The organism is Proteus sp. MB838 (assembly GCF_054767435.1).
On sequence record NZ_BAABMO010000005.1, the window covers coordinates 57672 to 115342 of the forward strand.

The 57671-nt window shown below is 38.7% G+C and carries 57 protein-coding genes (2 of these 57 cut by a window edge); 21 read left to right on the forward strand and 36 right to left on the reverse strand.

Annotation, left to right across the window (positions count from 1 at the left end):
* Positions 1-306, forward strand: the final stretch of a protein-coding gene (locus ACYUCW_RS03525) for a glycosyltransferase family 9 protein (RefSeq protein ID WP_460408213.1). The gene continues 771 nt to the left of window position 1, outside the view; the window shows 306 of its 1077 coding nt (coding positions 772-1077); its start codon lies beyond the left edge, outside the window; it ends in the stop codon at positions 304-306.
* A 16-nt stretch (positions 307-322) separates the two neighbouring features.
* Here the strand turns inward: ACYUCW_RS03525 and rfaC are convergent, their stop codons facing one another.
* The 3 genes from rfaC to rfaD are packed head-to-tail and all read right to left on the reverse strand — an operon-like array spanning position 323 to position 3279.
* Positions 323-1282, reverse strand: coding sequence for a lipopolysaccharide heptosyltransferase RfaC (gene rfaC, locus ACYUCW_RS03530; RefSeq protein ID WP_163748172.1), 960 nt, complete (start codon positions 1280-1282; stop codon positions 323-325).
* The gene (gene rfaF, locus ACYUCW_RS03535) at positions 1279-2331 is read right to left on the reverse strand and encodes an ADP-heptose--LPS heptosyltransferase RfaF (protein WP_163748175.1); all 1053 of its coding nucleotides are present in this window, start codon (positions 2329-2331) and stop codon (positions 1279-1281) included. The genes rfaC and rfaF overlap by 4 nt, the downstream gene beginning before the upstream one ends.
* A gap of 9 nt (positions 2332-2340) precedes the next feature.
* The gene (gene rfaD, locus ACYUCW_RS03540; RefSeq protein WP_012368661.1) at positions 2341-3279 is read right to left on the reverse strand and encodes an ADP-glyceromanno-heptose 6-epimerase; all 939 of its coding nucleotides are present in this window, start codon (positions 3277-3279) and stop codon (positions 2341-2343) included.
* 267 nt (positions 3280-3546) lie between these two features.
* On the opposite strand from rfaD, the gene ACYUCW_RS03545 reads away from it, so the two are divergent.
* Both ACYUCW_RS03545 and tdh read left to right on the forward strand, forming a co-directional pair.
* Complete coding sequence (locus tag ACYUCW_RS03545) at positions 3547-4746, forward strand: glycine C-acetyltransferase (RefSeq protein WP_004249740.1); 1200 nt, start codon at positions 3547-3549, stop codon at positions 4744-4746.
* 9 nt (positions 4747-4755) lie between these two features.
* The gene (tdh, locus tag ACYUCW_RS03550; RefSeq protein WP_004246460.1) at positions 4756-5781 is read left to right on the forward strand and encodes an L-threonine 3-dehydrogenase; all 1026 of its coding nucleotides are present in this window, start codon (positions 4756-4758) and stop codon (positions 5779-5781) included.
* A gap of 87 nt (positions 5782-5868) precedes the next feature.
* Here tdh and ACYUCW_RS03555 read toward each other — a convergent pair whose 3' ends face one another.
* The 4 genes from ACYUCW_RS03555 to ACYUCW_RS03570 all read right to left on the reverse strand — a co-directional run bounded on the left by ACYUCW_RS03555 (position 5869) and on the right by ACYUCW_RS03570 (position 10036).
* A complete protein-coding gene (locus ACYUCW_RS03555; RefSeq protein ID WP_163748182.1) occupies positions 5869-6837 on the reverse strand; it encodes a divergent polysaccharide deacetylase family protein in 969 nt (322 codons plus the stop codon).
* A gap of 2 nt (positions 6838-6839) precedes the next feature.
* Positions 6840-8132 (reverse strand): murein hydrolase activator EnvC, encoded by a 1293-nt coding sequence (gene envC / locus ACYUCW_RS03560; protein WP_049203087.1) that lies wholly within the window; start codon positions 8130-8132, stop codon positions 6840-6842.
* A gap of 219 nt (positions 8133-8351) precedes the next feature.
* Positions 8352-9683, reverse strand: a complete 1332-nt coding sequence (gene rimO / locus ACYUCW_RS03565) for a 30S ribosomal protein S12 methylthiotransferase RimO (RefSeq protein ID WP_004246457.1) — start codon at positions 9681-9683, stop codon at positions 8352-8354.
* A 65-nt stretch (positions 9684-9748) separates the two neighbouring features.
* On the reverse strand, positions 9749-10036 hold the full coding sequence (locus ACYUCW_RS03570; protein ID WP_071531011.1) for a hypothetical protein: 288 nt from the start codon (positions 10034-10036) through the stop codon (positions 9749-9751).
* A gap of 3 nt (positions 10037-10039) precedes the next feature.
* Between ACYUCW_RS03570 and ACYUCW_RS03575 the strand changes: the two genes are divergently transcribed.
* From ACYUCW_RS03575 to ACYUCW_RS03600, 6 genes are all read left to right on the forward strand, one after another.
* Positions 10040-10477, forward strand: coding sequence for a rhodanese-like domain-containing protein (locus tag ACYUCW_RS03575; RefSeq protein WP_004246455.1), 438 nt, complete (start codon positions 10040-10042; stop codon positions 10475-10477).
* A 70-nt stretch (positions 10478-10547) separates the two neighbouring features.
* On the forward strand, positions 10548-11021 hold the full coding sequence (gene secB / locus ACYUCW_RS03580) for a protein-export chaperone SecB (RefSeq protein ID WP_004246454.1): 474 nt from the start codon (positions 10548-10550) through the stop codon (positions 11019-11021).
* The gene (gene gpsA / locus ACYUCW_RS03585; protein WP_004246453.1) at positions 11021-12034 is read left to right on the forward strand and encodes an NAD(P)H-dependent glycerol-3-phosphate dehydrogenase; all 1014 of its coding nucleotides are present in this window, start codon (positions 11021-11023) and stop codon (positions 12032-12034) included. Before secB ends, gpsA begins: the two co-directional genes overlap by 1 nt.
* A gap of 111 nt (positions 12035-12145) precedes the next feature.
* Positions 12146-12967, forward strand: coding sequence for a serine O-acetyltransferase (gene cysE / locus ACYUCW_RS03590; RefSeq protein WP_004249733.1), 822 nt, complete (start codon positions 12146-12148; stop codon positions 12965-12967).
* A gap of 2 nt (positions 12968-12969) precedes the next feature.
* On the forward strand, positions 12970-13527 hold the full coding sequence (locus ACYUCW_RS03595; RefSeq protein ID WP_049212097.1) for a serine acetyltransferase: 558 nt from the start codon (positions 12970-12972) through the stop codon (positions 13525-13527).
* A gap of 21 nt (positions 13528-13548) precedes the next feature.
* Entirely contained in the window at positions 13549-14514 is a 966-nt protein-coding gene (locus tag ACYUCW_RS03600; protein ID WP_049213611.1) for a glycosyltransferase, read from the forward strand.
* A gap of 128 nt (positions 14515-14642) precedes the next feature.
* Here the strand turns inward: ACYUCW_RS03600 and trmL are convergent, their stop codons facing one another.
* The 14 genes from trmL to cpxR all read right to left on the reverse strand — a co-directional run bounded on the left by trmL (position 14643) and on the right by cpxR (position 28748).
* Positions 14643-15146, reverse strand: coding sequence for a tRNA (uridine(34)/cytosine(34)/5-carboxymethylaminomethyluridine(34)-2'-O)-methyltransferase TrmL (gene trmL, locus ACYUCW_RS03605; RefSeq protein ID WP_004246449.1), 504 nt, complete (start codon positions 15144-15146; stop codon positions 14643-14645).
* 3 nt (positions 15147-15149) lie between these two features.
* Complete coding sequence (locus tag ACYUCW_RS03610; protein ID WP_004246448.1) at positions 15150-16100, reverse strand: NAD-dependent epimerase/dehydratase family protein; 951 nt, start codon at positions 16098-16100, stop codon at positions 15150-15152.
* A 22-nt stretch (positions 16101-16122) separates the two neighbouring features.
* A complete protein-coding gene (locus ACYUCW_RS03615) occupies positions 16123-17127 on the reverse strand; it encodes an NAD-dependent epimerase (protein ID WP_004246447.1) in 1005 nt (334 codons plus the stop codon).
* A 25-nt stretch (positions 17128-17152) separates the two neighbouring features.
* A complete protein-coding gene (locus ACYUCW_RS03620; RefSeq protein ID WP_004246446.1) occupies positions 17153-18319 on the reverse strand; it encodes a nucleotide sugar dehydrogenase in 1167 nt (388 codons plus the stop codon).
* Between the two features lie 21 nt (positions 18320-18340).
* The gene (locus ACYUCW_RS03625; protein ID WP_036932484.1) at positions 18341-19375 is read right to left on the reverse strand and encodes an EpsG family protein; all 1035 of its coding nucleotides are present in this window, start codon (positions 19373-19375) and stop codon (positions 18341-18343) included.
* Positions 19376-19401: 26 nt separating this feature from the next.
* Complete coding sequence (locus ACYUCW_RS03630; RefSeq protein WP_004246444.1) at positions 19402-20148, reverse strand: glycosyltransferase family 2 protein; 747 nt, start codon at positions 20146-20148, stop codon at positions 19402-19404.
* A 3-nt stretch (positions 20149-20151) separates the two neighbouring features.
* A complete protein-coding gene (locus tag ACYUCW_RS03635; RefSeq protein ID WP_004246443.1) occupies positions 20152-20970 on the reverse strand; it encodes a hypothetical protein in 819 nt (272 codons plus the stop codon).
* Positions 20936-22039, reverse strand: coding sequence for a glycosyltransferase (locus ACYUCW_RS03640; protein WP_004246442.1), 1104 nt, complete (start codon positions 22037-22039; stop codon positions 20936-20938). The genes ACYUCW_RS03635 and ACYUCW_RS03640 overlap by 35 nt, the downstream gene beginning before the upstream one ends.
* A 1-nt stretch (position 22040) precedes the next feature.
* Positions 22041-23261 carry an oligosaccharide flippase family protein gene (locus ACYUCW_RS03645; RefSeq protein WP_004246441.1) on the reverse strand — a complete coding sequence of 407 codons (1221 nt, stop codon included), beginning with the start codon at positions 23259-23261 and terminating at the stop codon, positions 22041-22043.
* A 2-nt stretch (positions 23262-23263) separates the two neighbouring features.
* Positions 23264-24163 carry an ATP-grasp fold amidoligase family protein gene (locus tag ACYUCW_RS03650; RefSeq protein ID WP_036932483.1) on the reverse strand — a complete coding sequence of 300 codons (900 nt, stop codon included), beginning with the start codon at positions 24161-24163 and terminating at the stop codon, positions 23264-23266.
* A 484-nt stretch (positions 24164-24647) separates the two neighbouring features.
* Positions 24648-25406: a DUF707 domain-containing protein gene (locus ACYUCW_RS03655; protein WP_163748302.1), complete on the reverse strand. Its 759-nt coding sequence runs from the start codon at positions 25404-25406 to the stop codon at positions 24648-24650.
* A 14-nt stretch (positions 25407-25420) separates the two neighbouring features.
* Positions 25421-26566, reverse strand: a complete 1146-nt coding sequence (gene glf, locus ACYUCW_RS03660) for a UDP-galactopyranose mutase (RefSeq protein WP_460408214.1) — start codon at positions 26564-26566, stop codon at positions 25421-25423.
* 82 nt (positions 26567-26648) lie between these two features.
* Positions 26649-28037: an envelope stress sensor histidine kinase CpxA gene (gene cpxA, locus ACYUCW_RS03665; RefSeq protein ID WP_460408215.1), complete on the reverse strand. Its 1389-nt coding sequence runs from the start codon at positions 28035-28037 to the stop codon at positions 26649-26651.
* A gap of 12 nt (positions 28038-28049) precedes the next feature.
* Entirely contained in the window at positions 28050-28748 is a 699-nt protein-coding gene (cpxR, locus tag ACYUCW_RS03670; RefSeq protein ID WP_004246432.1) for an envelope stress response regulator transcription factor CpxR, read from the reverse strand.
* 183 nt (positions 28749-28931) lie between these two features.
* Between cpxR and cpxP the strand changes: the two genes are divergently transcribed.
* The gene (gene cpxP, locus ACYUCW_RS03675; RefSeq protein ID WP_004249721.1) at positions 28932-29498 is read left to right on the forward strand and encodes a cell-envelope stress modulator CpxP; all 567 of its coding nucleotides are present in this window, start codon (positions 28932-28934) and stop codon (positions 29496-29498) included.
* 160 nt (positions 29499-29658) lie between these two features.
* Here cpxP and ACYUCW_RS03680 read toward each other — a convergent pair whose 3' ends face one another.
* Together ACYUCW_RS03680 and fabG are read right to left on the reverse strand one after the other, a co-directional pair.
* On the reverse strand, positions 29659-31026 hold the full coding sequence (locus tag ACYUCW_RS03680) for a phosphoethanolamine transferase (protein ID WP_163748299.1): 1368 nt from the start codon (positions 31024-31026) through the stop codon (positions 29659-29661).
* A gap of 313 nt (positions 31027-31339) precedes the next feature.
* The gene (fabG, locus tag ACYUCW_RS03685) at positions 31340-32095 is read right to left on the reverse strand and encodes a 3-oxoacyl-ACP reductase FabG (protein ID WP_036895948.1); all 756 of its coding nucleotides are present in this window, start codon (positions 32093-32095) and stop codon (positions 31340-31342) included.
* 533 nt (positions 32096-32628) lie between these two features.
* Here fabG and pfkA point away from each other — a divergent pair.
* Both pfkA and ACYUCW_RS03695 read left to right on the forward strand, forming a co-directional pair.
* Positions 32629-33606, forward strand: coding sequence for a 6-phosphofructokinase (gene pfkA / locus ACYUCW_RS03690; RefSeq protein WP_004246429.1), 978 nt, complete (start codon positions 32629-32631; stop codon positions 33604-33606).
* A gap of 293 nt (positions 33607-33899) precedes the next feature.
* Positions 33900-34904 carry a sulfate ABC transporter substrate-binding protein gene (locus tag ACYUCW_RS03695; protein ID WP_012368675.1) on the forward strand — a complete coding sequence of 335 codons (1005 nt, stop codon included), beginning with the start codon at positions 33900-33902 and terminating at the stop codon, positions 34902-34904.
* 95 nt (positions 34905-34999) lie between these two features.
* Here the strand turns inward: ACYUCW_RS03695 and tpiA are convergent, their stop codons facing one another.
* Together tpiA and ACYUCW_RS03705 are read right to left on the reverse strand one after the other, a co-directional pair.
* Positions 35000-35770: a triose-phosphate isomerase gene (tpiA, locus tag ACYUCW_RS03700; RefSeq protein WP_049201552.1), complete on the reverse strand. Its 771-nt coding sequence runs from the start codon at positions 35768-35770 to the stop codon at positions 35000-35002.
* Positions 35771-35876: 106 nt separating this feature from the next.
* Positions 35877-36512 (reverse strand): DUF1454 family protein, encoded by a 636-nt coding sequence (locus ACYUCW_RS03705; protein ID WP_049217755.1) that lies wholly within the window; start codon positions 36510-36512, stop codon positions 35877-35879.
* A 111-nt stretch (positions 36513-36623) separates the two neighbouring features.
* Here ACYUCW_RS03705 and ACYUCW_RS03710 point away from each other — a divergent pair, with 111 nt between their 5' ends.
* Complete coding sequence (locus tag ACYUCW_RS03710) at positions 36624-37052, forward strand: DUF805 domain-containing protein (RefSeq protein ID WP_004249714.1); 429 nt, start codon at positions 36624-36626, stop codon at positions 37050-37052.
* A 60-nt stretch (positions 37053-37112) separates the two neighbouring features.
* On the opposite strand, the gene fpr is transcribed toward ACYUCW_RS03710, so the two are convergent.
* Positions 37113-37859, reverse strand: coding sequence for a ferredoxin--NADP(+) reductase (gene fpr, locus ACYUCW_RS03715; protein ID WP_004246424.1), 747 nt, complete (start codon positions 37857-37859; stop codon positions 37113-37115).
* Positions 37860-38197: 338 nt separating this feature from the next.
* Between fpr and emrD the strand changes: the two genes are divergently transcribed.
* Positions 38198-39382 carry a multidrug efflux MFS transporter EmrD gene (gene emrD / locus ACYUCW_RS03720; protein ID WP_460408216.1) on the forward strand — a complete coding sequence of 395 codons (1185 nt, stop codon included), beginning with the start codon at positions 38198-38200 and terminating at the stop codon, positions 39380-39382.
* A 110-nt stretch (positions 39383-39492) separates the two neighbouring features.
* On the opposite strand, the gene glpK is transcribed toward emrD, so the two are convergent.
* The gene (gene glpK, locus ACYUCW_RS03725; RefSeq protein WP_460408217.1) at positions 39493-41025 is read right to left on the reverse strand and encodes a glycerol kinase GlpK; all 1533 of its coding nucleotides are present in this window, start codon (positions 41023-41025) and stop codon (positions 39493-39495) included.
* Between the two features lie 42 nt (positions 41026-41067).
* A complete protein-coding gene (locus ACYUCW_RS03730) occupies positions 41068-41883 on the reverse strand; it encodes an MIP/aquaporin family protein (protein WP_004246421.1) in 816 nt (271 codons plus the stop codon).
* Positions 41884-42179: 296 nt separating this feature from the next.
* On the opposite strand from ACYUCW_RS03730, the gene zapB reads away from it, so the two are divergent.
* On the forward strand, positions 42180-42422 hold the full coding sequence (zapB, locus tag ACYUCW_RS03735; RefSeq protein ID WP_012368679.1) for a cell division protein ZapB: 243 nt from the start codon (positions 42180-42182) through the stop codon (positions 42420-42422).
* A gap of 93 nt (positions 42423-42515) precedes the next feature.
* Here the strand turns inward: zapB and rraA are convergent, their stop codons facing one another.
* The 7 genes from rraA to priA all read right to left on the reverse strand — a co-directional run bounded on the left by rraA (position 42516) and on the right by priA (position 50503).
* Positions 42516-43034 (reverse strand): ribonuclease E activity regulator RraA, encoded by a 519-nt coding sequence (rraA, locus tag ACYUCW_RS03740; protein WP_049210416.1) that lies wholly within the window; start codon positions 43032-43034, stop codon positions 42516-42518.
* A gap of 108 nt (positions 43035-43142) precedes the next feature.
* Positions 43143-44060, reverse strand: coding sequence for a 1,4-dihydroxy-2-naphthoate polyprenyltransferase (locus ACYUCW_RS03745; RefSeq protein WP_017827017.1), 918 nt, complete (start codon positions 44058-44060; stop codon positions 43143-43145).
* A gap of 98 nt (positions 44061-44158) precedes the next feature.
* Positions 44159-45499 carry an HslU--HslV peptidase ATPase subunit gene (gene hslU, locus ACYUCW_RS03750; RefSeq protein ID WP_460408218.1) on the reverse strand — a complete coding sequence of 447 codons (1341 nt, stop codon included), beginning with the start codon at positions 45497-45499 and terminating at the stop codon, positions 44159-44161.
* A gap of 12 nt (positions 45500-45511) precedes the next feature.
* Positions 45512-46042 (reverse strand): ATP-dependent protease subunit HslV, encoded by a 531-nt coding sequence (gene hslV / locus ACYUCW_RS03755; protein ID WP_004246416.1) that lies wholly within the window; start codon positions 46040-46042, stop codon positions 45512-45514.
* Between the two features lie 110 nt (positions 46043-46152).
* Positions 46153-46947, reverse strand: coding sequence for a cell division protein FtsN (gene ftsN, locus ACYUCW_RS03760; RefSeq protein ID WP_004246415.1), 795 nt, complete (start codon positions 46945-46947; stop codon positions 46153-46155).
* A gap of 70 nt (positions 46948-47017) precedes the next feature.
* Positions 47018-48049 carry a DNA-binding transcriptional regulator CytR gene (gene cytR / locus ACYUCW_RS03765; RefSeq protein ID WP_004249710.1) on the reverse strand — a complete coding sequence of 344 codons (1032 nt, stop codon included), beginning with the start codon at positions 48047-48049 and terminating at the stop codon, positions 47018-47020.
* A 252-nt stretch (positions 48050-48301) separates the two neighbouring features.
* Positions 48302-50503: a primosomal protein N' gene (gene priA / locus ACYUCW_RS03770; RefSeq protein WP_004249709.1), complete on the reverse strand. Its 2202-nt coding sequence runs from the start codon at positions 50501-50503 to the stop codon at positions 48302-48304.
* A 203-nt stretch (positions 50504-50706) separates the two neighbouring features.
* Here priA and rpmE point away from each other — a divergent pair, with 203 nt between their 5' ends.
* Entirely contained in the window at positions 50707-50919 is a 213-nt protein-coding gene (gene rpmE, locus ACYUCW_RS03775) for a 50S ribosomal protein L31 (protein WP_004246411.1), read from the forward strand.
* A 392-nt stretch (positions 50920-51311) separates the two neighbouring features.
* Positions 51312-52616, forward strand: a complete 1305-nt coding sequence (gene yjjJ / locus ACYUCW_RS03780; protein WP_163748296.1) for a type II toxin-antitoxin system HipA family toxin YjjJ — start codon at positions 51312-51314, stop codon at positions 52614-52616.
* A 72-nt stretch (positions 52617-52688) separates the two neighbouring features.
* On the opposite strand, the gene metJ is transcribed toward yjjJ, so the two are convergent.
* Positions 52689-53006 carry a met regulon transcriptional regulator MetJ gene (gene metJ / locus ACYUCW_RS03785; RefSeq protein ID WP_004246409.1) on the reverse strand — a complete coding sequence of 106 codons (318 nt, stop codon included), beginning with the start codon at positions 53004-53006 and terminating at the stop codon, positions 52689-52691.
* A 285-nt stretch (positions 53007-53291) separates the two neighbouring features.
* Here metJ and metB point away from each other — a divergent pair, with 285 nt between their 5' ends.
* The 4 genes from metB to ACYUCW_RS03805 form a co-directional block, all read left to right on the forward strand.
* Complete coding sequence (metB, locus tag ACYUCW_RS03790) at positions 53292-54452, forward strand: cystathionine gamma-synthase (protein WP_004249706.1); 1161 nt, start codon at positions 53292-53294, stop codon at positions 54450-54452.
* Between the two features lie 9 nt (positions 54453-54461).
* Positions 54462-56900 (forward strand): bifunctional aspartate kinase/homoserine dehydrogenase II, encoded by a 2439-nt coding sequence (locus tag ACYUCW_RS03795; protein WP_460408219.1) that lies wholly within the window; start codon positions 54462-54464, stop codon positions 56898-56900.
* Positions 56901-57022: 122 nt separating this feature from the next.
* Entirely contained in the window at positions 57023-57541 is a 519-nt protein-coding gene (locus ACYUCW_RS03800; RefSeq protein ID WP_004246405.1) for a TIGR00645 family protein, read from the forward strand.
* A 78-nt stretch (positions 57542-57619) separates the two neighbouring features.
* Positions 57620-57671 carry the beginning of a hypothetical protein gene (locus tag ACYUCW_RS03805; RefSeq protein ID WP_004246404.1) on the forward strand. The gene runs 110 nt beyond the window's last position, so the window shows 52 of its 162 coding nt (coding positions 1-52); the start codon lies at positions 57620-57622; the stop codon falls past the right edge of the window.

Sequence of the window (57671 nt, forward strand, 5' to 3'; positions counted from 1 at the left end):
CATCAAAATATAGAAAATCTGGTAGGAAAAACCTCACTACCTGATCTGTTAAGTCAAATAAAAACCATGGCGGTATTAGTTACGGGAGACACCGGCCCGCTACATTTGGCAATAGCATTACAAGTACCTACGGTAAGTTTATTTGTAACCGCAAATCCAAATTGGACAGGACCTTATCAAGATCTTGATATTCATACTATTATCCATAAGATCCCGCAACAAGATGAAAATAGAGCACTTTCGATGGACTTGATTACTGTTGATGAGGTTCTAACTGCAGTAAATAACACCCTAAAAGATAAATAACTTTTAGGGTATTGGGTTAAATATTAAGTATATTAAAAACCTTTTGAGGCGTGATCTCCCCAATATCCCCACCTGCTGCTTTTAACGACCTTTGTGCCTTACCATAACCGCCGATTAATCCCGGATCGGTAGGGCCAAAGAGGGTAATATTCGGCTTATCTAAGGCTGCGGTTAAATGGCTTAATCCGGTATCGACAGAAACGACACTTTGCGCTCCAGCAATCACTTGAGCTACTTCTGCGAGTGACATTTTGGGTAATACATCAACATAGTCAAAACCTTGAGCAAGGCGTATTGCACGCTGATGTTCATGCTCTGCGCCCCAAGGTAGTTTGATACGTAAACCTGAATTCGCCAGTAATGCAATTAACTCTCGCCAATGGGTCTCGGGCCAATGTTTCTCATCACGGGTAGTGGCGTGTAAGAAGACTAAATAAGGGCGTTTATCAATAGCGGGTAATGAGAGAAAATGCTGTGCTATACCATAGTCCCCTTGAGTAGTGGGGAGTGGGTAATTAAGGCTGAGGGCAAATAGCTGGCGGATACGCTCTACCGCATGCATTTTTTTACTGACATTGTGGCGAATATTATAGAAAAAACTCGCTAAAGGCTCTCTAGCACTTTGACGAGAATAGCCGTGTTTAGTGCCTTTCGCATAGCGTGTAACTAAAAAAGCGCTTTTTAGTAAACCTTGGGCATCAATCACCGCATCATAATGATGTGCTTGTATCGCGTGACGAAATTGTGCACGTTCAGCGCGAATAGGCGCACTAAACCAGTTTTTACGCCAACGGCGTATTGCGACAGGAATAACGGTATCAACAGCTGGGTGCCAGCTTGGAATTTGCGCAAAACCCTCTTCAACGGCCCAATCAAAACAGATCTCAGGATATGCTGCTCTTGCATCAGTTAATGCCGGTAGGGTATGCAGTACATCCCCCATGGAAGAGGTTTTAACAATCAGTACCCGCTTCATAGCGATGGCTCCGTAGCGAGTAATTGCTCGAGTTCGCTAAAGACTTGTTCCGGTTGAATGTCGATTAAGCTTTGGTGATAACCTTGTTCAGCATCGCCTTTACGCACTTTGTGATAGCCAGTAATTAAACGAATAACACGGGCTTTATCGGATAACGGGGGGGTAAAATCGGGACTACTTGGGCCATAAAGGGCAACTAATGGACGCTCTAATGCTGCGGCGACATGCATTAAGCCAGAATCGTTACTCACCACGGCTTTACAAGCGGCAATGAGGTTAACGGCTTGCTCAAGAGAAGTCTCACCGGCCAGATTAATACAAGCTGCTTGGGCATCGGGGGTTAAGGCGTGTTTGATCTCTTCCCCTGCAGGCTTATCTTTTTGTGAACCGAATAAGAAAATCTGATAGCCATATTCGCTAATAAGTTTCTGGGCCAATGTCGCGTAGTGGTAATGAGGCCAGCGTTTAGCAGGACCAAATTCCGCCCCCGGACAAAAACCGATAGCAGGACGCTGTGTAGATAATGAAAAGTGCTTAAGTGTGGTAGTGATATCTTTGTCAGAGACAGCCAGTTTTGGCCATAATAACGGCTTTGGTAAATCAGCGGCTAAATGTACCTGCTGTTTATCGTAAGCTAGCGCGACATAACGCTCTACCATTAATGGAAATGCAGCTTTATCCAACGGGCGTAAATCATTTAATAATCCATAACGCATTTCTCCTCGCCAGCCAGTACGTTTAGGAATAGCGGCAAAGAAAGGCACTAAAGCGGATTTAAATGAGTTAGGTAAAACATAAGCATGAGTATAACCTTTGGCTTTTAGTTGTTTACCTAAGCGGCGACGCTCACCAATGGCTAAGGCACCGTGACCTAAAGGCATAGCAATGGCATTATCGACCTCGGGCATTTTCTCTAATAATGGACGACACCAAGCGGGTGCCATCACATCAATAGTTGCCGCAGGATGTAACGCTTTTAATGTACGATATAGGCTTTGGGACATCATCATATCCCCAACCCAAGAAGGCCCTACCACAAAAATTTTCATAAACCGCGATTACTTATCCTGATTTAACCATTGCATATAAAGAGCAACACCTTCTGCGACCGTTTTAAAAGGGGCGCTGTAGCCTGCTTTGCGTAAATTTGTCAGATCAGCTTGTGTAAAGGCTTGATAACGACCTTTGAGTTTCTCAGGGAATTCAATATGCTCAACAGAGAGATCTTTATCGTTATGATAAGCGATAACTGCATCAGCCACGGCTTGGAACGATTCTGCGCGGCCGGTACCACAATTATAAATACCGGAGACATTGTTGCGCCAGAACCATAAATTAACCGCAGCCACATCACCCACATAAATAAAGTCACGTTGGAAGGTTTCACTACCTTCAAATAATTTTGGATTTTGCCCGTCATTGACTTGTGTATTTAAATGGAAGGCGACACTGGCCATACTGCCTTTATGCCCTTCACGGGGGCCATACACATTGAAATAACGGAAACCACACACCATAGATTGTGCTTCAGGTAAAATTTGGCGCACATATTCATCAAATAAGAATTTAGAGTAGCCATAGACATTAAGTGGGGCTTCATATTTTCTTTCTTCAATAAAATGATCAGTACGGCCACCATAAGTGGCAGCAGAAGAGGCATATAAGAAAGGAATTTGGCGATCGAGGCAATAATGCAATAACTCTTTAGAATATTGATAGTTATTATCCATCATATATTTGCCATCCCATTCGGTAGTAGAAGAGCATGCTCCTTCATGGAATACGGCATCAATATCACCAAAATCATCACCGGCTACAATACTGGCAATAAAGTCTTCTTTATCCATATAGTCAGCGATATTAAGATCGACAAGATTCACAAATTTTGTGCCATCTTTTAGGTTATCAACCACTAAAATATCGGTATAACCTTCATCATTTAATGCTTTAACAATATTGCTGCCGATAAAACCTGCACCGCCAGTGACGATAATCATATGGCTACCCCTTTATATAAAATCTAAAAATTAGCTCTGCAACTATAATAACACTGAACAGCGTGAACGGTAGCATTCATCATAGAAGAGTAGAGTGAAATTCTTGAAAATCGCAGTGATGATTAGTGATCTTAATTACATAAATAACATTATTTATTTACATTTGTCGTTTTTAATCGAACAAAAGCATAAAATAAGAAACAATAATGATTATATTATAGTCAACTCTAGCTCTTATCTCTTTTCGTCTCTGCCTTAGGAGAAAGCATGTCTACTCACTCTTTCTATCAACAAATTAATCAACAACTCGAACAAACACGTCAAGATGGCTTATTTAAAAATGAGCGGATCATCACTTCTTCGCAAAGTGCCGATATTGCGGTTGCTGATGGTAGTCATGTTATTAACTTTTGTGCCAATAACTACTTAGGTTTAGCTAACCACCCACAACTTATTGCAGCGGCGAAAGCGGGAATGGATAGCCACGGTTTTGGTATGGCGTCGGTGCGTTTTATCTGCGGAACGCAAGATCTACATAAAACATTAGAAAAGAACATTGCTGAATTTTTGGGTATGGAAGATGCCATTTTGTACTCCTCTTGTTTCGATGCCAATGGTGGGTTATTTGAAACACTGATGGGATCTGAAGATGCGATTATTTCTGATGCGTTAAATCACGCATCGATTATTGATGGCGTTCGTTTATGCAAAGCCAAGCGTTATCGCTATGCCAATAACGATATGGCGGCGTTACGTGCTCAACTTGAACAGGCCAAAGCAGATAATGCCCGCCATATCATGATTGCCACCGATGGGGTGTTCTCTATGGATGGGGTGATTGCTGATCTAAAAAGTATCTGTGATTTGGCTGACGAATATGGCGCATTAGTGATGGTGGATGACTCGCATGCGGTGGGTTTTGTCGGCGCACAAGGGCGCGGTACTCATGAGTATTGTGATGTATTAGATCGCGTCGATATCATCACAGGAACATTAGGTAAAGCTTTAGGTGGCGCATCGGGTGGTTATACCGCAGCTCGTAAAGAAGTGGTGGAGTGGTTACGTCAACGCTCTCGTCCTTATCTATTCTCAAATTCTTTAGCCCCTGCAATTGTGAGCGCCTCTATTGCAGTTTTAGATATGCTGAAATCAGGGGATGAACTGCGCGCTCGTTTATGGCGTAACGCAGCACTTTTTCGTGAAAAAATGACGGCAGCAGGTTTTACTTTGGCGGGGGCTGATCACGCGATTATTCCTGTGATGTTAGGAGATGCCAAATTAGCGCAACAATTTGCAGCACGTTTACTTGATGAAGGTATTTATGTCACCGGCTTTTTCTACCCAGTAGTACCACAAGGGCAAGCACGTATTCGTACACAAATGTCAGCGGCACACACCCCAGAACAAATTGAACGTGCTGTTGCTGCATTTATTAAAATCGGTAAGCAACTTAATGTGATTGCATAAGGTTCTAATATGAAAGCATTGTCAAAATTAAAAGCACAACCCGGTATCTGGATGACCGATGTACCCGTACCTGAGCTTGGTCATAACGATGTGATGATCAAGATCCGTAAAACTGCCATTTGTGGTACAGATGTTCATATTTATAACTGGGATGAATGGTCACAAAAAACCATACCGGTTCCCATGGTGGTTGGCCATGAATATATTGGTGAGATTGTTGCTATTGGCCAAGAGGTTAAAGGTTTTAATATTGGTGATCGCGTCTCGGGGGAAGGGCATATTACTTGCGGTCATTGTCGTAATTGCCGTGGTGGGCGTACACACTTATGCCGTAATACCATTGGTGTTGGCGTAAATCGTCCCGGTTGTTTTGCTGAATATCTGGTTATTCCCGCCTTTAATGCATTTAAAATTCCTGACAATATTCCGGATGAACTGGCGGCTATTTTTGATCCCTTTGGTAACGCAGTACACACGGCGTTATCTTTTGATTTAGTGGGGGAAGATGTACTGGTTTCTGGTGCGGGACCCATTGGTATTATGGCGGCAGCAATCTGTAAACATGTGGGGGCACGCCATGTGGTGATCACCGATGTTAATGAATATCGCCTTGATCTAGCTAAAAAAATGGGAGTCACCCGTGCAGTCAATGTTAGCAAAGAAAATCTAACAGATGTGATGAAAGAATTAGGTATGACCGAAGGCTTTGATGTTGGATTAGAAATGTCCGGTGCGCCACCGGCTTTTCGTACCATGCTTAGTACGATGAATCATGGTGGTCGTATTGCTTTACTGGGTATTCCTCCCTCAGATATGGCTATTGATTGGGGGCAAGTCATTTTTAAAGGATTATTTATTAAAGGTATTTATGGTCGTGAGATGTTTGAAACATGGTATAAGATGGCGGCGCTGATCCAGTCGGGTCTTGATCTCTCACCGATTATTACTCATCAATTTCCTATCGATGAATTCCAAAAAGGCTTTGATATTATGCGTTCAGGTCAATCGGGCAAAGTAATTTTAGATTGGCAGTAATAGTATATGGTTGTGATAATAAACGATTAATAAAAGTATTACAGCGCCTTACCTTATATAGGATATAGGCGCTTTTTTATTGCGCTATTACTCTATTTTATCTTTATCTATTTCTCTAGGATCAGACTGGTCGGGTATTTTCTTTTTTTCTGATGAATCAAATCCTTTTGATAATGTATTAATCAAGGTACTTTTTTTTATCGAAATAATGGCTTGTTGTGCTGGTTTTAACCATGTTGCAGGTTTTGGCTCTTTAGATTGTTCTGTTGGCGGTATAACAGCGGGTGGCTCTTGCACCATTGGGCTGTTTGGTAAAGGGGTTAACAAACCACTGGGTGCGACTAGCTGAATATCGGCAGGTAGTAGTGGCAACTGCTGTTGTAATGCCCTTACGGTTGAAGGGTGGGGGTGACCAATAGCAATGGCAAAACCATTTTTACGCGCTAAATTAATAGCACGATTAAGCTGTTGTCGGGTTTCTGCTTCTGTTTGCACATTATCTAAAAATACATGCCGGCGTAAAGAAGGAACGCCAGCCGCTTTGGCTGCCGTGGCCGCTTGCGTATTGCCTATAGTGACACTATCAAGAAAATAGAGATCAGAATGATTAAGGGCTTTGATCACTCTATCCATCGCTTGCCTATCCGATGTCATCGCACTCCCCATATGATTATTCATACCCACAGCATAAGGCACACGATTAATTGCATTTTGAATAATGCGATTAATTTCAGCCTGATCCATGGAAGGCTTTAAGGTATCTTTTTCTAATGGTTGTTTGCTAATGGGTGCCATTGGCATATGAATAAGAATCTCTCGTCCTTGGGCATGGGCTTTTGTTGCCATCTCTTTACCATGGGGCGAGTTGGGTAAGATGGCAATAGAAACGGCTGTTGGCAGTTGTAAGATTTGGTTATCTTCTTTTTTTCGATAACCAAAATCATCAATAACAATGGCCAACTTTGCCGAAAAAGCAGGTGCACTGAATAGAAAACTTAGCAACATTAAACTAAGTGTTAGCGCGATATTTCGTTGTAATGTGCCAAGTAAATGCAAAACTACCTCCCAAGCCAAGGAACTGGGTTGACTGCTTTTCCTTGGCGTCTAATTTCAAAATAGAGCGCTGAGCGCTCTTGTCCACCACTGTTTCCTACCAAGGCGATAGGTTGTCCAGCTTTGACTTGTTGACCAACATTGACTAACGCACTTTGGTTATAGCCATAAAGGCTCATATCCCCTTTACCGTGCTCAACGACGACCACTAAACCATACCCTTGTAGCCAGTCGGCTAACAGCACCCGACCATCCGCAATCGCTTTTACTTCAGTGCCTTGTGCCGCGGGGATCACAATTCCTTTCCAACGTAATTCACCCGAGCCGGAAATAGACTCACCAAAGCGGTGTAATAAACTGCCTCTAATAGGCCAAATAGCCTGACCTGCAGGTTTACCCAATCCGCCAGTACGGGACATTAAAGAGCGTTCTTCGGCGGTGGGTTTATAGGTCGAACCACGCTGTTGCGCTTCACGTTGCTTGGCGGCAATACGAGCAGCTTCCCGTGCTTCACGCTCAGCTCGCGCTTTGGCTTCACGCTCTGCTTGAGCAATTTTATTTCTTAAGCGTGTTTCATTAGCACGCATGGTGGCTAAATTGCGTTGATCTTCTTTTAAGGTTGATTCTAGTTGCGTTAATGTTTTTTGACGTGCAGCTAGCGCATTATCCAGTTTTTGTTTCTCTTGTTGCTGTTTGGTGAGTACCTGCTTTTGCTCGTTCTGTTTCGCTTGTTGGGCGTCTTTTTCTGCCTGTAGCTCTTTAGAAGTTTGAACCAATTGCTCCATTGACTGTTTACGCGCTTCATTTATATAACTGTAATAGGCTAAGATCCGCTCTTCTCGCTGACCTTCTTCACCGCGAAACAGTAACTCAATACCTTGATGTTTTCCTTGTCGGTAAGCCGCATCGAGTTGGCGTGCTAACAGTGCTTGTTGCTCGTTATATTGCTTTTGCAATCGGGCAATATTTGCGGTGATGGTTTTGATCTCTTTAGCTAAGGTTTGTAAGCGGTTTTGCGTCTCATGCACAGAGCGGCTGGCATTAGCGATTTGTGTCTCTTGTGATTTGAGTTGTCCAAGTAAAGCCGTGCGCTGTTTTTGTTGCTCTTGAACGCGCTTTTCTTTTTCAGCAATGGTGGTTTGTAGATCTTTTAACTGACTACGATTATCCGTTAATGTATTGGCAAAAGCGCTGGTTGCAGAAAACAGAGATGTGCTAATCAGTAGCGTGATTAACGGTAAAGAAAATACACGGTAAGTACGGTGCGTTGTGTTCTGAAGATCCTTTTTCTCTGCCATCTGACCAAAGTACCTTTAATAACAGTTTATAAGATTATTTCATGTCGCTAATCAACTGACCAGTTAACAGGAAATAAAGTCGTAATTTCAGATAATACTTAACAGTTAATCTAATGAACTCAGAGATGATAATAAAGCAATAATAGTCGGAAAGAGGAAAAAAGCAGCACAATGTGTAACAGCGCAATAGAATAGTTATCACGCTGTACACAGGATAAATTATTGTTCGACGATGGTACCCCACAGATCATATTCATCGGCATGCTCAATTAGCACACGTACAATCTGTCCTGGCTCGACATCAAACTGCTCATTAAGGTAAACAGCACCATCAATTTCCGGTGCATCCGCCATACTACGGCCAATAGCACCTTCTTCATCCACTTCATCAATGATAACCGGTAAAACTTTACCTATTTTCTCTTGCAGACGCTCGGTGGAAATTTGTTGCTGTAGTTGCATAAAACGATGGTAACGTTCTTCTTTTACCTCTTCAGGAACTTGATCAGGTAATTCATTCGCTTTCGCACCTTCAACGGGGCTATATTTAAAACAACCCACGCGATCTAAACGAGCTTCGGTTAAGAAATCCAATAGCATTTGGAAATCTTCTTCTGTTTCCCCCGGGAAACCGACAATAAAGGTTGAACGTAACGTTAATTCAGGACAAATTTCTCGCCAACGTTTTACACGCTCTAAAGTACGCTCAACAGAGCCTGGGCGCTTCATTAATTTCAGCACTTTCGGGCTAGCGTGTTGTAGCGGAATATCTAAATAAGGCAAAATTTTGCCTTCTGCCATTAATGGAATAACCTCATCCACATGTGGATAAGGGTAAACATAATGTAAACGTACCCAAATCCCTAATTTTGCCAGTTGTTCACATAAACTGACCATACTGGTTTTAACGGGCATACCATCCCAAAAACCGGTTTGATGTTTGGTATCAACCCCATAAGCGGAAGTATCTTGTGAGATAACCAGTAACTCTTTCACCCCAGCATTGACTAATCTTTTCGCTTCATTTAACACTTCACCAATTGGGCGACTGTCTAAATCGCCTCGCATTGAAGGAATAATGCAAAAAGTACAACGGTGATTACAACCTTCAGAAATTTTTAGATAAGCGTAATGACGAGGGGTTAATTTAACGCCCTGCTCGGGAACCAAGCTGGTAAATGGGTTATGGGAAGGTTTGGGAACATAGTGATGAATATGTGATAACACTTGTTCATAACTATGAGGGCCGGTGATTTCCAGCACTTTTGGGTGAACTTCACGGATTTGATTTTCTTTGGCACCTAAACAACCGGTGACGATAACTTTACCGTTTTCATCGAGTGCTTCGCCAATGGCTTCAAGAGATTCTTGTACTGCGCTATCAATAAAGCCACAGGTATTGACGATGACTAAATCAGCATCATCATAGGTAGGAACAACTTGATAACCTTCTGTACGCAGTTCGGTGAGGATACGTTCAGAGTCCACTAAATTTTTAGGACAACCTAAAGAAACGAATCCAATTTTAGGCACTTGATTTGTTTGCGACATGCTCGTGTTCTCAATACTTTTAATAAATAACAAATAGTGGTTGTATCTCAGACAGGTGTGAAATTCTACGTACGAGTGACTATTTTTGTCACAGGCTTTGATGATGAATGCTGATTTCTTAATAGCTTACCTGAAGAGAGATCCGGTAAAGTGAAAAGAGAGACTCTTTTAAACGCTGTTTTACAGGATTTTTCGGCGCTAATGGTACATAAATCCGTCAATAAAAAAAATGATTGTTGAGAAACTTTCCGCAAAAACTGAAAGAGAAACGAAGGAATAGGCTGTAATTGCGCCATGACAAAGGTATACTTTGGCTCTTTAATACTATTTTTAACTAACGAGAGTGATTGCATCCTATGCTGCAAGAAGTAATGCAATTTTTTAGCCGGCACACCCTGTTAAGTTTTATCTGGATTGCGCTGCTGGTGGCGGTCATTGTATTGACCTTTAAAGGCCTTTTTTCTAAAACGAAAAATATTTCCCGTACAGAAGCGATTTCTTTGATAAACAAAGAGAATGCGGTTTGTGTTGATATCCGTAGCCGTGATGAGTTCCGTAAAGGACACATCATCGATTCTATCAATTTAACGCCTTCTGAGATCAAAAGTAACAATATTGCTGAGCTGGAGAAATATAAATCACAGCCGGTGATTGTGGTATCACCATCAGGTATTGAGGGTGCAAAACCTGCTGAAAGCCTTATCAAATTAGGTTTTGAAAAAGTCTTTATTTTAAAAGATGGTCTTTCAGGTTGGAGTGGTGAGAATTTACCACTGGCAAAAGGTAAAAAGTAACGAGCGGGCAGATTGAGTTCTATACTTACTGCTATTCAATTTAATAAGGATATAAAAAGGTAAGATTATTATGTCAGAACAGCAAAACCAAGAGATGACTTTTCAAATTCAACGTATCTACACAAAAGATATCTCTTTCGAAGCGCCAAATGCCCCACAAGTTTTTCAAAAAGAGTGGCAACCAGAAGTTAAATTAGATTTAGATACTTCTTCTAATACGCTAGCTGAAAATGTATATGAAGTTATCTTACGTGTCACTGTTACGGCAACAATGGAAGAAGAAACCGCTTTCCTGTGTGAAGTACAACAAGCAGGTATCTTTACTGTTGAAGGTATCGAAGGTACACAATTAGCACATTGCTTAGGTGCATACTGCCCGAACGTACTATTCCCTTATGCACGTGAATGTATCACCAACTTAGTAGGTCGTGGTACTTTCCCACAATTAAACTTAGCACCTGTTAACTTTGATGCGTTGTTTATGAACTATTTACAGCAACAACAGCAACAGGATGCAGCAAACTCAGGAGTTGAAGAAGCTTAATGAACGCTTCTATGACAGTTATCGGTGCCGGTTCATACGGCACCGCTTTAGCGATTACCTTAGCGCGTAATGGGCACGATGTTGTGCTGTGGGGGCATGATCCCAAGCACGTTGCGGCATTAGAACAAGCGCGCTGTAATCAAGCCTTTCTGCCCGATGTTTCCTTTCCTGATAGTTTATATATGGAAGCTTCTTTGCAAAAAGCGATTGAAGCGAGCCGTAATATTCTTGTGGTGATCCCAAGCCATGTGTTTGGTGAAGTACTGCAACAAATCAAACCCTTTTTACGTCAGGATGCACGTGTTGTTTGGGCGACAAAAGGTCTTGAAGCACATACTGGTCGCTTATTACAAGATGTTGCCCGTGAAGTATTAGGTAATGAAATCCCGCTCGCAGTATTATCTGGCCCTACTTTTGCTAAAGAGCTTGCCGCGGGTTTGCCCACCGCGATTGCAGTGGCCTCGACGGATAATCTCTTTTTAGAGCAGTTACAACAGCTATTTCATTGTGGTAAAAGTTTCCGAGTCTATAAAAACCCTGATTTTATCGGTGTGCAACTGGGTGGCGCTGTTAAAAACGTGATTGCTATTGGTGCGGGTATGTCTGATGGTATGGGATTTGGCGCTAATGCGCGTACCGCACTGATTACCCGAGGTCTAGCCGAAATGAGCCGCTTAGGTAAAGCCTTAGGTGCAGATGCGGCAACTTTTATGGGCATGGCTGGTTTGGGTGATTTGGTTTTAACCTGTACAGACAATCAATCACGTAATCGTCGCTTTGGTATGATGCTAGGTCAAGGTTTAGATGTTGATACAGCCCAAGAGAAAATTGGCCAGGTAGTCGAAGGTTATCGTAACACCAAAGAAGTTCGCGCATTAGCCGAACAAGTGGGTGTAGAAATGCCAATCACCGAACAGATTTACCAAATTTTATATCAACATAAAGATGTAAAAGAGGCTGCATTGGCTTTATTAGGGCGAGCAACCAAAGATGAGATAGACAGTAGCCTGTAGTCAGTTTATTTTAAATAATATTCTTAGGGTATCTGTTTTAACTATCCATTTGTTTGAAAATTCAAAGCCTAAGTATTTACTTAGGCTTTGGTGTAAAAAATGAGAGTGAGTATGTCGCTAGAAGAACTAACAAGAGTCTGGGATCATATTAAAAGCGAAGCGCGTGCATTGGCAGATTGTGAGCCAATGTTAGCCAGTTTCTTTCATGCGACACTTCTCAAACACGAAAATTTAGGTAGTGCATTAAGCTATATGCTGGCCAATAAGCTGGCAACTCAGACTATGCCAGCCATTGCAGTTCGCGAAATTGTTGAAGAGGCTTATAGTCACGATAGCTCAATGATTGAGTCGGCCGCTTGTGATCTCTCCGCGGTACGCCTACGTGATCCCGCGGTGGATAAATATTCTACCCCACTGCTCTATTTAAAAGGGTTTCATGCACTACAAGCCTACCGTATTGCCCATTGGCTATGGCAACAAAATCGCCAAGCGCTAGCTATTTATCTACAAAACCAAATATCAGTCACCTTTGGGGTGGATATCCACCCAGCGGCACGTATTGGACACGGTATTATGCTCGACCATGCGACAGGTATTGTGATTGGTGAAACGGCGGTGGTTGAAAATGATGTCTCTATTTTACAATCTGTGACCTTAGGGGGAACAGGTAAAACAGGAGGTGATCGTCACCCGAAAGTGCGTGAAGGGGTAATGATTGGCGCAGGAGCTAAAATCCTTGGTAATATCGAAATTGGTCGTGGTGCTAAAATTGGTGCTGGCTCGGTAGTATTACATGAAGTACCAGCTCATACTACGGTGGCCGGGGTGCCTGCCCGCATTGTCGGTCGTCCTGATAGTGAAAAACCGTCATTCGATATGGATCAACACTTTAATGGTGTTGTACCCGGCTTTGAGTGTGGTGATGGTATTTAACTATGCATGCCCAAGCTAAGGTTACCCTTGCTGAACTAAAAGATTGCTTACAGGCTGAATATATTGGTGATAAAAAACCCTTTAGTTGGTTAAGGCTATTTCATCGAGTATTTTTCTGTCAGCGTTCCCGTTACCTATTTTGGTGGCGGGTAGCACAATATTTTTATTTCTCTCCCCATCGCTTTTTACATAAATTAGGTATTCGGATCGGTGCTAGCAATAACCGTAAATACTGTAATGATATCTCGTTAAAAACTCGTATTGGTAAAGGCCTTTCTTTACCACACCCGATTGGCATTGTACTGACTAATTACTGCCAACTGGGGGAATATGTCACTATTATGCAAGGGGTGACTATTGGCGTAAAAGAGAAAGGGGGAAAAGCCAATATCCAAGTAGGAGATCATGTTTATATTGGCTGTAATTCATCCATTATTGGTGGTGAGATTAATATTGGTGATAATGCGATTATTGGCGCCCATGCATTAGTATTAAAGGATGTGGGTGAAGGGTGTCGGTATATCAATAAGATGAATTTTGAAATTAATAAATATTGCTGAAAATAGATAATGAAAAACAATATGCCCAAAATTACCGTATTAATGTCGGTATACAATGATGAGAAATACCTTCAGGAGTCTATTGATTCTATATTAAATCAAACATTTAAAGAATTTGAGTTTCTTATCATTAATGATGGCTCAACGGATAACTCATTATCTATTTTAAAAGAAAATGCCAAAAAAGATCCCAGAATAAAACTGATTATTAATGAACAAAATATCGGATTGATCGCTTCTTTAAACAAAGGATTACAATTAGCTTCATGTGATTTAGTCGCTAGAATGGACTCTGATGATATTGCCGTTTCAACCAGACTAGAAGCGCAATATCAATTTATGTTACAACATCCTGAAGTGAGTGTTTGTGGTGGTGCTTTTATCTACCAAGAAGAGCCAAATAGAATTAATACTTATCCAGAAACACATAGTGATATTGTGATTTCTAGTCTTTATGATTGCTCCTTAGCGCATCCAACCATTATCTATCGTAAGCAAGATATATTATCTGTTGGTGGATATGATAAAGCAGACCTCTATGCAGAAGATTATGGTTTATGGGTGAATTTAATTATTGCTGGAAAATTTAAGCTCCATAATCTCCCTGTACCACTTCTTTATTATCGTACTCATCCAAATGTCGAACGTTCGCAATATAAAGCGATACAAAAAGATACCGCGGAAAGAGTAGGACGAAAATTATTAATGTATTTTGGCATTAACGTGAATAAAGAGGATTATTCATTATTATTGGATAATGATAAAAAAACAGTAGAGCAAGTAGTACGCTGTAAAAGGTTACTTGAAAAGATTAATCAACAATTTAATGCTAAAGAGTATCGAAAAGAGTTAATACAAAAAAATGAATTTAAGAAAAAATTATTAGAAAGAAAGGTATTAGTAACTGATTTCTCATCATTTTTAATAAAAATAAGTGCAAGATGGTATTTCTTGATAAGAAAAATAACTAAAAAAGCTAAGAAATAAAACCGAAAGATAAAAAGAAGATATAAAATAAGAAAAGCTAAAACTAGCACAAAGCATATACATAAAAATGACCTCGAGACAATAAAGTCTAGAGGTCATTTTTTATGGTTATAAATTAAAAAGATAAATTAATCTCTTAATAATGCACCAGGATAGCCTAATTGGCGCCATGCCTCAAAAACAACCACGGCAACCGTATTAGAAAGATTCATACTGCGGCTATCCGCTAACATTGGTACACGGATTTTTTGTTGTGTTGGCATATTATCCAACACATAAGGTGGTAATCCTCGTGTTTCAGGACCAAATAGCAGATAATCCCCATCTTGATAACTTACATTACTATGGGCGGGAGTACCTTTAGTGGTTAATGCAAACAACCGTGCACCTGTCGGGGATTGTGCATTATCAGGGCTTAATCCTTCACTTTCTAAAAAAGCATAATAATCGTGATGCTGTTTGATATCAGCAAACTCACGATAATCAAGCCCTGCACGGCGTAGCCGTTTATCATCCCAAGTAAAACCCAATGGTTGGATCAAATGAAGATGAAAGCCTGTGTTGGCACACAGGCGGATAATATTACCCGTATTCGGTGGAATTTCGGGTTCAAATAAGACGATATTGAGCATTGTTTAATGACTAAATTCTGCTTTAACTGTATTTGCGATGCCTTGTTCCAGAGTAACAGGTGCTTTAAATCTGGTTTTATCTATATTATTAGATTTAAATTGGGTACGCGCGCAAAACTTTTTAATACGAATGCTACTAACAGGAAATTCTTTCCTTGTTATTTTCGATAAAATATCAAAACAATACCCACCAAGTAATCCAATAGCATAAGGTACTTTAATATGACTATGGCGTTTGTCGAGTGCAGTATAGATAATATCGGTTAACTCATTCATAGTAAAATCAGGCTTATCTATATAATTAAATATATGATGACCGGATTCTATTTGAGTAGCAAATTTTAAGAAAGCTGCAATATTTTCTACATAAGCCATAGATTTCTTATTATTACCCGAGCCTACCATTAAAAATTTACCTGAAGCTATTTGGCGGAATAGGTTGTATACATTTCCTCTATTGCCTTCACCAAATACAACGGTTGGTCTGATTACAACTAATGTATTTGTATTATCTTTTTTATACCAAGTTTCATACTTATGTTCAGCTTCAAGTTTTGATTTTCCATAATCGTTAAATGGATGGAACTCCCCATCTTCACCTGTTTCTTTTTCGACAAAACCATATACAGCAACAGATGAAGTAAATACAATATGTTTAATATTTAATTGTTCAGCAACATCACAAATATTTTTAGCACCATCGACATTAACTTCATAATATAAGCTAATAGGATGAACATTATCTTTATGTTGCGCTGCTAAATTGATAATTACATCAGAACCTTTTAATGGTTCGAGTAAAGATTCTGGTCTAGTAACATCACCAAAGACCCATTTTTCAGGATATTTCTCGCTTTTAACAATATCCACAATTTTAAATTCAATATTTTCTTTAGTTAATTGGCCTGATAGGCGAGTACCAATAAAGCCTGAGCCACCGATGATTGTTATCATAATAGATCCATTAAGTTAATTATTATTTGTAATAAATTTTATACCAATCAACAAACTGTTTTATACCTTCATCAACGCTTGTTTGAGGTTTATAGCCAGTTGCTTTAAATAAATCCTCAGTATCTGCCCATGTGGTGTACACATCACCGGGTTGCATTGGTAACATATTTTTATCTGCTTTTTTACCTAAATGTATTTCTAACGCACTAATGTAATCCATTAAATTTACCGGAGATCCATTACCAATATTATAAACCTTATAGGGTGCAGAACTATCTGCTGGAGTACCTGTACTTACTTTCCAATCTTGCTGGGCTGTAGGGATCACATCAGCAATACGTGTAACACCTTCTACAATATCTTCAACATAAGTGAAATCACGTTTCATTTCACCATGGTTATAAATATCTATAGGCTGATTGTTAATAATGGCTTTAGTAAATTTAAATAATGCCATATCGGGGCGTCCCCAAGGGCCATAGACTGTGAAAAAACGTAATCCAGTAGTTGGAATACCATATAAATGAGAATAGCTATGCGCCATTAATTCATTAGCTTTTTTAGTGGCTGCATATAAAGAAACAGGATGATTAGCCTGATCATGAGGAGAAAATGGCAATTCATCATTTAAGCCATAGACTGAACTTGATGATGCATAAACAAGATGCTTAACGTTATTGTGTCGGCAACCTTCTAAAATAGTTAGAAAACCAGTTAAATTACTATCAGCATAAGAAAACGGATTAATTAGTGAATATCTAACACCAGCTTGTGCAGCTAAATGAATAACCCTATCAAATTTCTCAGCCTCAAATAATTGAGCAATTTTTTCTCTATCAGCTAAATCAATAAAAGAAAAAGAGAAATTATCTAGTTGATTTAAAAGATTAAGTCTAGCTTCTTTTAAAGCAACATCATAATAATCATTAAGGTTATCAATACCAACAACGGTTTCACCTTGCTGGATCAGTTTTTTTATTAGATGAAAACCAATAAATCCAGCAGCACCTGTGACTAAATATTTCATTACGTAATTAATCCGTTTCTATTAATTAATCGTTACCAAAGAGGTCTCGAGTATAAACTTTTTCTTCAACATCGTTTAGTGCTGAAGCCATTCTATTGGTAATAATGACATCAGACATTGCTTTAAACTCATCTAAATTATGAATTAATTTTGAGTTAAAGAAAGTCTCTTCTTTCATTTCTGGCTCATAAATCACTACTTCAATGCCTTTTGCTTTAATACGCTTCATAATGCCTTGAATTGAAGATGAGCGGAAATTATCAGAGCCTGATTTCATAATTAAACGATAAACACCAACAATCTTCGGTGATTTAGCGATAATAGAATCAGCAATAAAGTCTTTACGAGTGCGGTTAGCTTCCACAATGGCGCCAATAATATTATTAGGCACTGATTCGTAGTTGGCTAACAGCTGTTTCGTATCTTTTGGTAAGCAGTAACCGCCATAACCAAATGATGGATTGTTATAGTGATTACCAATACGTGGATCTAAACAGACACCTTCAATAATTTGTCTTGCATTTAAATTGTAAGCTTGGGCGTAGCTATCGAGTTCATTAAAATAAGCCACACGCAGTGCGAGATAAGTATTGGCAAATAACTTAATGGCTTCTGCTTCTGTAGAATCAGTAAAAAGAACATCAATATCTTTTTTTAATGCCCCTTGTTGTAAAAGCTCAGCAAATTTCTCTGCTCTTGCAGATTGCTCACCAATCACAATACGAGATGGATAAAGGTTATCGTAAAGGGCGCGACCTTCACGTAAGAACTCAGGAGAGAAGATAATATTATCGGTATGATATTTTTCTCTCATCTGTTTAGTAAAACCAACTGGAATGGTTGATTTTATAATCATAGTGGTGTTTGGATTATATTCTAAAACATCACGAATAACCGACTCTACAGAAGAGGTGTTAAAGTAGTTAGTTTTAGGATCATAATCGGTAGGAGTGGCAATGATAACAAATTCAGCATCTTTATAAGCGAATTCTTTATCTAAAGTTGCCGTAAAGTCGAGCTCTTTAGTAGCTAAAAACTCTTCAATTTCTTTATCAGAGATAGGAGAGATTTTTTTGTTTAATAGTTCGACTTTTTCTTTATTAATATCTAATGCAACAACTTTGTTGTTTTGGGAAAGGAGTATCCCATTAGATAGACCGACATAGCCGGTTCCTGAGATGGTGATTTTCATATTCTAAATCCTAAATAAAAATTAAGTATTTTTCAAAAAAATAAAAGAGTAATTTGTTAAAAAGTCACGAGTTGTATTTTTACTAGCTAGATAAAGAGTTGTATAAAACATAGATAGTCCAAACAATATTATAGCTAGCAATTGTAATAGTCTAAGATTTTTATTTTTCAGTAAGGTTGAAGAGAAAAGTATATAACTGATAGGAAATAAAATGTAACTAATTCTAACTACATATTCTCCAAAATCCATTAATAATATATAAAGTATAACAAAAATAACAAATATATTAAAAAAGTAAATGTTATTCTTGTTTTTTATTCTAATTGATAATGTATAAAAATATATAAGTAGAAGTAAACAAATGTAACCTATTTTTTTTCCGGCATCTATTACATTTTTCCCAGTTATATAATGCTGATAATTTCCGGCCAAATAAGAGTATTCTTTTATTATCCATGAAAATGAGTATGATGCTATTATTAAGGATATTGTAATTAAAATATTTATTTTTTTTCTGGATATTATCTTATGCAATATTATTAAAGGAATAAATATTATTGATGAAGTGTGTGAAAGTATAGCCAGCAACATAAAAATAAATGATTTTTTCTTTTTCTTATTTAAAAATAGAGATAAAGCTACTAAATAAAAGCCAATAGACATATATTGTCGAATATAACCAAATGATGTTAAAAAAGATAATGGTAATAATATAAATAGTAGAAAGGATAACTCCTTGTTTTGTGAGTTTTTTTTACAAAAATAAGCAATGGAAAAAATATAGCAAGTAGATGATAAAAGAAAAAATAAGAAAGGCTGTTCAAATGCTATTGCTATTTCAATTAAAAGTCTAGGTATTAACTCCAATCTATTTATATCAACAACATTTGTTATCATTGAATAATAAGAAAAAAAATCATTTCCAGCATCATATCTGAGCCCAGAGAATAAAACCGTGATAATAACTAAAATATAAAAGAAAAAATCATTTTTAATTTTATTAGATAGAATTAACAAACATAAAACTATAAGCAAAAATAGAGTATAATAAAACACAATCTTATTCCTGTGAAAAAGATAAATTATTTTTTAAATAATCCATTATATGTATAACCAATAAAATAATATAATGATTTTATTAAGTTAAATTTTAATTCATGCTTATAAAACTTCCATTGGTACAATGCTGCATTAAATTTATTTTTTGTCATACCTGAATCAGTTCTATAAGATGCTAGTACATAAGGGAGACAATATGCATCACCGTATTGTTTTAAAATCTTTAACCATAACCCCATATCTTGTCTTTTTCTTATGAGAGGCATATATTGTTTTCCTATTATATAGGAATCATAAATAGCAGTTAGACATCCAATAATATTGCAATATAAAAGTTTATTATAAGATATAGATAAAGGGGGAGTTTTAATATTACTAATTCCATTTTTATCAAAGCACTGATAATAACTATATGTTAAATGATAATTATTATCTAACATAAATTTTATTTGAGCTTCTAGTTTATTTTTGCTCCATAAATCATCACTATCTAGAAAAGCAATAAATCGACCATTTGCTACCTCAATGCCTTTGTTTCTTGCTACACCAGCACCTTGGTTTTCATCAAAGGAAATAATAGTGATTCTGTTATCTCTAAATGAATTTATTATTTTTAGTGTCGAATCAGTTGAGTTATCATCAATTATTATTAATTCGAAATTTGAATATGTTTGTTTTAATACTGATTCAATAGCTTCTGAAATATATTTCTCAGAGTTAAAACAAGGCATAATTATTGAAACTAGATAGTCTTTTTTTTCTATATTCATAATTTATTTTGTTAATAGTTTTTTTAAATGTTTTTGACCTGAAACCATATATCGATAGAACTGAAAAAAGCCTAACTTTTTTTTATATATTCTATGTTTTTTTAAGCTAAACGCTAGTGAAAATAATAATCCCATGTTTCCAAATATTCTATAGAACATTGCGCCTTTTGCTGCAATTTTCTCAGGAGTCAAATAAAAATTTTTTCCTGATGAGATTGGAGGATGTTGACAAAGGACTATTGGGTAATATTTTATTGTACCTTTTAATTTTAAAATATCGGAGCAAAAAATATATTCTTCACCAGAATCAAAAATGCCTCCTAAACCAAATTTTGTATCAAAAAAAATCTTATTGGATGCTAAAAAACTTTTATTCAATAACATCTCTACGCTGGAGATTTTAGCCATATTAAAAATATTAAAGTAACCTTCTTTTAAGGGGTATTTTTTAAATTCACCGATATCGCAAGATATTTTTCCACAGCCTAATGAAATATCATTTAATTTCATTTTTTCTACTAGTTGAAAAATTCCTTTTATATTTACATAGATATCGTCATCTGCAATATATATGTATTCAACCGTATTTATCTTGTATAATTCTTTTAATGAATTATTTCTATTATTAGATAAACCTTTAGATTCAGTATATAACACTCTAAAATAAGGTAGATTGTTTTTTATAAATAAACCTACTTTATTTTTATCGATATCTAGTCCTTGTATAGATATGAAATAAATGATACCTTCTTGTTGAGGGAATTGCTCTTTTTTTATATTGAATAATCTATTTGTTGTGGTTGAAATTGATATTGCTATCATTGTCTATTATCTCATCATATTTACTTAGTAATAAATTAGCATCATACCTTTTTATGATATCTTCAGAAATTTGATTTCTATCAAAATCAATCTTAAGAATTAAATCTAACATTTCATTAAAGTTATTTTTCGAATAAATTAATCCATTGAAATTAGGAATAATAATTTCATTAATACCACCAGGGCAATCATTAGAAAGTACAGGGCACCCATAAGACAATGCTTCTAAGACAATATTTGGAAAACCTTCATAATTTGATGAAAGAATAAAAGCTTTTGCATTTAATAAATAACTACTTAAATCATCCTTAAACCCTAATAAAATTATGTTTGCATTCAAATTTAAACTATTAATTAGTATTTTCATTTCATTATATTGAGGCCCCATACCTGCAATATATAATTTTATGTTTTTCTTTAGAGCATTAGATGTTGAATAGTTTTTTATTAAATCTAAAAATCCTTTTTGTTGGGTGAGTCGGCCTGCTGCAAAAACATAATTTTCAGATTTTTTGTTATTTATTATAGACGGGTGACATTCAGGTCTAGTTATTGGGTTGTTAATTTTTATTATTTTCCTTGAGGGAATAGATGAATATATATTTAAGTCATTTATCATATCATTTGATTGGCAAATAATATAATCATAATTCTTCATTGTATAAAGATAGCCAAGCTTAAATATAATTCTTTTCAAAATATTAAAGTTTTTATTATATATGGATGGGATATTAGTTTCCCTATATATATATATTTTCTTCTTTCTATTTATAAATGGAAGCAAAAAAGAGAATGTTATACCAAAATATGCTACAGTAGTAAGAATTACATCATAATTTTCTTTAAGGATAATATTCCTTATTTTCCACATGGAAAATATTATTTTTTTCTTATTTAATAATGTTAACGATACGTTATTATCTAACCGCTTCCTGTTTTCATTAGTAATTTCATTATATATAATTACTATATGGACGTTGTTTTTTTTTGCTAATTGATTTGCAATTAAAACTGCATTTTTCTCAGCACCACCACCACCTAGTGAAGGTAATAATATTAGTATATTCATACTAAACCTTTTTAGATAAATTATAATATGTTCTAAAATAATCTATAGAGAATAACATTCTTGCTGTAGTTATACCTATGCACCCTCCAAGAATACCAAATTTTAATATTAAAATAAATGATATAGTACAGGATATTAAAGATATTCTAATAGAAATGTTGCGATAAATTAAGTCATACTTTTTAGGTAAAAAGAAGCCATCAGAAAATGAATTCATGAATCCAATGAATATAATGCTGATAGATAAAATATTTAAATAAATATTATTAGCATAATCTTTCCCTAAAAATAAATATAGAAAGTATTCTCCAAAACATAAAATAAAGACAACCGCTAAGACTGAGAAGAGTGAATTTATTTTTAGTAGAGTAATTATATGATTTTTCTTTTCACGTGAAAGGATAGGGAATACTGATCGTGCAAAGATATCTTGAAATGATGTGATTAATCCAATGATTCTGGTTGCAATTGCAAATTTTGAAAATTCACTAGGAGTCGATATTGAACCGAGTATTATTATAGGCAATGAATTATACAAATTGGGAGATAGAATACCTAAGAATACATTTTTTCCTTTAATAATATATCGATAAATATTTTTAGCTCTAAAAATAAATTTTAATTTGAATTTTAGTTTGATATTTAAATATAATAAGAAACCAGAAATAAAAAGAGGTAAAGTAGTAGATAAAATTAATAAATCTATATCGTCACTTTTTTTTATGAAAAATATTATTATTAATAAATTTATTAATTTAGTAAATAGAGAAGAGATAATAAGTATTTTTGTGTTTCCAATTGATAAATAAAACCATGCGCTAGTCAACACATAGCCTATTAGATACAAACTTCCTCCATATAATATCCAGTACGTGAAATGGACGTTTAAAAAGCATATAGAATAGCTAAGAGATAATAAAAAATAAACACTACCTAGAAATAATCTTAATGTTTGGTAATTAATGTATATAACAGAAAGTTTGATATTGTTATATTTATGATTAGATGCTTGCCTAACTCCTATATATTGAACACTATAATCTGTAATTGTATGACCGAATATTAATATAGTCATAAATAACAGATATTCTCCATAAGTATCAATTCCTAGGCTTCTAGAAAGAATAGGCATTGTAATTATAGGGATTAATATTCCTAATATGTTAATAGAGCTAAGGCTTACCAAATTACTTAAAATTTCTTTTTTTTTTGTTAATTCCATATTTAAATTCTATTCAGATTAAGTAGATTTCCTATAATTATATCAACATTTCTTATTTCTTTGTTGTTTAATTCTATATCTAAACCGGCGGCGGGTGTAAAGGTTAATTCACCAAAAAGAATATTATTATCATTTAAATAGAAATCTGCTCTTACAAAAGGAAATGGTTTTGATAGCTTCTCTGCATAGAAAAATAATTTCTCATAACCAATAGGTTTTGTTAGGATAGAGGCATCTGTTATATATTTATAATCTAGGCCGTATGGTAACAAATTCCAATCTTTATCTACGAAAAAAAATTTTGGTTTTTGGCTTTCTCTATCAGTACAAATCATAACGAATTCTGCCTTACCGTGAAAACAAAATACTTTATAATCTAGTGGTAATTCTTTACTTTCTGTTTCTATAAATTTTTCACAAATAATTTTTTTAGGAATATCTTTGTAACATAGTTCTACAGAATTCTTCCAATAATCTTCTTTCATCCATTTGGTTAAAGTTGTTATTATCTTATCTTGATTTAATTTTTCTTTATCTCTACATACAATGTTATAACCCGCTCCATGATTACATTTTAATACAAATTTATTTGGTAGAGCTTCCCAATTTATTTCTAAAGGAGAATTCCAAGTGTAATAAATATCATTTAAAATATCTTCACAATGTGTTTTTTTTATGTATTCCCTTACTTTATATTTATCAGCACATTGTGTAACTAATAAATTGTTTTTATATGTATTTAACTTTAACCATTGTAATTTTTCATTAAATGTTTTTGGTTGTTTTAAATTTAATCTTTTGCCAAATCGTCTGTAATATAATAATTTTGTAACTAGTGTAGGAAAACTATTGCATAAGCTTCTTAAGACTTTTTTTCGTATATGTTTTATATATTCATTCATCATTTTAATCCATAGCTACCGCACTGGGTTTACGGCCCCCAGAGCGCCAAAATTTCTCTTTTAAAACCCTTATCTATCTGTAATATAAGAGTTTTATTATATAAGCATACTTTAACAGTACGCAAAACCGCTTTGAGATTAGACTCTTCAAACCTGCGGGTCAAGCAATTGTTGGGTATTCTAACATTGATTAGGTATATATAAGTATCGGAATATCGACTGATTTAGCAAGATCATTCTGAAATATCTATAAAGATGGGAATGAAAAGAATATGCCACCTACTCTTCAATAAATGGCAGAATATTTTAATGTAGTAATTTTTTTATTGTATTGCTGTAAGCGTTAAAACTACATTACTCAAAATGTATTTACTTTGTATCAGGTAATTAGACTGTATTTATTCAATATAAAAACAGTCCTTATGGTTGATATGAAAGTAGTTTTATGTGATTTTATGGTAAATTTCTTAATTTAATCATAGGGTTATTTTCTTTTTTTCATAAACTTTCTTAAAGAATAGCTGAAACTGCCTTTTTGTATCATTTTCCCTTTTTGGGTTAGAAGTGAAGTTGCTACAAACGTAGGTATTTCAAGTGAATACTTGTCTAATAATTGATGAAGTTCATTTAAAGGCGATAAGGTTTTATCACTACTTCCATGGCCTGCTATCCCTACTGGTCGTGTATGATGTATTGGTGTAGAGTCTATAACACCAACTTTAATATTTTCTTCTTTAAATAAAATAGGCCAATAAAAATCTAGTCCCCACCCTGATTTATTTTCATTAAATGTTTGATATGCTTTAGAAATAATTTTCTTTGAAAAGCAGGGCGCCATTACTTCTACAAAATTAGTTTCTCTATATATTAAATCCGGTTCTTGTAGTAAGTCTTTATAGGAATAGTAACTATTATTAGTTAATGCTGGTTGGCAAAGATCGAATTGATACTTTTGCATTAATTCAAAAAATAAGTTGATATTTTCTACGGTACTGTCTAAGTCATCATCAGGCAACCAGATATAATCATAATCAGCCCATAACTCTGGATGGTTATGGAATAAATCGTATAATCCTTCCCATTTTGATCCTTTAAAGTGGTGTACATATTTTATATTATCTAAAGAATAAGGGATATCTTCACCAAAATAACTAAGAATTACATCAAATTGGGCATTATCATTAACCCAGTTTTTATGAAGTGAATTATCTCCACATCTAATTACTGCTAAAAATTTTGACATAGAATATTCTCTTGTTATTGGTGTTTGTGGTAGAACGACTTAAGTTCATTTTGATTTATTAAATCTGATACTAAGTTTTCTGCAAGCATAAGTGCTTCTTTAATTGATACATCCATATCCATATATCTATATGTACCTAGCCTACCTGCAAAAGTGATATATTTTTCTTTTTGAGCCAATTCTAAGTATTTGTTTAATATTTTATTTTCTTCTTCTAAATGAATGGGATAGTAAGGAATATCATTCTCTTCGCATATCCGACTATGTTCTTCAATATAAATCGTTTTATCATGAGATTCCCATGGTGAGAAGTGTTTATGTTCATGTATGCGAGTATAAGGTACCGCTATATCGCAGTAATTCATAACAGCTGTACCTTGATAGTCACCTATAGTTTCATGTTTTATAAAATCTAGTGTTCGATAGTTTAATCTACCTTCGCAATAGCCAAACCATTCATCTATTTTTCCAGTCCATATAATATGGTCATATTCTTCTCTTTCGCTATGGTCATACTTTTTATTTGTTATTACTTGTATATTTTTATGATCAAGGATAGAACGAACTATATCGGTATAGCCATGTTTAGGCATTCCTTGGTATTTATGAGAATAATAATTGTCATCATAAGTAAATCTTACAGGGAGGCGTTTTAAAATACTCGCAGGTAGATTTTTAGGGTCGCAACCCCATTGTTTTACTGTATAGCCTTTAAAAAAGGCTTCATATAAATCTTTTCCAATAAATTTTAGGGCTTGTTCCTCAAAGTTTTTAGGATCAGTAATAGATTTATCTGTGATAGTACTTAAAAAAGTTTTTGCTTGTTCAGGATTTAGCGCTTTTTGGTAGAATTGATTTATTGTATGTAGGTTAATAGGTAAAGAATATACTTGATTTTGATAAGTTGTTTTTACTCTATTTACATAAGGGATCATTTCACCATGTTTATTGATATATTCCCATACCACTTCATCGCTAGTGTGGAAGATATGTGGACCATAAACATGTTCCATAATACCGGTATTTCTATCTCGTTCTGTATGGCAATTACTAGCAATATGTGATCTTTGGTCTATTATCGTGATGTAATGACCAGCATCAGCTAGATGGCGACTAATTACAGCCCCTGTTAACCCACAGCCTACGACTAAAAATTTCATATTTTACCCTAAGAACTTAGTACATTTTGTATAAATTAATAGGGTAAAATATACAGTAATTATCAATAGTTAAAAATGATAATTATAATTTATTGCTTGAGCTAATACTTCCCCTAGGCAACCAAATCTCCACTCTTAACCCCCCTAATGGGCTATCGTCAGCTTTAACATGGCCTCGATGTTGACTAATTGCGGTTTCAACTATTGCCAGTCCCAGCCCTGTACCGCCGGATTCTCTATCACGTGCTTCGTCCGTACGATAAAAAGGTCGGAAAATATGCTCGCGATCTTCTGGGCTAACCCCTGGGCCATCATCATCAACAATAATAGTGATACCCTGATTTTGTTCGGTAAAGGCCACTTCAATACGAGAATGTGAATAACGCAAGGCATTGCGAACGATATTTTCAAAGGCACTCGCTAATGAGTAAGGATTGCAATAAATCGTCCATGGGCCTGGCGGGGCAGTTACTGTTAGGGTTTTATTGCTCTGTTCAGCCTCAAATTTCGCATTATCTAAAATATCGTTCCAAAGCTCATTCGCTTTTACGGTTTCACGTAATAACTCATTTTTATACTGGTTGCGAGAAAGCACTAATAAGTCATTGATCATGCCATCTAGCCGCTGTGTTTCTGTTTCAATACGCTCTAGCTCTTTACTTTCACCGCTACGACGGCGTAGTAATGCACTGGCAAGCTGTAAACGAGTTAATGGGGTGCGCAATTCATGGGAGATATCAGAAATCAATCGTTGTTGCGCTTCAACCATGCGTTCTAAGGCGCTGATCATCTGATTAAAACTGGTGCCTGCCGCTAAAAATTCTTGCGGGCCGGTTTCCAGCTCAGGGTGAGGGCGCAGATTACCTTTTGCCACATCATCCGCCGCATTTTTGAGTTTTCGTGCCGGTTTTGCCAAGCTCCAAGAGAGACAAACCAGTAGCGGTGTACTGATAAGCATGGTGAATATCAGTAATAAAAGCGGTTTATCAAATAATAAATTGATAAAATCAGATTGTGGGCTACTTGATGGGCGCACTAAGTAAAGTTGGTAGTGATCTTCACCATCTCTAATGGAAAAGGGGCCTAACATCTCAGAGCGACCGTATTTTTTCTTTTTTGGATGGTCTGCGTTATCAGACTGTCCCATAAAGTTTCTGACAACTTGTATTTCATTACGTTGAGCACCAATAATACGACCTTCACTGGTGACAATAATAAGACGTTGACCAGGTGGTGCCCATTTATCAATGGCGCGGATTAATCGCCGCCACCATAGCAGATCGTTAGCCGGATCTTGCGCTAGTTCGGCTTCTATATGTTGCTCTAGCATAACACCTTGACGGTATTCACTTTCAAGTAAAGTGGTAAGCTGGCGCGAGTCCAGCTTGGGTACCATCATAACTAGCACTAGAACTAATGCTAGTGTCAGCCAGAATATGGCGAATATACGCGCTGACAAACTGTTTATCATAAAGATTTTTTATTAAGTTATTGAAACCATAAGATAACCACGGCCACGTAATGTTTTAAACCAAGGCTGCCCGTCTGTTCTTTCCGGTAACTTACGACGTAAGTTGGAAATATGCATATCAATCGCTCTATCAAAAGGTGTTAAGCGTTTACCTAACACTTCTTGGCTGAGATGCTCGCGCGATACCACTTGTCCTAAATGCTGAGCAAGTAGATAAAGTAACGTAAACTCAGTACCTGTTAGCTCTAATGGTTCATTATCAAAGCTGGCCTCTTGTCTACCCGGATTAAGTTGTAATTTATCGACTTGCAATATCGGTGAGGTGTTGCCATCGGTCTGTTTTTGTTCACTCCAGTTGGAACGACGTAAAATAGCCCTAATGCGTGCAACTAGCTCTCTATCGTTAAATGGCTTAGGTAAATAGTCATCTGCTCCCAGCTCTAGGCCAAGTACACGATCAAGATCGCTGCCTCTTGCCGTTAACATAATGACAGGTGTTTGGAAATTTTGGCGTAACTCTTTAAGTGTCTCGATCCCGTTCTTACGTGGCATCATGATATCCAGTAATAACAAGTCAATAGACGCATCCAGAAGTTTTAAAGCCTGTTCGCCGTCAGTGGCGAGCACAACATTAAAGCCTTCCATTTCAAGTAGTTCTTTCAATAGCGAGGTTAATTCGCGATCGTCATCCACTAATAAGATTTTATGCATTCGTCAATTCCTCCAAGAGAAAAATACGATAATAAATAGCGCGAATCTATGACTTTACGTTCTTTTACACGCTCTGACGCTAGTTTGCAGCCGTAAAGGTATAGTAATCCACATCGAGAACAATTACACATATTTAGGTCAGCATTAATAAGTCGGTATTATAACCGAATGAGGAGTGGGACAATGCGTAAAGTAGCAATGGTTGCACTAGCATCAATGTTTTTAGTAGCTCCGACGGTAGTAATGGCTGAAACATCAAATACAAATAATCAGCCTGCAGGGCAACAACAGTATAATGATAATTACCATTGTGGATACGGTTACGGTATGCATGATGGACGTGATAACCGAGGTCATCGTGGACAACGTGGCCATATGATGGGTAACAATAATTTCGGTGAGTCGCGTATGTTTAATGGTATTACATTAACAGAGCAACAACGTACTCAAATGCGCGATTTAATGCGCCAGCATCATCAAGATCGTTTTAATAACAGTGATTTTCGTCAGCGTCACGAAAATATGCATAAGCTAATTACCGCGGATAAGTTTGATGAAGCAGCGGTAAGAGCGCAAATACAAGATATGGACAAACAAGCAATAGAGCGCCGAGTTGAAATGGCGAAAGTTCATAATCAAATGTATCAGCTATTAACCCCAGAGCAAAAAGCGCAGCTAGAAAAGAATTATCAACAGCGTGTCTCTTCTGTTAGTCAGCAAAACCAGCAAACTCAAGAGAAAGCTAATTAGTGATTAAGTAAAGTCCTTTAGTAATGTAGTAAGAGTGTAGTAAAGCAGTACCTAGTTAGAGAGTAAGTAGCAACAACGAAGTTTTTTCCTTGCCATAGACACCATCCCTGTCTTTTGCAGCCCCTCTGGAGAGGGGCTTTTTTTTGCGTTTTTAATTTTATTATTGATATATTATTTTATCTTCTGGTAGTGAATTATAATCGATTTCTTCTTTTTGAAAGTTGATAACCGTGTCTTGATCAGTGCAAATATCATTTGAAATCATATGGCAATGATTAGAAATTTTGGGATCTTGAATGCCTATCCACTCAGAAAATAACGTCATAAAATATCTACCATTTCTTCTTGCTGTTATGTGATATTTCTCGTGACTATCACTCGAAAGTATAAAGAGTGGTACCTCAAAATTTTGTTTAAATTGATCATTATGGGTAAGTTTAGTATAGCTTTCCCCCTTATGTTCATAAGATAATCCGTGATCAGAAAAATAGAGCAAAGACCATGAATTACCCGTTGCATTTGACATCGCGACGATTTTTTCTAATAACTTATCTGTATTTTTTATACTTTGCACATAACAAGAGACTTCGGTTGATTGAAAAAACTCATCGTATTGTCCTTGGGTTCTAGCACAGGCTTGTGAATGGGAGCCAATTAAATGTACAACAATGAGGTTGGTTTTATGGCTATTTGTTGAAAGAGCTGCTTTGATATCAGGCAATAAATCATCATCAGTGGTTCTTCCGTTATTATGATAATCACCTTTGCTTAAGAAGTGATATACATCAGCACGTTTACCTATAGTAGAAATAATAGAATCAGAGCCAATCATAGAACCTTGATTAGAAAACCAATAAGTATAGACACCTGCTTTTTTAGCTAATGTGATGATATTGTTTTGTAACTCCATATCACCTGTTTTATGATTTTTTAAGGTTAATGAAGGAGGAAGAGAAAATAAAGTAGATGGTGCTGATGAAATATAGTCGTCAAACTGTATTACAGGAGATTTCTCTAAAAATGGTGTATTTTGAATTGGGAAACCATAGCTTTGCATAAAGTCTTTTCTGGCACTTTCGCCGATAACTAAAATATAATTTTTATATTTACTATTATTAATAGGTAACCAACTATCTTTTTTGTTAAGTTCTGTATTTATCCAATTATTTTCTATTATCACTGTATCATAATGTTTTTTTATATCACTAAAAAAGCGAATTATAGGTAATTTGGCTTCAAAAGAGTAATCATCATGAGTAATAAGGGCTTTTACCGGCCATGTAACACTGGTTAAGATAAAAATAGAGACGGTAAATAGTGATAGTTTCTTTCCAATTAAGAGGTTCACTTTAAGACTAAGTAGGCCAAATAATATAAGTAAACAACTAAATGCTAAGCTTATAGGCGAAACAGATAAGATAAACTCTAAGCTCTCATGTGTATTGGTATAGAAGATAGAGATGATAGAGTTGATATTTGGTGAGCCATACTTTAAACCTATTGGTGAATAAATAGCACCAACCATCATCAATAATATTATAAAGATGAAATAGGTTCTTTTAAAATATCCAGATAAGCATAGAAGAAAAGCGGTAAAAGTCAGAACATAGAAGGGGCGTAATTTATATCCTAATGAGATATGTAGTAATAAAACAAATATAAGCAAAATAAGGCATTGCAATATTTTGTTAGTAAAGAGTTTTTTCATAATGTAGTTATATAAGGCAAATAGAGAAAAACGTAAGATTAAATAAAAGGTTAAAAATTATAATCTAAAAGCCTAAATTTATATAGAGCAAGAAGGAAGAATCGATTCATTCTTCCTTAATTAATCTAATCAACTACAACAACGCCTCTGGAGATTCAGGTAAAATCTGGCCGCCATCGACAATAATGGTTTGACCGGTAATATATTTTGCTTCATTAGAGGCAAAAAATGCGGCGGCATAGCCGATATCTTCAGGCTCCCCTAAGGTATGGGTTGGGATAGAGGCCTTCATTTGATTAAGATAGGTCTCTCCTTGGGCTTGTAAGCCTTCGGTTAAAATATTGCCGGGCATAACGGCATTAATGGTAATACCGTGGCGTGCATATTCTAATGCAGCACTGCGCATAAAGCCTAACTGACCTGCTTTGCTTGCTCCATAATGGCTCCAGCCCGGATAGCCAGTAATGGCGCCTGTAATAGAAGAGGTGATGATCACACGGCCATATTGTTGCTTTTCCATTACCGCAAGAGCTGCTTTTACTAAGAAAAACATTCCTTTTAAATTGACGGTATGCATTTTATCCCAATCAGCTTCGCTCATCTCTTTAATTGTCGCTTGGGGGAAAATACCGGTATTAGAGCAAAGAATATCGAGTTTGCCATACTGTTTAACAATATCATTGACTACTTGTTCACAGGCTGCTTGAGAGGTGACATCAAGGTGCATAAAATCAACACCAAGTGCTTGTTTGGTTGCATTACCTGCTACATCATCAATATCAGCAATAATAACCTGTGCACCGCTGTTTTTTAATGCGCTAACAATGCCTTTACCAATACCTTTTGCTCCGCCGGAAACTAAAGCAATTTTACCCGTTAAATCAAACATAAAACCTCCTACTGTACTGTTTGTTATACTGTATCAGCCTTATTGTATAAACGGTAAATTAACGCAAAATTTTTGTCATCAGTCACAATTGTGTAGGGTGAGCGCTTTTTCTATTTATGCCGAATAACACAAAAGTATCGATAACAGCGCGCAAAGTGTTAAGCAAACAGTCAATAAGCCCATTACACTTTATATCTTGATAGTAATATATGGCTAACACACTGTTTTTTGAGATAGATAGCAAAAGGCTGTAAAGTATCTGTATAAAAAGTGTTAACTTATCGGTGTAATACAGAGACGATAGACTAGTATAGTATTTATACAGGCTACTCAATTAATTTAATGCGCATCAAGTTTATAAAAAAAAATGTACGTTGATGATGAAGTGATAAAAAATATGCGTACAATGGGGTTGTTGAATCAATTCAGCATTTGAGATATCGGTGGATTACGTTCGTGAAGCCGGTATTAAGATAACAGTTATTCCAACAATATATTGCAATAATGATATCGAATAAGAATCAGAGGTAATCATGGTTAATGGGATCAAAAGAATTGGGGTTTTAACAAGTGGTGGTGATGCACCGGGTATGAATGCCGCGATCCGTGGTGTTGTCCGTGCAGCACTCAGCGAAGGTTTAGAAGTGTACGGTATTTTTGATGGCTATATGGGCTTATATGAAAACCGTATGAAAAAACTCGATCGCTTTAGTGTGTCAGACATGATCAACCGTGGTGGTACCTTTTTAGGTTCAGCGCGTTTCCCAGAATTCCGCGAAGATAATGTGCGTGCCGTTGCTATTGAAAATATGAAGCAAAATGAGTTAGATGCACTGGTGGTTATCGGGGGTGATGGTTCTTATCTGGGGGCGAAAAAATTAACTGAAGCGGGTTTCCCATGTATTGGTTTACCGGGCACCATTGATAATGACGTTGCGGGTACTGATTACACTATTGGCTATTTCACGGCGTTAGAAACAGCGGTAGAAGCGATTGACCGCTTACGTGATACCTCAACATCGCATAAACGTATCTCTATCGTTGAAGTGATGGGACGTTATTGTGGCGATTTAACCTTATCCGCTGCTATTGCGGGTGGCTGTGAGTTCGTGGTGTTGCCTGAATCCGAATTACCTTTTGATCGTGATGAATTATTAGCAGAAATTAAAGCGGGTATTGAGCGTGGTAAACGTCATGCTATCGTGGCAATTACCGAACATGTGTGTGATGTACATGAGCTAGCACGTTTTATTGAAGCAGAAACCAAACATGAAACACGTGCCACTGTATTAGGCCATATTCAACGTGGCGGCTCTCCGGTTGCCTACGATCGTATTTTAGCCTCTCGTATGGGTGCTTACTCTGTACAACTGCTACTTGAAGGTTATGGTGGTCGTTGTGTAGGGATCCAAAATGAAAAACTGGTTCACCATGATATTATTGATGCGGTTATGAATATGAAACGTGTCTTTAAAGCCGATTGGTATGAAACTGCGAAAAAACTGTATTAAGCCATAGTTTTACTCTATTACCAGAGCCTTTCTGAGTTATATCCTTATTCGTGGACTGTTCTGATGCAATATCAGCTTGTATCAGAACAGCTTCCCGAGTGAAAACATTTCATTCTACGCGCTTTTCTTCTCTTATCTGATGGGTAATGACTGTGTGAGTCCCCGTTTTCTCAACTATATAGCTGTTACGTATAACAGTCTGTTTTTTATTATTTCATCGTTATAAATCTTTCTGTCAGCCTAGTTAAACAAAACAAATAAACCAACTAGAAATAGGATAGGGGTAGATAACGATGTTAAAACGATGGGGATTATTGACAACGCTAGCGCTGACGGCACTGTTTACACAAAGCATCTGGGCGAAGGATATTCAGTTATTAAATGTCTCTTACGATCCGACTCGAGAGCTTTATCAACAATATAACCACGCATTTAGTCAATATTGGCAACAAAAAACCGGCGATCATGTGACTATTCGTCAATCTCATGGTGGCTCTGGTAAACAGGCAACCGCCGTAATTAATGGTATTGAAGCGGATATTGTCACCCTCGCATTAGCTTATGATATTGATGCCATTGCACAAAGAGGGCGTATAGATAAGCAGTGGATCACCCGCTTACCTGATAACTCAGCACCTTACACCTCAACCATTGTTTTTTTAGTGAGAAAAGGTAATCCCAAACAGATAACCGACTGGGATTCTTTAATTAAACCCGGTGTATCTATTATCACACCTAATCCTAAAACCTCCGGTGGAGCAAGATGGAATTATCTGGCTGCATGGGGATATGGATTAAAGGCCAATCAGCAAGACAGTGAAAAAGCGAAAGCCTTTGTAAAGTCACTGTATCAACAGGTTGAAGTATTAGACTCAGGCGCGAGAGGCGCGACAAATACTTTTGTTGAGCGTGGTATTGGTGATGTGTTAATTGCATGGGAAAATGAAGCGTTATTGGCGATTAATGAGTTAGGTACAGATAAGTTTGAAATAGTCACCCCTTCCGTCTCTATTTTGGCAGAGCCAACCGTCTCTGTGGTGGATAAAGTGGTTGATAAGCGAGGTACGCGGGAAGTGGCAACCGCTTATTTAGAGTATCTTTATTCACCTCAAGGGCAAGAAATTGCTGCTAAAAACTATTATCGTCCAAGAGATAAAAGCATTGCTGAAAAATATCAAAAACGTTTTCCAGCCCTGCAATTATTCACTATTGATGAGCTTTTTGGCGATTGGCAATCAGCACAACAAACTCATTTTGCCACCGGGGGAATATTTGATGAAATCAGCCGACGTGATTAGCGAGTAACGCATAAAAAAATCACCTTCTGTTAAGACACAGTAAGGTGATTTTCGCGATAGTTATTTATCGGTAAGATAACGATTTGCTATCAAAGTTATTTTTTCGCTTTTGCTTCTGCTGCCGCTTTCACGATAACAGCAAAGGCATCCGCTTTCAGTGACGCGCCACCAACCAATGCACCGTCGATATCAGGTTGGCTAAATAGCTCTGCTGCGTTTTTATCGTTGACTGAACCGCCGTATTGAATAATGACTTGCTCAGCGATAGCCTCATCTTGTTTAGCGATATGATCACGAATAAATTTATGTACCGCTTGTGCTTGTGCAGGCGTTGCTGATTTACCTGTACCAATCGCCCAAATAGGTTCATAAGCGATCACTGCATCTTTGAATGCTTGTGCACCATGTGCATTTAAAATCGCGTCGATTTGACGTGCGCACACTTCTTGTGTTTTACCAGCTTCGTTTTCTGCTTCTGTTTCACCGATACATAACACAGGTGTTAAGCCTAACTCTTTTAACACACCAAATTTTTGTGCGATAAATTCATCAGATTCTTTATGGTAAGTACGACGTTCAGAGTGACCGATGATCACGTATTTAACATCAACGTTTTTCAGCATTTCTGGGGAAGTTTCGCCAGTGAAAGCACCAGATAAGTTAACACCGGTATCTTGGGCACCTAACGCAATACGGCTTCCACCGATTTCATGACGAGCTTGGCACAGATAAACTGTTGGTGGTGCAATAGCAACATCACATCCAGCAACACCGCTGATTTCTTTACGTAATGCAGCGATTAATTCATGAACCATATGAATGCTGCCGTTAAGTTTCCAGTTACCCATGACTAATGGATGGCGCATAACTTTTCCTCCAACCGAGTGGTTTAAATTTAATTTATCGATAAACTCAAATTCTGTTGATGCACAACAGTATAGAGAACATTGAATAGAATAGCTTTGTTTTTTATCACGGAATAGCTGAATCGATATTGCTATTGAGTGAAAGCTTAATCGGTTCAATGGCAAAGGTCGTTAGTTGATTGTCCTCGTGGGCAATAATATAGCGAATAGCACCAACATTATGGCTAATATAAGCAGGCACATCTTGTTTAACAGCAAATAAATTGAGCACCTCTTGAATTTGCGTTGCATTAATGGAGGGATCAAACTGTGTCACTAATGCAGTGATATAGCGCATTGCAGTATCTTGATGCTCTTTTTCGATTTGTGGCGTATCAAGTGTATGGATCAGGGTGAGCTGTAGACTCTTAATTTTTTCACTGCCACGCTCTAATACGGCTGATGAGTATAAATAAGGGGTTATTCGTGTCGCGGCCCTGACTAACGGAATAGTAATATCGTTGTTGGTGATAATTTTATATTCATTGAGAAATAACGACGCATTATTTTGATTGAATTTAGCTCTTATCTCAGGAATGGTGGTTTCAAAAACAGGGGCATCCTGTTTAAGGTAAAGAATATCATCTTTAGTTGGGGGTTGATGAGCAATCGAGGGCGACGCTGCCATAGCAAGGGTTGGCAAAGATAAAGCGATGCTTATTATGATAAGTGCTAACTGAGTAAGCGTGCTTTTTTTTATCATCTGTCCTCCTTGGTCTGTTGTGCGATAGAATATTATAAAATCACTCTGTATTATTTGATGTTAAATGGACAGCTTAATTCACTAAAATAAGTCTATATTGAGAAATTATTAATGACCTTACAACATTGGGCCTTTTCATTCAAAGGGCGAATTGGACGCCGTGACTTTTGGGCGGGTTTTGCACTCTGTTTTGTGCTGTTTTGCGGATTATATACAGTTAATCAGCACTATTCATTGCCTGCTGTGCTGGTGGGGATAATTTCGCTGGCTATTTTATATCCGTTATGTGCCATTTTTACTAAGCGACTTCACGATAGAAATAAACGTGGTGCATGGCTGTTACTATTGTTGCTGGCGGTGATGCTAGGATTGACTGATACCAGTAGTTTAGAGCCCTTTTGGCAGTGGGCGATAGGTCGTTTTCTCCCATCATTTATTATGATGATCATGTTGTTAGATTGTGGGGTGTTTATTGGCACCCAAGGAGAAAACTATTTTGGTGCCACGACTGAAAAAGTCGACTACTCAAGTTTTCGTTAAAGTGTGTAACTGCTAAACAGTCAGGGCTGAATAAAGTGCTATTCAGCCCTGATGTTATCATTACCAATACTGTTCACTGGTGATATGTCCCGGTTTACGGCGTAAATGTTTTCTCATATCACGCTGTGTTTTCAGTAACTGTTGCGTGTCTCTTACCATTTCTGGATTACCACATAGCATAATATGGCTCTCTTCTGGGGAAATGGTTAATCCTACGGTTTTTTCTAATGCACCACTTTCAATTAATGCTGGAATGCGCCCGGTTAGTGAACCTATATGATTTTCACGGCTGACAATAGTTTGGATACGCAGTTTCCCTTGGTAGCGTTCAGCTAACTGCTCCATTAATGGTAGATAGCTTAAATCACGGGCGTAGCGTACTGCATGGACTAAAACAATATTTTCGAAACGGTCGAGATCATCACCAAGTTGTAAAATAGAGAGAAATGGCCCGATCGCCGTACCTGTTGATAACATCCATAAGGTATTCGCGCTAGGCACCTCTTCTAAAACAAAAAAGCCACTGGCTTGTTCTGTCACTAAGAGTTCATCACCAACAGTTAACGCTGCTAAGCGTGGGCTGAGTTTACCTTCAGGTACAGTGACTAGATAGAACTCTAAGTTGGGATCTTGCGGGGAGTTAACATAAGAGTAGGCGCGTTGTATACGTTCACCGTCAATTTCGAGTGCCAGTTTGGCAAATTGACCTGCTGTAAACTTATCGATAGGGGCGTGTACAACTAAACTGATTAATGTATCTGTCCAATACCTAACTTGAATGACTTTTCCAGTGACCCAATTTGCCATAATCTCTTATCTCCTTTTTAGGAAAGCGCTTATGTCGATAATTTATTCTAAAGAGGAAGGGCGTTTTTATTTATCAAGATGATGTGATGGCGATATTAATCTGTAGTTTCGTTAATCGTTAATACAAAATGTACATTTATATTGACAACGATGGTGTTTTTCACTGACATCGTTGACGAGATAAAAATGTCTGACTACTTCGCAAATTTTGCTAGATTTGTTACCTTAGTCTCATTATTTAGCGCAAGTGCATTTTGCAGAGTTTATTTTATCAAAGCTCTGTAGCACTTTCCTGTCCGTTAATCGGTTAATTTTTAATTTCTGAGCAAAGAAAAGAAATGAGAAAGTTAGAACATGCAAATCTGTTATTACTGATTATTGCACTGGTTGCTGTCGGTCAAATGACACAGACGATTTATGTTCCTGTGATTGCTGATATGGCTGTCTATTTTGGTGAGCCAACAGGTGCTGTACAGCAAGTAATGGGCGCATATCTGTTTTCTTATGGTTTTTCACAATTAATTTATGGCCCTATTTCTGACCGAGTAGGGCGTCGTCCGGTTATTTTAGTGGGGATGAGTATTTTCTGTTTAGCGACGATCGTGGCTATTTTTTCACAGAACTTAACTACCTTAGTGATCGCCAGTACCTTACAAGGAATGGGGACTGGGGTAGCAGGGGTAATGACCCGTACTCAGCCTCGTGATCTCTATACCGGTACTGCGTTACGCTATGCCAATAGCTTATTAAATATGGGGGTGTTAGTCAGCCCACTATTAGCGCCGATGATCGGTGGGGTGGTGGCGCACTTCTTTGGCTGGCATGCCTGTTATATCTTCCTATTATTATTAGGAGGAAGTGTACTCTTTAGTATGTATCACTGGATGCCAGAAACCCGACCTGTACAGGCAGAAAGACGCAGTATGTTGTCATCTTTTTATTTATTGCTGTCCAACAGTACTTTTAGTGCCCTTTTGATCATGTTGATTTGTGCATTATCAGGTATTGCCGTATTTGAAGCTTCCAGCGGTGTGTTGATGGGAGGCGTGTTGGGTTTAAATAGTATTACTATCAGTATTCTATTTATTTTACCTATTCCCGCGGCCTTCTTTGGTGCGTGGTACGCAGGGCGTGAAGGTAAAACCTTTGTGCAATTGATGTGGCACTCCGTATTTTGCTGTGTAGCGGCAGGTATTTTAATGTGGCTTCCCGGCTGGCTGAATATTATTAATATTTGGACTTTACTGGTGCCCGCTGCCCTGTTTTTCTTTGGCGCTGGGATGCTATTTCCGCTGGCAACGACAGGGGCGATGGAGCCATTCCCTTATTTAGCCGGAGCGGCTGGTGCGTTGGTGGGCGGATTGCAAAATGTTGGCTCAGGGATAGCAACCTGGTTCTCTGCACTATTGCCACAACATAATCAATTTAGCTTAGGAATGATTATGTTTATTATGTCAGTGGCTATTATGTTGTGTTGGATCCCGTTATCACACCGTTTTAGTCATCAGCAGAATACGGTTTAATGACTGCCTTTAAGTTTTCGCCAATAAAAATGCCGATAGTGTAATACCTACTATCGGCATTTGTTTTATGTCGCCTAGGCGACTTCTCTCTCATAGGGGGGAATTAGCGATTAACCGCGATCTTCCCATTCTTGTGCGCGGGCAACCGCTTTTTTCCAGCCGTTATAACGATAATTACGCTCTGTGGTTTCAATACCTGGGCGGAACTCTTTATCAATCTCAGCTTTATTTTTTACCTCTTCCAGATCAGACCAGAAACCTACCGCAAGGCCTGCAAGGAACGCAGCCCCTAACGCAGTACTTTCACGTACCACAGGACGTTCAACACGGGTACCTAAGATGTCAGATTGGAACTGCATTAAGAAGTTATTGGCAACGGCACCACCATCTACACGTAGTGCTTGTAAGCGTGCTCCGGAGTCTGCTTGCATCGCATCAAGGACATCGCGGGTTTGATAAGCGATAGATTCTAAAGTAGCTCGAATAATATGATTACGGTTAGCGCCACGGGTTAAACCGAAGATAGCGCCACGGGCATACGGATCCCAATAAGGTGCGCCTAAGCCAGTAAATGCAGGTACGACATAAACACCGTTGGTGTCATTAACTTTAGTGGCAAAGTATTCTGAGTCAGTTGCTTCATCAATTAATTTTAGCTCATCACGTAGCCACTGAATGGAAGCACCACCGACGAAGACCGCACCTTCTAAGGCATAGTTTACTTCACCACGTGGGCCACAGCAGATAGTGGTTAATAGACCGTGGTTAGAGCGCACGGCTTCTTTACCTGTATTCATCAGCAAGAAGCAGCCTGTTCCGTAGGTGTTTTTTGCCATACCGCTTTGTACACAGAGCTGACCATAGAGTGCCGCTTGTTGGTCACCAGCCATACCGGCGATAGGAATACGTGTACCACCTTTACCACCAATGTTGGTTTGACCATAAACTTCAGAAGAAGGCACCACTTTAGGTAGCATATTGCGGGGAATATTCAGCAGATCGAGGATTTTTTGATCCCAATCTAAAGAGTGAATATTAAACAACATAGTACGTGAAGCGTTGGTATAATCTGTTACGTGAACACGACCTTGTGCCATTTTCCAGACTAACCAAGTATCAACGGTACCAAAGAGTAACTCTCCTTTTTCTGCTCTTTCACGAGCGCCTTCAACATTATCGAGGATCCATTTTAATTTGGTGCCTGAAAAATAGGGGTCAACCATAAGCCCAGTATTTTGACGAATGTACTCTTCAACCCCTTCTTGATCTTTTAAGCGAGTACAAAAGTCTGCAGTACGGCGACATTGCCACACAATAGCATTATAGATAGGTTTACCGGTCTCTTTTTCCCAGACGATAGTCGTTTCACGTTGGTTGGTAATACCGATACCGGCAACATGATCAGAAGGGATGTCTTCTTTGGCCAATACTTCAATTAGCGTTGCACTTTGAGTTGCCCAAATTTCCATTGGATCGTGCTCAACCCAGCCGGGCTTAGGATAAATTTGGGTAAATTCGCGTTGTGAGATGCTAACAATGTTGGCGTCATGATCGATTACGACAGCGCGTGAACTGGTTGTTCCCTGATCCAGAGCAACGATATATTTTTTTTCACTATTCGATTTGTTTGTTTCTGTTGTCATGTTAGTAACCTGTTTTCATAATCAACGATATTGCTTGCATCGTTATTTGTCGTTTTCAATTTTGCAGGTATCACAAGGTAAGTGACGGCCAATAAGTTTACGATAAGCAAGTGCGCCTAAAATACCCCCAATCATTGGAGCAATGAGTGGGACTAAGAAATAAGGAATATCGCGTCCACCTGTTAAAGCAATATCACCCCATCCGGCAAAGAATGCGACTAATTTTGGCCCAAAATCACGGGCAGGGTTTAAGGCGAATCCAGTTAATGGGCCAAATGCACCACCGATAACCGCAATCAGAATACCGATAAGTAATGGCGCTAAAGGCCCACGAGGTACACCGTTACCATCATCTGTTAAGGCTAAAATTAAGCCAACGAGAATAACGGCAATAATTACTTCGATAAAAAATGCGTGGATCACAGAGATTTGGGCTGCTGGGTAAGTAGAGAAGACGCCCGCAGTAAAGAGGCTTTCTTGTGATCCTCGTACAATTCCGTTGACCTGTTCGTAGTCGATAAATAAATTGTAATACATAAAGTACACAACAGCGGCGGCAAAAAAACCACCTAACATTTGTGCAACAATATAAGGGATAACTTTTTTACGTTCAAAGCACGCAAACAACCAGAATGCGACTGTGACCGCCGGGTTGAGGTGAGCACCAGAGGTACCCGCAGTAAGGTAAACGGCTAAGGCAACACCTAAGCCCCAGATAATACTTATCTCCCAAAGACCGAGTTGAGCGCCTGCGATACGTGCTGCTGCAACACAACCAAGACCAAAGAAGACTAGCAATGCAGTACCGATAAACTCGGAAATGCATTGACCCATAAGAGAGGTTTTCGTCTGGCTCATATATTCTATCCTGAAAGAGGGTGATTTTAATTGTTAGTATTCTTTTCGTATTGAAAAGATAACTGTAAATTTATCGTTAATGAGCGTAAACGAGAATAAGCGAAATTGAATTTTGTGTGTCCCATCATGAAAATGAGTGAAAACGCTCTTAAATAGTGACTTGTACAACACTAGGAGTGTGATCAGACCAGTATTTTTGTTAAATTGAAAAAAGCAGGTAATTCCACGGAAGATGCTAGACAGTTGTTGATAGGCTACTTACAATCGGGAGTATCGATTATATGGGGGATTACAGTATGTCATTTGAAGTTTTTGAAAAATTAGAGTCAAAAGTACAACAAGCACTAGATACCATCACATTATTACAGATGGAAATTGAAGAGCTAAAAGAGAAAAATGATGCACTGAATCAAGAAGTGCAGGGCGCAAGAGAATCAAGAGAAGCTTTGGTTCGTGAAAACGAAGAGCTGAAACAAGAGCAATCAAGCTGGCAAGAGCGTTTACGTGCTCTGCTAGGAAAAATGGAAGACGTACAATAATCGTCCACCGTTTTCACCAGTTAAAAACAAAGCCACTGATAAAGTGGCTTTTGTCGCTTTATGCGTTATCTTTGTTAATAAGAGAATGGTCTATTATTCTTCTAATAAATTATCATCTAAATCGTCATCATCTAAGCCTAAAGGCTCTTCAGATAAGATAATGCCAGTATTATCAGCATAAAGGTAATCACCAGAGAAGAAAGTAACACCACCAAAGTTTACGCGGATATCACTGTCGCCGATGCCGTCACTTGGGCAACCTGCAGGAATGGCAGCCATCGCTTGAATGCCTAAATCAAGCTCAGATAAAGCGTCCACTTGGCGTACTGCACCATAAACAACAATACCTTCCCATTCGTTGAGTACCGCCAGTTGCGCCAATTCAGCGTCGACTAGCGCTTTGCGGACAGAGCCTCCGCCATCAACTAATAGAATACGATCTTTACCGTTTTCTTCTAGTAAGTCATAAAGCAGACCATTATCTTCAAAACATTTGACAGTGGTAATTTGTCCACCAAAAGAGCTACGACCACCAAAGTTTGAGAAAAGCGGTTCTACGACATTGATATCTTCTTGATAGATATCACAGAGTTCAGAAGTATCATATTTCATAGGATTTACGTCAGGTTGCCTCAGGAAAGTCCAGTATATCCCTTAACAGGGGGTGTTGGCAAAAGACTCACTGACAATTCAGTGAGTCAAATCAACAATAGCGGTAAATTACTCTAAAACTAAACCTAAAGAAAAAAGAATATTGGTTAACAGCGCCGCTTTGACCATATGTTCAAGCAGTGGTCGCATGGCTTCGCCACTAAGATCGGCATTAACGCGTTTAATATGCAGTAATAGCATGGGAACGGCTAATAAAAATAGCCACGCCGTCCAATGGTGCATATAAATCAGGGTGAACACAATCAAACAGATAATGGCTATGGCAATCACGCAGGTGTGGTAAATCCGTGAGCCAGAAGCCCCCAAACGCACCGCCAAGGTATTTTTACCGGCTTGAATGTCGTTTTCAAGATCACGCATATTGTTAATGTTAAGTACTGCGACCGAGAGCAGTCCGCAGGCGGTGGCAGGCAGTAGTGTCACAATATTAAAAGCATTAGCTTGCAAATAATAAGTGCCAATCACACTTAGCCAGCCAAAGAAAATTAATACCGAAATATCGCCCAATCCCATATAGCCATAAGGGCGTTTCCCTACGGTATAGGTAATGGCAGCCACGATAGCCAATAAGCCCATCACTAAAAAGCCAATAGCATCTTCGGGTTTTTTACAGGCGACAATTATCAAGGCGATACCTGAAACACAGGAGATAATTACATTGATAATTAAGGCTTTTTTCATTTGAACAGGGGTGATCACCCCTTTTTGCATTCCACGCAGTGGCCCTAATCGCTCTTCAGTATCTGTCCCTTTAACGGCATCACCATAGTCATTCGCTAAGTTAGAGAGAATTTGTAGTGTGCCAGCAGTTAAAATCGCCAGTAATGCAATAGGTAGCTCAAAATGACCCGTCCAATACGCTAAGGCGGAGCCTGTCACAATAGCAATTAACCCTAAAGGTAGGGTTTTGGGTCGTAAACTTTCAAGCCAGGCTTGTGTCCGGCTAATGGAATGTTGAGCGCTCATGCTGAAATTCAATACTCATGTTCGTTGTTATTATAAAAATAAGAATGGGAGGCAAGCCTCCCACGTTAATATTGCTGATTAAGGATCGCATAAGTTGATTATAAAATAAATCGACTCAGATCTTCATCTGCTACAAGCTCATCCAGATGCTGTTTCACATATTCTGCATCAATAAGAATAGTTTCGCCTTGACGTTCACTCGCATCATAGGAAATTTCTTCCATTAAACGCTCTAATACCGTATGTAGACGACGTGCACCAATGTTTTCAGTGGTTTCATTTACACGCCAAGCAGATTCGGCAATTTTGCGAATACCGTCTTGGCTAAAGTTAATGCTTACCCCTTCGGTAGCCATTAAAGCTTGATACTGTTTTGTTAATGATGCATTTGGCTCAGTAAGGATACGCTCAAAATCTTCTGCAGTCAGTGCTTGTAGTTCAACACGAATAGGCAGACGGCCTTGTAACTCAGGAATTAAGTCAGAAGGACTAGAGACTTGGAATGCGCCTGAGGCAATAAACAGAATATGGTCTGTTTTCACCATACCGTGCTTAGTGGATACGGTGCAACCTTCTACCAGTGGTAATAGGTCACGTTGTACACCTTCACGAGAAACATCAGGGCCAGAGCTTTGACCACCACGTTTACAGATTTTATCTACTTCATCAATAAACACGATACCATGTTGCTCAACTGCATCGATGGCTTGTTGTTTTAACTCTTCAGGATTAACCAGTTTAGCGGCTTCTTCTTCGACAATCAGTTTAAACGCTTCTTTGATTTTCATCTTACGCGCTTTTTGCTTTTGTCCCGCTAAATTTTGGAACATGGATTGTAATTGATTAGTCATCTCTTCCATGCCTGGAGGTGCCATAATTTCAACACCCATTGGGGTAGCCGCTAATTCAATTTCAATCTCTTTGTCGTCTAATTGGCCTTCACGGAGTTTCTTACGGAACGCTTGGCGCGCTGCTGAAGGCTCTGAGGATGATGCCGATTCTGTGACTCCCCAGTTATTTTTTGCTGGTGGGATCAGTACATCAAGAATACGCTCTTCTGCCATTTCTTCAGCACGGTAACGATTTTTTTCAATCGCTTGGCTACGTACCATTTTAACAGCAGAATCAGTTAAATCGCGGATAATAGAATCGACTTCTTTACCTACATAACCCACTTCAGTGAATTTTGTGGCTTCGACTTTGATAAAAGGTGCATTGGCTAATTTTGCTAAACGACGTGCAATTTCAGTTTTACCTACCCCTGTAGGTCCAATCATCAAAATATTTTTTGGGGTTACTTCATGACGCAGCGCTTCATCAAGCTGCATGCGACGCCAGCGGTTACGCAGTGCAATAGCAACCGCACGTTTGGCCTTATCTTGACCAATAATAAATCTGTCGAGTTCGCTGGTAATTTCGCGAGGAGTCATTTCGGACATGCTCTCAAATCCTTACTCTTTTGAAGAGATTTCTTCAAAGTTGACATTATGGTTGGTGTAGATGCAGATATCACCGGCAATATTCAGTGCTTTTTCCGCAATTTCGCGTGCACTTAGATCGGTGTTTTCTAACATCGCTCTCGCCGCTGCTTGTGCATAAGGGCCACCAGAACCAATAGCAATCAGATCGTTTTCTGGCTGCACAACATCACCGTTACCGGTGATAATCAAAGATGTTGTTTCGTCTGCCACAGCCAGTAATGCTTCTAGTTTGCGTAACATTCTGTCTGTACGCCAATCTTTCGCAAGTTCAACAGCGGCTTTAGTTAAATGGCCTTGATGGAGCTCTAATTTACGCTCAAAAAGTTCAAAAAGCGTGAAAGCATCAGCAGTGCCGCCGGCAAATCCCGCAATCACTTTGTCGTTATAAAGACGGCGTACTTTGCGAACATTGCCTTTCATGACGGTATTACCCATCGTCGCCTGTCCATCACCACCGATTACGACTTGGCCATTACGGCGAACACTTACGATTGTAGTCATGAGTCAGCCCCTGGTTTATCAATAAAAAGAAGTGGGTTGTGCTTTAATATCAGAAAAAACACAGCCCATTATGTGAATTAGATTTATAGGTGGGGGAGAAATTTTATTTTTCAACCCCCCGCAGTACGAAGAATACAACCTGATACACCTGCGCCTGCAGCTTGACGGCTTAGCGTATTGGCTTGCTCTTTATTAAATGGGCCAGATAAAACGCGGATCCAGCCGTCATTTCCTTTGGTCACACGGCTTTCGATACCGGAAAATGCTAAGGTTGCGCGTACAGATTCGGCTTGTTCATTGGTTTTAAATGAACCGCATTGGACTAAAAAGCGCGCTTCAGTCGTCGCAGGTTTTGGTGTCGTTATCGCAGGTGCAGGCTCCTGTTTTACCGGTGCTGAAGGTTGCGAGGGTTGTACCGAAGGTGCGGTAGTTGTCGGTGGGGTAATGACAACCTGTGAACGTGGTACTTCACCGTTATAAGGCACTTCTGGTAACTCTACCGCCGGTTGACGTTTATCCGCTTCAATTTGTTGTAAAAAACGTAATTGCTCCGGTGAAAGTGTCGCTTTCGGATTAATCTGGCTCCCTGAAGAGGTCGCTGGTGGCTGTAATGGGTTCCCCACCTGTCGATTCTCGAGCTCTTTGATATATTGCCAACGCTCTTGCGGTTTAGGTGGTAAGTTGTTAGTTGGTTGTTGCCCTGCACTTGATGACGTTGGTTCGACAACCTCTTTTTTATTATGGGTAATAAAATAGAGGCCGCCAACAAATAGCGCCACAAGCGCAATTGCTACAATAAGTGTGGTTAAAGGCAACCCACTGGCCGCCTTTTTACCTTTGCCTTTCGTTGTCTTTTTACGACGAGCAGATGACTGTCCTCGTCCCACATAGTCTCGTTGTGCCACAGTTCGATTCGCTGATAATTAAATGAATAGGTATCACAACCGATATGTTACTTAACATAGTGTCTTTTGCCTAGCTTTTAAGCCGACAGACACTTTCTCTTACTATTAACTCACAATCTAATAGGCGAGAGCCGGGTGCAACAGGTCTACCTTGTAACTGATCAAGCAGTAACAACATGGATTGACGACCAATTTGGTAACGTGGCTGTTCCATGGTGGTTAATGCAGGCTCGCTATAGCGCGTAATATCAAGGTTATCGAAGCCAATCACAGAGAGATCGTCAGGTAATTGTAAGCCAAGTTTTTTAGCCTGCCACATCACACCAATCGCCATAATATCGCTATGACAAAATACCGCTGTCGGTGGTTCAGGTAACGAAATTAACTTTTTCAGACTTTCTGCACCGCTTTCGTGGGTAAAATCACCTCTAATAATATAATCTTCGCGTAGAGGGACACCGGTTCTACGCATAGCTTGAATATAACCTTGTAAGCGATAACGACATAGTGGCATATCTTCAGGGCCAGTAATACAGGCAATACGCTTATGTCCCATCTGTTGTAGATAGTGGGTGGCTCTAAAAGAAGCAGTCAAATTATCAATATGAACGGTTGGCAATTCAAGCTCTGGCGCAAATTCATTTGCCATGATCATAGGAGGAAGATTTTTTTGCTCTTCTTTAGAAACATCAAAAGGGATATGAGAGCCAAGCAGTAACATGCCGTCAATCTGCTTAGTAATAATTAAATTAATAAAGGCATTTTCATGTTTTTGTTGGTGTTTGCAGTCACCAATTAATACGAGATAGCCGTGTTGAGCTGCGGTTTCTTCAATGCCACATACAACATCTGTAAAAAAGGGATCACTGATGTTAGGGACGATCACGAGGATCGTTTTTGACTCGTTACGTTTCAGGTTTTTTGACAAATTATGTGGGTAATAACCCACGTCAAGAACAGCTTGCTCAACTTTTTGACGGGTTTGTGAGGATACTTTTTCTGGATTCATTAATGTGCGTGACACCGTGGCTGTTGACACGCCAGCAGCAAAAGCAACATCTTTCATTGTTGCTTGTGCGCTCTCTTTATTATTCTGTTGCAAACCCCATACCTCCGTACTGATGGTTTGGTTAAACGATTGCTTTTTTGTTGCAAAAAAACCGTCGTTGTCCAAAATACAAAGATGCGACGGTTTTTTAATTCAAGAAATATTCTAAATTGTTATTTTACCCACTTTTTGAATAGATACTGTTACCTAGTTTGCATAAAAAGTGTGATACCAATCGTTTTTATGAGGTAGTTCGCAAAATTGATAAATAGTTTTGAATTATAAGTGCGCTAAATATCAGTAGGCTTAGCAATCTGTTGGATCAACATCAATATTCCATTTCACTTTTTTACTCTCAGGAAGCGCCACTATCTGAGGATAAGTAACAGACATTAACTTTTGTAAATAACCCCTTGAAGGATGTTGCAATAATAGTTGCCAACGGAAATTTCCTCCTCGTTTTGCCTGAATGGCCGGAATGGGGCCCATCACCCATAAATGACTATCTCTCATCGGGTGTTGCTCGAAGAACTGTTTAAGCTGGCGTAAAAACTGGGGGGCTTTTTGGTTATTATGATCTTCAGAGCGGATCATAATATGGCTGGAATAAGGGGGTAAAAAGGTTGCTTGTCGCTCTTGTAACGCCTCTTTAGTAAAAGCATCATAGCCTTTTTCTAACAGCGTTAATAATAGTGGGTGATCGGGTTGGTGAGTTTGTAAATAGACGGCACCTTGTTTCCCGGCTCTTCCTGCACGACCTGATACTTGAGTATAAAGCTGAGCAAAACGTTCAGCAGCACGAAAGTCACTAGAAAATAAAGCACCATCAACATCAAGTAGCGCCACCAGCGTAACGTCTGGGAAGTGGTGACCTTTAGCCAACATCTGTGTGCCAATTAGAATACGTGATCCACCTTGATAGATGTCTTCTAGTTGTTGCTCTAATGCTCCTTTACGACTGGTGGTATCTTTATCAATACGGGTGATCGGGGTATTAGGAAATAACTCGCCAATGCCTTGTTCAAGTTGTTCTGTGCCCAATCCTACTGGCATTAAATTAGTTGAACCACATTGAGGGCATTGTGATGGAATACGACGTTGGCTATCACACTGGTGGCAACGTAGCATGCCGTGTTTTTGATGTAAGGTATAATAGTGATCACAGCGAGGGCATTCGGCAATCCAACCACACTCATGGCAGAGTAACGCAGGCGCAAAGCCACGGCGATTTAAAAACAACATCACTTGATTTCCGGCATTAAGATGCTCTTTTATGGCTTTAATGAGTGTTGGAGAGAGTCCGGTTGTGAGCGGTTGCCCTTTTAGGTCGATTAAATGCTCTGTGGCAGGTTTAGCATTTCCCGCCCGTTGCGTTAACGTCAGTTGTTGATATTTTTTTTGTGCAACGTTATAGCTGGTTTCAATCGATGGGGTGGCAGTGCCCATCACGATAGGAATATTTTCTTGCTTGGCGCGAAAGACCGCTAAATCCCGTGCATGGTAACGCCAGCCATCTTGTTGCTTATAAGAGCCATCATGCTCTTCATCAATAATAATAATCCCTAATTGCTGAAAAGGGGTGAGCAATGCCGAGCGCGTACCGATAATAATGGCATTATCTCCCCGTTTCGCTCGTAGCCATACCGCAAGGCGTTCCGTATCGTTGAGTCCGGAGTGAAGAACATCGACGGGGGCATTAAAACGTGCTTTAAAACGGCGAATGGTTTGTGGGGTCAAACCTATTTCAGGGACTAAGATCAGTGCCTGTTTACCTTGAGCGAGAATAGTTTCAAGTACACTGAGATACACTTCTGTTTTACCAGAGCCGGTGATCCCCAATAATAACCAAGGCGAAAATTGGTCTGCTTGTGCCGTGATAGCACCAACAGCAACCGCCTGTTCGGCATTAAGTTTAAATCGTTCGCCTTGTACGGCAAAAGTGCTTTGCCACTGTATAGGGGCGGGTTGAATAGGACGTAAATCCGCTAATGCTTTCTTTTTTAAGTTATTTAGTGTCGCTGTTGTAATTTCATATTCATCTAACTGGTGGCGATACAAAGGGGCACGGCGTAGTGCCGCTAAAGCTTGTTGTTGCTTTTTAGCGCTTTTTAGACTGTTAAGATCAAGCGCTTCTCCCTCTTGAGTGGCATACCATTGCCATAAGGGCGTAAATTCAGCCGGTTTCCCTTGTCGTAGTAGAATTGGCATCGCATGAAAGAGAACTTCACCTAAAGGATAATGATAATAAGCACTTGCCCAATTAAGCATATCCCATAAGATCCCCGGAAACAGAGTCTCTGTATCAAGTACTTCTTCAATAGGTTTCAGTTTTTCAATGGGAAACTCACTGTGTGAACTAAAACCTTTAACAATACCGATAGAGCGACGCTGTTTGCCAAAGGGAACGACCACGCGACAACCTATTGTTGGCATGGCACAACCTTCTGGAAGCAGGTAGTCAAAGGAAGAAAACAGTGGTACAGGTAATATTACCTGAACTATAGTCATATCAGGGTTTCCGAGTGTTTTAGCGAAAAGATAGTATTAAGAATATCACAAAAAGTGTGCAGATTTCATTGCGCGTTTGGCGGATATTCTGTATGATCCGCCCCCTTTGGTAGATAAAATACCAAACAATTTAATTCAATCAACACGACGTGTGGTGTTCGGCTGAGGGCTGAATAGCGACACGGCCTTAGCAGAGGTTTTCCATGAAAAAAGATATTCATCCTAAATACGAAGAAATTACTGCAACTTGTTCTTGCGGTAACGTTATGAAAATCAACTCCACAGCAGGCCACAACCTGAATCTGGACGTTTGTGATAAATGCCACCCATTCTATACTGGTAAACAACGTGATGTTGCAACCGGTGGTCGTGTTGATCTGTTCAACAAACGTTTCAAAATCCCAGGCAGCAAATAAGATATTTGTTACCACAACTTTTCAGGTAACACTGAAAACGTGTAGGGAAAACGGAATTGAAGAAAGCCCAAAGTATTTGCTTTGGGCTTTTTGTTATTGTGTATCGTCCAAATTATGGTCACTTTGTATCACACTTTAACCGCTTGATCTTTTATTATTGATAGTAAGCTTTCCCTATCTCTATTCATCACCTAGCATGACCTCCCAATGATAAAATAACATATCGAATATACCTCAAAGCGATAGCGCCCTTTTGTATGCATTTTTTATGTAATATCGTCGCCAATGTTCGCGCTTTTAATAGTGACAAGACAGATCACAGCTGATAAATTATCTATTCATAATCCTATTCATTTATCTATTCATTAACCTATTTATAAGTAGCTAATATCATGACACAACGAGCAGAAGTCATACGAAAAATACTACGTAATGGACCTGAGCCAGCAAGGCAACTAGCTAATATTATGAATATTAGTCAGCCAACCCTGTCGAGGGCATTAAAAATGTTGTCTAATGATATTGTTCAAATTGGCTCGGGTCGTTCTATTCAATATGCTTTACGTGATGGTTCGCGTGGCTTCAACTCTGTACCCATTTATCGCATAAATGAAGAAGGTAAAATTAAATTGTTGGGTAAATTGACACCAGTTTATCCAGCCGGTTTTGTTATGGAGCAGGTTGATAATGTCAATCGGTATAGCGAAGGATTGCCGTGGTGGTTATTTGATATGCGTCCACAAGGGTATCTTGGATGTGCTTATGCTGCGACTTATTCCGCTGAGTTGGGTTTACCACATAATCCAGACAGTTGGTCTGACACAGATATTATCAGAGCTTTAATTGCTCACGGTCATGATGCAGTGGGAAATTTGTTAATAGGGGAACAGGCAAAAAAACATTTTTTGGCGATGCCGATACCTGCTGTGGTTGCTCGTTCAACAACTTACCCAACATTAGCTCGAGCGGTTAGTTCAGGGGAAGATCCTGGCTCATCCGCAGGTGGCGAACAACCCAAATTTTGTACCTATACCGATAGAGGCCATGTCATCGTTAAATTTACGGCTTCTGACAATAATGCTATCAGCGAGCGTTGGCGTGATCTCCTGCAAGCTGAGCATCTTGCCTTAAAGGTGCTAGGCGTTGAAACAGAAATTTTTGATTTTGAAGGGCAACGTTTTCTTGAAATACCGCGTTTTGACCGTGTAGGTGCTCTAGGTCGTGTCGGACTTTTTTCTTTACAAGCATTAGATGCACAGTTTGTCGGGCGAGCAAGAGAGCCATGGCCTGTGTTAGTTGATGCGTTAATTGAGCAAAAACAGGTTCAGCCTGATGCCTCGGTAAGTACAATGCGACGTTGGGCATTTGGTATGTTGATTGGAAATACTGACATGCACCATGGCAATTTATCGTTTATTAGTCTCCATGGCCGACCATATGCGCTTGCGCCTGCTTACGATATTCTACCAATGGGATTTGCGCCTAAAGTAGGAGGAGAAATAGTCAACACACTGCGACCGGCGACATTACTTGATGGGATCAGCCGTGAAATTTGGCGGGAGAGTTTAGCACTCGCAGAGCAGTTTTATACTTTGCTTACTCATTGTCATGCTCTTTCTGACAATTTTTCTCCCTGCCTTAACGCGTTACGCAATCATCTGGATGAAGCGAGTTCGCGTATCTCTCGTCTAGAGTAATGCATAAATTGAAGCCCAAAGTGTTGGCTTTGGGCTTCTGGTTATATTTTTGCTATCAAAAATAATTTCTGATCAATATTCCCAAGTCTCGGGATCAACACCCCGCTGGCGCATTATTTCTTTTGCCTCTTCAGGGATTTCATCGTTACGCTCTTTGCGTAAGTCTTCATCATTGGGGAGAGGCTGTCCGGTAAATGCGTGTAAAAATGCTTCACACAATAATTCACTATTGGTGGCATGTTTTAGGTTATTGACCTGACGACGAGTGCGCTCATCTGTCAAAATTTTTAGCACTTTCAATGGGATTGAAACTGTAATTTTTTTGACTTGTTCGCTTTTTTTACCATGCTCAGCGTAAGGGCTGATATATTCACCGTTCCATTCAGCCATGGATTACCTTAATTAATATCATTTAGTTGAAGCCAGTTTAGGGTTGATGCCCTATTCTGACGAGCCATGCCAGTTTATCATGACTTTTCTAAAACCACCGACTGTTACTGGCTAAAGGTGTGAGAAAAAGCAATAGTTACCTGGCGATATCCTTAATATTTATATTATTCCATTTGTTGGTCTATCCGTAAAGGAGTTTAGATGTCTAGATGTATTGACGTCTTGGTGTCTAATTGGATATGCTGTAAGAGACTTTTCCACTTAGCGCTGTAACAAGGTGTCTGTATGACGAAGAAAACCGCAACCATTGCCATTCACAATGGGCTTAATGAAGATAAGCAATATGGCTGTGTTGTACCGCCAATCTATCTTTCTAGCACCTATAATTTCTTAGCATTTAATCAACCTCGTGAACATGATTACTCTCGTCGGGGCAATCCCTCGCGCGATATGGTGCAAAATGCGTTAGCAGAGCTTGAAGGTGGGGTGGGAGCGGTTGTTACTAGCAGTGGGATGTCAGCAATTCATTTAATTTGTACGACTTTTTTAAAACCGGGTGATGTCATTGTGGCGCCCCATGATTGTTATGGGGGCAGTTATCGTCTGTTTAATAGTCAGCAGCAACGTGGTGCTTATCGTGTGGTATTTGTTGATCAAAACGATGAGCAAGCGTTACAACAGGCGTTGGCATTAGCACCAAAAATAGTATTTATTGAAACACCCAGTAATCCACTATTGCGCATCACTGATATTGAGAAAATAAGCCAATTAGCTCACCAAGTTGGGGCGTTGGTGGTGGCGGATAACACCTTTATGAGCCCGGTATTGCAAAAGCCATTGGCTTTAGGGGCTGATTTAGTGGTGCATTCTTGCACTAAGTATCTTAATGGGCATTCTGATCTTGTCGCGGGTGTTGTGATTAGTCAGTGTAGGAAACAGCTTGAGGATTTAAGCTGGTGGGCAAATAATATTGGTGTTACTGCTGGGGCGTTTGATAGTTATTTGTTATTACGAGGGATCAGAACCTTAGTACCACGAATTCGATTACAACAAGAAAATACTCAAGCATTGGTGGCTTATCTACAAACACAACCCTTAGTGGATAAAATTTATTACCCAGCACTAGAACATCATGTCGGTCACGCGATAGCGAAAAAACAGCAACAAGGTTTTGGTGCGATGTTAAGTTTTGAGTTAAAAGGGGGGATTGAAGCAATTAAATCCTTTTTATCTCATTTAACACTCTTTACACTGGCAGAGTCTTTAGGTGGTGTAGAAACATTAATTTGTCATCCGGCGACCATGACACACGCAGGAATGTCTGAAGAAGCGAGAAAAACCGCTGGGATCAGTAACGCTTTATTGCGCATTTCCGTGGGGATTGAGGATAGTCTGGATCTCATCAACGATTTACAAAATGCGTTTAATGCAGCAACGAAAAGGTAACCATGGATCATGAGCGTAGTGGCGATTAAACAACAGGCGCAACCAACTTGCCGTCAGTTACATAAATTCGGTGGTAGCAGTCTTGCAGACATAAAATGTTATCAGCGAGTCGTGAATATCATGACAAATTATAGCCAACCTAATGATTTAATGGTGGTTTCTGCAGCAGGCTCGACAACAAATCAGCTGATTAACTGGTTAAAACTGAGTCAAAGTGATCGTATTTCTGCCCATCAAGCTCAGCAAGAATTACGTCGTTATCAGCTATCCTTGATTGAAGGATTATTATCAAAAGAGCATGCACAAGCTCTTTCACAGGCCTTTATTGCTGATTTAGAAAGACTAAGTTACTTACTTGATAAGCCGATAACGGATGCAACTTATGCTGAAGTCGTTGGTCATGGTGAAATTTGGTCAGCGAGATTAATGGCAAGCTTATTAACGGAGCAGGGTTTACCTAGTGTGTGGTTAGATGCGCGAGAGTTTTTATGTGCAGAGCGCGCCGCACAGCCTCAAGTTAATGAAGCCTTATCGCGTCCTTTGTTACAATCACTGCTGGCTAAATATCCTCAATGTCGCTTTGTGGTAACGGGTTTTATTAGTCGTAATCAACAGGGTGAGACGGTGCTATTAGGCCGTAATGGTAGTGACTACTCAGCGACCCAAGTAGGTGCTTTAGCGGATGTGGGTAAAGTGACCATTTGGAGCGATGTTGCAGGGGTTTATAGTGCCGATCCCCGAAAAGTGAAAGATGCCTGTTTGCTACCGTTATTACGTTTAGATGAGGCGAGCGAGCTGGCAAGATTAGCGGCACCTGTTTTGCATACACGCACACTACAACCCGTCTCAGGGAGCAATATCGATTTACAATTACGTTGCAGTTACCAACCAGAGCAGGGTTCAACTCGAATTGAACGGGTATTAGCATCTGGCACAGGGGCAAAAATTGTCACTAGCCATGATGATGTTTGTTTAATTGAGCTTCAATTAGCCGCACATCAAAATTTTGAACAAATCGCTAAAGAAGTGGATGCATTACTTCAGCGGGTACAAATTCGTCCACTGGCAACAGGTATTGATAGAGATAGTCAGTTGCTACAGTTGTGTTATACCAGTGAAGTCGCTAATAGTGCGTTAGATGTTCTGCAAGATGCGGCCTTACCGGGTAAATTACATCTGCGAGAAGGCTTTTCTCTTGTTGCTTTAGTTGGCGCCGGGGTATGTAAAAATCCACTCCATTGCCACCGTTTCTACCAACAACTTAAAGATCAACCGGTAGAGTTTATTTGGCACGCGGAAGATAACATCAGTTTAGTTGCGGTATTACGTAACTATACGGCTTCATTATTGCAAGGTTTACATCAAACATTATTCAGAGCAGAAAAACAGATTGGTTTAGTGCTGTTTGGTAAAGGGAATATTGGCTCACGTTGGTTAGAGCTGTTTGCTCGTGAACAGGAGCCATTATCTGCGCGTAGTGATTTTGAATTTATTCTGGCGGGGGTGGTAGATAGCCGTCGCAGCCTACTAGATCACCAAGGTATTGATCCTAGTCGCGCACTGGCCTTTTTTGATGATGAAGCAACAGTGCATAGTGAAGAGTCGCTTCATTTATGGATGAGATCGCATCCTTTTGATGATTTAGTGGTGGTCGATATTACTGCTAATGAAGAGCTTGCCGCCTGTTATGAAGATTTTGCCAGCTATGGCTTTCATGTGATTAGTGCGAATAAAATCGCTGGCTCAGCATCAAGTTTACGCTATCGCGCAACTCGTGATGCCTTCTCTAAAACAGGACGCCACTGGTTATATAATGCGACAGTTGGTGCGGGATTACCTATTAATCATACGGTACGTGATCTACGTGAAAGCGGTGATACGATTTTATCTATCAGTGGTATTTTCTCCGGCACATTGTCATGGCTATTTTTACAATTTGATGGCAGCGTACCTTTTAGTGATTTGGTAGAACAAGCATGGCAACAAGGCCTAACCGAGCCTGATCCGCGTATCGACTTATCAGGACAAGATGTGATGCGCAAATTGATTATTTTAGCCCGTGAAGCTGGCTATGATATTGAACCTGAGCAAGTCCGTGTTGAATCGCTGGTTCCTGCTCAAGCGCAAAGTGGATCATTAGAAGCCTTCTTTGAAAATAGCAGTGTGATTAATGAACAAATGGCACAACGTTTAGTGGCTGCCAATGAGATGGATATGGTACTGCGTTATATTGCGCGGTTTGATGCTAACGGCAAAGCGAAGGTTGGGGTTGAAGCGGTGAGAAAAGATCATCCTTTGGCATCACTATTACCGGGGGATAACCTATTTGCTATTGAAAGCCGTTGGTATCGTGACAACCCATTAGTCATTAGAGGTCCTGGTGCTGGACGTGATGTGACTGCGGGGGCTATTCAGTCTGATCTCAATCGCCTTTCTCAACTATTGTAAAAGACTATTTTCTTTTTAATCAAAACTATCAGTGATTTTTTTATTGCTGATAGTTTTCTGTGTATTTTTTTCTCTTCTATACTGAAAAAGATGATGATTAATTGTGTAGATAGAGAGGAAATATGAATAGAATTGTTGAAAAATGGATGTATCGCTCTCGTTGGTTATTTGCACCTGTCTATATTGGCTTATCTCTTGGATTGTTGGCATTAACGATTAAGTTTTTTCAGTCAATGTACGAGATCTTACCCAATATATTTGCCTTATCTGAAGCTGATTTAGTTTTACGTTTATTATCGCTAATTGATTTGGCATTAGTGGGGGGGTTATTGATAATGGTTATTTTCTCAGGTTATGAGAATTTTATTACCAATATGGAAATCGAAGGCGCGAAGGATAAACTCTCTTGGTTAGGTAACATGGATGCAGAATCGCTGAAAAATAAAGTTGCTGCTTCTATTGTTGCTATCTCTTCTATTCATTTGTTAGGGGTGTTTATGGACTTAAAAAATATCCCTGATAACAAGTTATTATGGTATGTGGTGCTACATCTGACTTTTGTTTTTTCTGCTTTTGTGATGGGCTATTTAGAGAAGATCTCTAAACGAAGTAAGCGAGCAAATAAAGCCAATCAAGGGTGATAAAATGAGAGCTACAGCACGTCGTTATTTTTAACCTTGGCTATACTTAAATCATCTCTAGTCACAAAGGAGCGATTAATGTCAAAAATTGAAAAACATGTTGATCAGCTAAAAGATAAAGCGACGGAGG

Coding starts and splice junctions, on each gene's coding strand:
- ACYUCW_RS03795 (WP_460408219.1), top strand. CDS start 54,462: ATGAGCGTAGTGGCGATTAAACAACAGGCGCAACCAACTTGCCGTCAG.
- ACYUCW_RS03575 (WP_004246455.1), top strand. CDS start 10,040: ATGCTGCAAGAAGTAATGCAATTTTTTAGCCGGCACACCCTGTTAAGT.
- cpxP (WP_004249721.1), top strand. CDS start 28,932: ATGCGTAAAGTAGCAATGGTTGCACTAGCATCAATGTTTTTAGTAGCT.
- cysE (WP_004249733.1), top strand. CDS start 12,146: ATGTCGCTAGAAGAACTAACAAGAGTCTGGGATCATATTAAAAGCGAA.
- trmL (WP_004246449.1), bottom strand. CDS start 15,146: ATGCTCAATATCGTCTTATTTGAACCCGAAATTCCACCGAATACGGGT.
- ACYUCW_RS03635 (WP_004246443.1), bottom strand. CDS start 20,970: ATGATAGCAATATCAATTTCAACCACAACAAATAGATTATTCAATATA.
- glpK (WP_460408217.1), bottom strand. CDS start 41,025: ATGACAACAGAAACAAACAAATCGAATAGTGAAAAAAAATATATCGTT.
- fabG (WP_036895948.1), bottom strand. CDS start 32,095: ATGTTTGATTTAACGGGTAAAATTGCTTTAGTTTCCGGCGGAGCAAAA.
- yjjJ (WP_163748296.1), top strand. CDS start 51,312: ATGACACAACGAGCAGAAGTCATACGAAAAATACTACGTAATGGACCT.
- rfaD (WP_012368661.1), bottom strand. CDS start 3,279: ATGATTATCGTCACTGGCGGTGCAGGTTTTATCGGCAGCAATATTGTT.
- ACYUCW_RS03730 (WP_004246421.1), bottom strand. CDS start 41,883: ATGAGCCAGACGAAAACCTCTCTTATGGGTCAATGCATTTCCGAGTTT.
- rfaF (WP_163748175.1), bottom strand. CDS start 2,331: ATGAAAATTTTTGTGGTAGGGCCTTCTTGGGTTGGGGATATGATGATG.
- ACYUCW_RS03680 (WP_163748299.1), bottom strand. CDS start 31,026: ATGATGGTTGGTGCTATTTATTCACCAATAGGTTTAAAGTATGGCTCA.
- secB (WP_004246454.1), top strand. CDS start 10,548: ATGTCAGAACAGCAAAACCAAGAGATGACTTTTCAAATTCAACGTATC.
- rfaC (WP_163748172.1), bottom strand. CDS start 1,282: ATGAAGCGGGTACTGATTGTTAAAACCTCTTCCATGGGGGATGTACTG.
- ACYUCW_RS03745 (WP_017827017.1), bottom strand. CDS start 44,060: ATGAGCGCTCAACATTCCATTAGCCGGACACAAGCCTGGCTTGAAAGT.
- rraA (WP_049210416.1), bottom strand. CDS start 43,034: ATGAAATATGATACTTCTGAACTCTGTGATATCTATCAAGAAGATATC.
- ACYUCW_RS03650 (WP_036932483.1), bottom strand. CDS start 24,163: ATGAATGAATATATAAAACATATACGAAAAAAAGTCTTAAGAAGCTTA.
- fpr (WP_004246424.1), bottom strand. CDS start 37,859: ATGGCAAATTGGGTCACTGGAAAAGTCATTCAAGTTAGGTATTGGACA.
- ACYUCW_RS03640 (WP_004246442.1), bottom strand. CDS start 22,039: ATGAATATACTAATATTATTACCTTCACTAGGTGGTGGTGGTGCTGAG.
- tpiA (WP_049201552.1), bottom strand. CDS start 35,770: ATGCGCCATCCATTAGTCATGGGTAACTGGAAACTTAACGGCAGCATT.
- ACYUCW_RS03595 (WP_049212097.1), top strand. CDS start 12,970: ATGCATGCCCAAGCTAAGGTTACCCTTGCTGAACTAAAAGATTGCTTA.
- glf (WP_460408214.1), bottom strand. CDS start 26,566: ATGAAATTTTTAGTCGTAGGCTGTGGGTTAACAGGGGCTGTAATTAGT.
- ACYUCW_RS03630 (WP_004246444.1), bottom strand. CDS start 20,148: ATGAATATAGAAAAAAAAGACTATCTAGTTTCAATAATTATGCCTTGT.
- ACYUCW_RS03695 (WP_012368675.1), top strand. CDS start 33,900: ATGTTAAAACGATGGGGATTATTGACAACGCTAGCGCTGACGGCACTG.
- envC (WP_049203087.1), bottom strand. CDS start 8,132: ATGGCAGAGAAAAAGGATCTTCAGAACACAACGCACCGTACTTACCGT.
- ACYUCW_RS03615 (WP_004246447.1), bottom strand. CDS start 17,127: ATGAAATATTTAGTCACAGGTGCTGCTGGATTTATTGGTTTTCATCTA.
- hslV (WP_004246416.1), bottom strand. CDS start 46,042: ATGACTACAATCGTAAGTGTTCGCCGTAATGGCCAAGTCGTAATCGGT.
- rimO (WP_004246457.1), bottom strand. CDS start 9,683: ATGTCGCAAACAAATCAAGTGCCTAAAATTGGATTCGTTTCTTTAGGT.
- zapB (WP_012368679.1), top strand. CDS start 42,180: ATGTCATTTGAAGTTTTTGAAAAATTAGAGTCAAAAGTACAACAAGCA.
- ACYUCW_RS03545 (WP_004249740.1), top strand. CDS start 3,547: ATGTCTACTCACTCTTTCTATCAACAAATTAATCAACAACTCGAACAA.
- ACYUCW_RS03705 (WP_049217755.1), bottom strand. CDS start 36,512: ATGATAAAAAAAAGCACGCTTACTCAGTTAGCACTTATCATAATAAGC.
- ACYUCW_RS03570 (WP_071531011.1), bottom strand. CDS start 10,036: ATGCAATCACTCTCGTTAGTTAAAAATAGTATTAAAGAGCCAAAGTAT.
- cpxA (WP_460408215.1), bottom strand. CDS start 28,037: ATGATAAACAGTTTGTCAGCGCGTATATTCGCCATATTCTGGCTGACA.
- emrD (WP_460408216.1), top strand. CDS start 38,198: ATGAGAAAGTTAGAACATGCAAATCTGTTATTACTGATTATTGCACTG.
- cpxR (WP_004246432.1), bottom strand. CDS start 28,748: ATGCATAAAATCTTATTAGTGGATGACGATCGCGAATTAACCTCGCTA.
- metB (WP_004249706.1), top strand. CDS start 53,292: ATGACGAAGAAAACCGCAACCATTGCCATTCACAATGGGCTTAATGAA.
- ACYUCW_RS03710 (WP_004249714.1), top strand. CDS start 36,624: ATGACCTTACAACATTGGGCCTTTTCATTCAAAGGGCGAATTGGACGC.
- hslU (WP_460408218.1), bottom strand. CDS start 45,499: ATGTCCGAAATGACTCCTCGCGAAATTACCAGCGAACTCGACAGATTT.
- rpmE (WP_004246411.1), top strand. CDS start 50,707: ATGAAAAAAGATATTCATCCTAAATACGAAGAAATTACTGCAACTTGT.
- priA (WP_004249709.1), bottom strand. CDS start 50,503: ATGACTATAGTTCAGGTAATATTACCTGTACCACTGTTTTCTTCCTTT.
- ACYUCW_RS03655 (WP_163748302.1), bottom strand. CDS start 25,406: ATGTCAAAATTTTTAGCAGTAATTAGATGTGGAGATAATTCACTTCAT.
- ACYUCW_RS03610 (WP_004246448.1), bottom strand. CDS start 16,100: ATGATAACAATCATCGGTGGCTCAGGCTTTATTGGTACTCGCCTATCA.
- gpsA (WP_004246453.1), top strand. CDS start 11,021: ATGAACGCTTCTATGACAGTTATCGGTGCCGGTTCATACGGCACCGCT.
- ACYUCW_RS03800 (WP_004246405.1), top strand. CDS start 57,023: ATGAATAGAATTGTTGAAAAATGGATGTATCGCTCTCGTTGGTTATTT.
- ACYUCW_RS03620 (WP_004246446.1), bottom strand. CDS start 18,319: ATGAAAATCACCATCTCAGGAACCGGCTATGTCGGTCTATCTAATGGG.
- ACYUCW_RS03645 (WP_004246441.1), bottom strand. CDS start 23,261: ATGGAATTAACAAAAAAAAAAGAAATTTTAAGTAATTTGGTAAGCCTT.
- ACYUCW_RS03600 (WP_049213611.1), top strand. CDS start 13,549: ATGCCCAAAATTACCGTATTAATGTCGGTATACAATGATGAGAAATAC.
- pfkA (WP_004246429.1), top strand. CDS start 32,629: ATGGTTAATGGGATCAAAAGAATTGGGGTTTTAACAAGTGGTGGTGAT.
- tdh (WP_004246460.1), top strand. CDS start 4,756: ATGAAAGCATTGTCAAAATTAAAAGCACAACCCGGTATCTGGATGACC.
- metJ (WP_004246409.1), bottom strand. CDS start 53,006: ATGGCTGAATGGAACGGTGAATATATCAGCCCTTACGCTGAGCATGGT.